The organism is Acidisoma sp. L85, from assembly GCF_009765865.1.
GTDB lineage: Bacteria > Pseudomonadota > Alphaproteobacteria > Acetobacterales > Acetobacteraceae > Acidisoma.
The window spans coordinates 107284-156853 of record NZ_LMUQ01000052.1 but is presented as its reverse complement, the minus strand read 5'-3'; the positions used below and the strand labels follow the sequence as shown (position 1 = coordinate 156853).

At 57.4% G+C, this 49570-nt stretch carries 37 protein-coding genes; 14 read left to right on the top strand and 23 right to left on the bottom strand.

All coding sequences use genetic code 11. From position 1 onward, the window contains the following. The coding region (locus GSQ83_RS16510; RefSeq protein WP_371418031.1) for a calcium-binding protein at positions 1-626 on the bottom strand (626 nt) is incomplete at its 3' end. Positions 627-1049: 423 nt separating this feature from the next. Here GSQ83_RS16510 and GSQ83_RS16505 point away from each other — a divergent pair. Further along, on the top strand, positions 1050-4277 hold the full coding sequence (locus GSQ83_RS16505; RefSeq protein ID WP_158803968.1) for a glycosyltransferase: 3228 nt from the start codon (positions 1050-1052) through the stop codon (positions 4275-4277). Positions 4278-4354: 77 nt separating this feature from the next. On the opposite strand, the gene GSQ83_RS16500 is transcribed toward GSQ83_RS16505, so the two are convergent. The 7 genes from GSQ83_RS16500 to GSQ83_RS16470 form a co-directional block, all read right to left on the bottom strand. Beyond that, on the bottom strand, positions 4355-4570 hold the full coding sequence (locus tag GSQ83_RS16500) for an AlpA family transcriptional regulator (protein WP_158803967.1): 216 nt from the start codon (positions 4568-4570) through the stop codon (positions 4355-4357). Then, on the bottom strand, positions 4567-5121 hold the full coding sequence (locus tag GSQ83_RS16495; protein WP_158803966.1) for a hypothetical protein: 555 nt from the start codon (positions 5119-5121) through the stop codon (positions 4567-4569). The genes GSQ83_RS16500 and GSQ83_RS16495 overlap by 4 nt, the downstream gene beginning before the upstream one ends. A 276-nt stretch (positions 5122-5397) precedes the next feature. Then, a complete protein-coding gene (locus GSQ83_RS16490) occupies positions 5398-8214 on the bottom strand; it encodes a PriCT-2 domain-containing protein (RefSeq protein ID WP_158803965.1) in 2817 nt (938 codons plus the stop codon). A 514-nt stretch (positions 8215-8728) separates the two neighbouring features. Continuing rightward, positions 8729-8920 carry a hypothetical protein gene (locus GSQ83_RS16485; RefSeq protein WP_158803964.1) on the bottom strand — a complete coding sequence of 64 codons (192 nt, stop codon included), beginning with the start codon at positions 8918-8920 and terminating at the stop codon, positions 8729-8731. 699 nt (positions 8921-9619) lie between these two features. After that, positions 9620-10312, bottom strand: a complete 693-nt coding sequence (locus tag GSQ83_RS16480) for a hypothetical protein (protein ID WP_158803963.1) — start codon at positions 10310-10312, stop codon at positions 9620-9622. A 1131-nt stretch (positions 10313-11443) separates the two neighbouring features. After that, positions 11444-11785 (bottom strand): hypothetical protein, encoded by a 342-nt coding sequence (locus tag GSQ83_RS16475; protein ID WP_158803962.1) that lies wholly within the window; start codon positions 11783-11785, stop codon positions 11444-11446. Between the two features lie 3 nt (positions 11786-11788). Beyond that, positions 11789-12097: a hypothetical protein gene (locus tag GSQ83_RS16470; protein ID WP_216850243.1), complete on the bottom strand. Its 309-nt coding sequence runs from the start codon at positions 12095-12097 to the stop codon at positions 11789-11791. Positions 12098-12563: 466 nt separating this feature from the next. Here GSQ83_RS16470 and GSQ83_RS16465 point away from each other — a divergent pair, with 466 nt between their 5' ends. Next, positions 12564-13283, top strand: coding sequence for a recombinase family protein (locus GSQ83_RS16465; protein WP_158803960.1), 720 nt, complete (start codon positions 12564-12566; stop codon positions 13281-13283). 644 nt (positions 13284-13927) lie between these two features. Continuing rightward, positions 13928-16456 carry a transglycosylase SLT domain-containing protein gene (locus GSQ83_RS16460; RefSeq protein WP_158803959.1) on the top strand — a complete coding sequence of 843 codons (2529 nt, stop codon included), beginning with the start codon at positions 13928-13930 and terminating at the stop codon, positions 16454-16456. Between the two features lie 463 nt (positions 16457-16919). Here the strand turns inward: GSQ83_RS16460 and GSQ83_RS16455 are convergent, their stop codons facing one another. The 7 genes from GSQ83_RS16455 to GSQ83_RS16425 all read right to left on the bottom strand — a co-directional run bounded on the left by GSQ83_RS16455 (position 16920) and on the right by GSQ83_RS16425 (position 23044). Beyond that, positions 16920-17363 carry a hypothetical protein gene (locus GSQ83_RS16455; protein ID WP_158803958.1) on the bottom strand — a complete coding sequence of 148 codons (444 nt, stop codon included), beginning with the start codon at positions 17361-17363 and terminating at the stop codon, positions 16920-16922. A 181-nt stretch (positions 17364-17544) separates the two neighbouring features. Beyond that, entirely contained in the window at positions 17545-18057 is a 513-nt protein-coding gene (locus GSQ83_RS16450; RefSeq protein WP_158803957.1) for a hypothetical protein, read from the bottom strand. Positions 18058-18279: 222 nt separating this feature from the next. Continuing rightward, on the bottom strand, positions 18280-19371 hold the full coding sequence (locus tag GSQ83_RS16445) for a competence protein ComEC (RefSeq protein WP_158803956.1): 1092 nt from the start codon (positions 19369-19371) through the stop codon (positions 18280-18282). 352 nt (positions 19372-19723) lie between these two features. Next, positions 19724-19981, bottom strand: a complete 258-nt coding sequence (locus tag GSQ83_RS16440; RefSeq protein WP_158803955.1) for a hypothetical protein — start codon at positions 19979-19981, stop codon at positions 19724-19726. 2 nt (positions 19982-19983) lie between these two features. After that, on the bottom strand, positions 19984-20289 hold the full coding sequence (locus GSQ83_RS16435) for a hypothetical protein (RefSeq protein ID WP_158803954.1): 306 nt from the start codon (positions 20287-20289) through the stop codon (positions 19984-19986). A gap of 611 nt (positions 20290-20900) precedes the next feature. Next, positions 20901-21242 carry a MarR family transcriptional regulator gene (locus GSQ83_RS16430; protein WP_158803953.1) on the bottom strand — a complete coding sequence of 114 codons (342 nt, stop codon included), beginning with the start codon at positions 21240-21242 and terminating at the stop codon, positions 20901-20903. A 1553-nt stretch (positions 21243-22795) separates the two neighbouring features. Next, positions 22796-23044 (bottom strand): hypothetical protein, encoded by a 249-nt coding sequence (locus tag GSQ83_RS16425; RefSeq protein WP_158803952.1) that lies wholly within the window; start codon positions 23042-23044, stop codon positions 22796-22798. A 742-nt stretch (positions 23045-23786) separates the two neighbouring features. On the opposite strand from GSQ83_RS16425, the gene GSQ83_RS16420 reads away from it, so the two are divergent. The 4 genes from GSQ83_RS16420 (at position 23787) to GSQ83_RS16405 (ending at position 33101) form a co-directional block, all read left to right on the top strand. Beyond that, positions 23787-25358, top strand: a complete 1572-nt coding sequence (locus GSQ83_RS16420; RefSeq protein WP_256367237.1) for a recombinase family protein — start codon at positions 23787-23789, stop codon at positions 25356-25358. Beyond that, positions 25348-26229, top strand: a complete 882-nt coding sequence (locus GSQ83_RS16415) for a ParB/RepB/Spo0J family partition protein (protein ID WP_158803951.1) — start codon at positions 25348-25350, stop codon at positions 26227-26229. Before GSQ83_RS16420 ends, GSQ83_RS16415 begins: the two co-directional genes overlap by 11 nt. Positions 26230-26379: 150 nt before the next feature. Then, complete coding sequence (locus tag GSQ83_RS16410) at positions 26380-27126, top strand: plasmid partitioning protein RepB C-terminal domain-containing protein (RefSeq protein WP_216850241.1); 747 nt, start codon at positions 26380-26382, stop codon at positions 27124-27126. Between the two features lie 1271 nt (positions 27127-28397). Beyond that, the gene (locus tag GSQ83_RS16405; protein ID WP_158803949.1) at positions 28398-33101 is read left to right on the top strand and encodes a DUF3320 domain-containing protein; all 4704 of its coding nucleotides are present in this window, start codon (positions 28398-28400) and stop codon (positions 33099-33101) included. Positions 33102-33434: 333 nt separating this feature from the next. On the opposite strand, the gene GSQ83_RS16400 is transcribed toward GSQ83_RS16405, so the two are convergent. Then, positions 33435-34649 carry a type I restriction endonuclease gene (locus GSQ83_RS16400; RefSeq protein ID WP_158803948.1) on the bottom strand — a complete coding sequence of 405 codons (1215 nt, stop codon included), beginning with the start codon at positions 34647-34649 and terminating at the stop codon, positions 33435-33437. 517 nt (positions 34650-35166) lie between these two features. Continuing rightward, the gene (locus tag GSQ83_RS16395) at positions 35167-36027 is read right to left on the bottom strand and encodes a hypothetical protein (RefSeq protein ID WP_158803947.1); all 861 of its coding nucleotides are present in this window, start codon (positions 36025-36027) and stop codon (positions 35167-35169) included. A 154-nt stretch (positions 36028-36181) separates the two neighbouring features. Between GSQ83_RS16395 and GSQ83_RS16390 the strand changes: the two genes are divergently transcribed. Further along, the gene (locus GSQ83_RS16390) at positions 36182-36994 is read left to right on the top strand and encodes a serine hydrolase (RefSeq protein ID WP_216850240.1); all 813 of its coding nucleotides are present in this window, start codon (positions 36182-36184) and stop codon (positions 36992-36994) included. 619 nt (positions 36995-37613) lie between these two features. Next, complete coding sequence (locus GSQ83_RS16385) at positions 37614-39881, top strand: AAA family ATPase (RefSeq protein ID WP_254065733.1); 2268 nt, start codon at positions 37614-37616, stop codon at positions 39879-39881. 518 nt (positions 39882-40399) lie between these two features. Here the strand turns inward: GSQ83_RS16385 and GSQ83_RS16380 are convergent. From GSQ83_RS16380 to GSQ83_RS16360, 5 genes are all read right to left on the bottom strand, one after another. Beyond that, positions 40400-41746: a hypothetical protein gene (locus tag GSQ83_RS16380; protein WP_158803946.1), complete on the bottom strand. Its 1347-nt coding sequence runs from the start codon at positions 41744-41746 to the stop codon at positions 40400-40402. Positions 41747-41866: 120 nt separating this feature from the next. Next, positions 41867-42343, bottom strand: coding sequence for a hypothetical protein (locus GSQ83_RS16375; RefSeq protein ID WP_216850239.1), 477 nt, complete (start codon positions 42341-42343; stop codon positions 41867-41869). 155 nt (positions 42344-42498) lie between these two features. Beyond that, positions 42499-43074, bottom strand: a complete 576-nt coding sequence (locus GSQ83_RS16370) for a hypothetical protein (protein WP_158803945.1) — start codon at positions 43072-43074, stop codon at positions 42499-42501. Positions 43075-43081: 7 nt separating this feature from the next. Beyond that, positions 43082-43825: an AbiV family abortive infection protein gene (locus tag GSQ83_RS16365; RefSeq protein ID WP_158803944.1), complete on the bottom strand. Its 744-nt coding sequence runs from the start codon at positions 43823-43825 to the stop codon at positions 43082-43084. Positions 43826-44561: 736 nt separating this feature from the next. After that, positions 44562-45749 carry a site-specific integrase gene (locus tag GSQ83_RS16360; RefSeq protein ID WP_254065732.1) on the bottom strand — a complete coding sequence of 396 codons (1188 nt, stop codon included), beginning with the start codon at positions 45747-45749 and terminating at the stop codon, positions 44562-44564. Between the two features lie 230 nt (positions 45750-45979). On the opposite strand from GSQ83_RS16360, the gene GSQ83_RS16355 reads away from it, so the two are divergent. The 5 genes from GSQ83_RS16355 to GSQ83_RS16335 all read left to right on the top strand — a co-directional run bounded on the left by GSQ83_RS16355 (position 45980) and on the right by GSQ83_RS16335 (position 48687). Continuing rightward, a complete protein-coding gene (locus GSQ83_RS16355) occupies positions 45980-46432 on the top strand; it encodes a glycosyltransferase (RefSeq protein ID WP_158803943.1) in 453 nt (150 codons plus the stop codon). Positions 46433-46476: 44 nt separating this feature from the next. Continuing rightward, positions 46477-46839 carry a DOPA 4,5-dioxygenase family protein gene (locus GSQ83_RS16350; protein ID WP_158803942.1) on the top strand — a complete coding sequence of 121 codons (363 nt, stop codon included), beginning with the start codon at positions 46477-46479 and terminating at the stop codon, positions 46837-46839. A gap of 36 nt (positions 46840-46875) precedes the next feature. Next, positions 46876-47472: a TMEM175 family protein gene (locus GSQ83_RS16345; RefSeq protein WP_158803941.1), complete on the top strand. Its 597-nt coding sequence runs from the start codon at positions 46876-46878 to the stop codon at positions 47470-47472. A gap of 82 nt (positions 47473-47554) precedes the next feature. Continuing rightward, positions 47555-48274 (top strand): glucosamine-6-phosphate deaminase, encoded by a 720-nt coding sequence (locus tag GSQ83_RS16340; RefSeq protein ID WP_158803940.1) that lies wholly within the window; start codon positions 47555-47557, stop codon positions 48272-48274. A gap of 170 nt (positions 48275-48444) precedes the next feature. After that, positions 48445-48687 carry a hypothetical protein gene (locus tag GSQ83_RS16335; RefSeq protein WP_158803939.1) on the top strand — a complete coding sequence of 81 codons (243 nt, stop codon included), beginning with the start codon at positions 48445-48447 and terminating at the stop codon, positions 48685-48687. 79 nt (positions 48688-48766) lie between these two features. On the opposite strand, the gene GSQ83_RS16330 is transcribed toward GSQ83_RS16335, so the two are convergent. Beyond that, a complete protein-coding gene (locus tag GSQ83_RS16330; RefSeq protein WP_158803938.1) occupies positions 48767-49216 on the bottom strand; it encodes a CsbD family protein in 450 nt (149 codons plus the stop codon). Positions 49217-49570: the final 354 nt, after the last annotated feature.

The following is a 49570-nucleotide window of genomic DNA, read 5'->3' as shown; positions in this document are numbered from 1 at the left end:
AACTCCACCACGTTGCCATTGCCGATGAGCGTCGATGCGCCAGTACCGGAACCGCCGAGAAGCGTGCTGTTGCCACTACCCGCGCGGAGATAGCTGAACGCCGCGCCCGTGCCGCCAAACATGGTTGAATCGCCCGAACCCCCCGCCACCGATACGGCGCCGGAACCACCAACAAACAACAGCGACCCACCGCCCGAATTATCATCAATGATCGCGCCCGAGCCGCCATAGACGGTGTTGTCATCCGCCCCCACGACCGTGGTGCTGCCGGATCCCGCGGTAATCGTATCCGCCACCGCATGGATCAGATCAGAGCCGCCGCCCGTGTTGAAGGCGGTCCCCGCACCAAGGAAAACATTGAGATTGTTGTCGCCGCCATTGATCGTGTCGCCGCCATTGGCATCGAAAACAGAGCTATAGCCAGACGGCACTATAACGCTGGTACCAGGAAGCACATCGACAATCAGGCTACTGTTCCCAGCCCCGCCCGGCACAGTGCCGACGCCGTTGAACAACGTGGACTGCGGCCCGAAACCTGCAGACACAAGCTCCTGAAGCAGAGTTACATTGCTACCCGTGAAGTTCGACAGCAATTGGCCGCCTGCAACAGTCACCGTCGCCATCATCAAGTCCTTTGATAAGAAGCAAACTCTCAAAAACGTGATGTTTGCTCAGGCCGCTACTACCGGGCCATATCAATGATAGCAAGGGGGTGAAGCTAAAGGGTACTGGGCTAGGTTCTTAGGTAATTAGAGCTGTTTTTGGTTGGAACGTTTCCGAAAAGAAGTGGATCCAGAAGTCGGTACGTTATTTGGCCATCGCTAATTCGTAAAGCATAGCCCGTACAAGCCGAAACGTGCACGCGCGACCGACCGTCTTGGCTGCGTTATCCGAGCGACTGACGAACACCGGCATGAGGCTTTGAAACCAACGCTAGCCAGCCGATCCAGTATGTTGCGAAATCGCAAGAAACGTGTTCTAAACTGGCCATCGCACATCCGTTGCGCGCGTCAACAGTATCAAGCGGAGGAGGAGGCTGGGAGATAAAGGTGGGTACCGGCGGGGCCAGAACAGAGCAGCCGGAACAGCGGCGGACAGGCTCGGAAACGCAGCGCGGAGCGACACTCTCTGACGAGGCATTCCCCGGCACGGCCGCGCTCTTTGCGGACCTCGAAACCAAGGACGTCGAGGCGTTGTTATTCGATGCGGCTTATTACCTCGACCGTTATCCAGATGTCCGCACCAATGGTATTGATCCGCTCGAGCACTACCGGGGCTGGGGTGCTTTCGAGGCTCGCGATCCTAGCCCTTATTTCAACCCTTCCTGGTATTTGCAGCATAATCCGGATGTCGCGAAAGCGGGTCTCAGCCCGTTGCAGCATTACGCGCGCTTCGGCGCCCAAGAGATGCGCCAACCGCATCCACGCTTCGATCCCCTCTTTTACGTTGCGCAAATACCTGAGTCGGCGCCCAACCCCCTACTTTTCCACCTTGCGATCGGGCGTGCTTTGGGACTGCCGACCGAGCGGCACTTCGACGTTGAAAACTGCTTGCCTGCCAAGACTGCCCCGCCGCGCTCTCCGCGTGATCTCGCCGTCGATATCGTCATCCCCGTCTTTCGCGGTTTTGAGGACACTCGCCGCTGCCTGCATAGCCTTCTGCGCGACCCTCAAAGTGTCGCCGGAGTCGATGCCGACCATCCCGCACTCCGCATCGTGGTGGTCGATGATGCCTCGCCAGAACCACGCCTGTCGCGTTATCTGCGGCGCCTCGCCACACGCGGCCTGATCACGCTGATCAAGAACGAGCGCAATCTCGGTTTCGTTGCCAGCGTCAATCGCGGCATACAGCATGCCGGCGCGCGAGATGTTGTGCTGCTCAACAGCGATACCGAGGTGCCGTCCGGCTGGTTGCAGCGTCTCGCCGCACACGCCTATGCGCATCCTAATGTCGCGACGGTTTCGCCATTTTCGAACAACGCGACAATTTGTTCCTATCCGGCGATCGATGGCGGCCCCATTCCATTCGGCGCGAGCCTCGCCAGCATCGATGCAGCCTGTCGCAAGGCGAATGCGGGCCGGTCAATCCGCGTTCCCACGACAGTCGGTTTTTGCCTCTATCTGCGCGGCGACGCTTATGCGGAGCTGGGCCTTTTCGATGCCGACACCTTCGGGCGTGGCTATGGCGAGGAGAGTGACTATTGCATGCGGGCGTCCGCGGCGGGGTGGCAGCATCGCCTCGCCTGCGATATTTTTGTCTATCACGCCGGCAGCGTGAGTTTCGGTGCCGGGGCGCCGGAACTCTCGGGCAACGCCGATCTGCTCGACCGGCGCTGGCCGAGCTATCGCCCCCTCGTTGCGGTGCATATCCGCTTGGACGAGGGTGCCCCGTTTCGCCTTGCAACGACGCTGCAATTCTTCGCCACCAACGGTCTCCCTACCATCCTGATGGTCAAACACGCCCATGACGGCGGGGTCGGACAACACATCCGCGACCTGGCGGAAGCCTGCGTCGGACAGGCGAATATCCTGCTACTCAGCTCCATCCTGGAAAGCCCAGGTCTTCGTCTCGGCGCACCCGCCGCTGTCGGCCACCCTGAGATTACCCTGCCCGCGAAAAACCTCGAAGCAACCATCTTTCGCCTGCTGCGGCACGTCGGGATAGCGCGGGTGCACGTCCACCATTGGCGCGGTTTGGGCCTCAACCTCCGGCGAATGATCGCCGTGCTTGCTGTGCCGTTCGACGTGACGGTGCATGACTGGTTCGCGATCTGCCCGCGCGTCAATCTGCTACCGAGGCGGGACGCTATCTACTGTGGGGAGCCGGGGCCGGAAGTCTGCAACGCCTGCCTCCACCAGGGCGAGCCGACCGAAGCGCATGACATCTCGGCGTGGCGTTCCGAAACCGCCTGGTTGTTCCGTCTCGCGGACCGCGTCTTCTGCGGCACGGAGGACACGCGGCGCCGCCTCGATCGCTACGGCCTCGCGGACCGCGCGGTAATCGCACCCTTGGAGTTGGCGCCGGTTCCGGCGGCGCGCCAGACAGCGTCGGTATCCTCTCGGCCGGAGGCACCGGTGAGAGTCGCAATTCTCGGCATGCTCGCCGACCACAAGGGCGCTCCGCTCGTCATGGAAGTGGCGGAGCGGTCACCGCCCGGCAGCCTGGCGATCACCCTCATAGGCGAGGCCGAGCGGCCTCTGGCCAGGCACTTCGCCCACCTCATCGCGGAGACCGGCCGTTACAGGCCAAAGGCGCTCCCCGCTCTGATCGCGCGGCTTGATCCGCAGGTGATCTGGTTTCCCGCGCCCTGGCCCGAGACCTGGAGCCTCACTTTGACGGCGGCCATCGCCTCAGGCCGGCCAATCGTGGCGACAGATCTCGGCGCCTTCCGAGAGCGGCTCGCAACCTATCCAGAGGCCCTGCTTCTGCATCCTGGCGCAAACGCGGAGGAATGGAGCGCAGGCCTCTTCACAGCTGCGAAGTCGCGGACCGCGCCCACGATCCCGCCCGTGCCTCAGGTGGCTCAGTTTTATCCGGCCTCTTATTTGTTACCTTTCAAGACCCAGCCAAGCCAGCCGCGACGGCGTGGGTCGAGGCCCGGGGTGCAGGATTTACGGCGACCCGGACGCACCGCCGTCATCCTGGTGCCGGAGCGGCTGGACGAAGGCGATCTCCTCAGCCCCTGCACCTATATCCGCACGCTATTGCCGCTCGCCCATCCGCAAGCCGGGGAGGGCATCGACATCACGCTGGCGACCGCCGACGAGGCGCTGGGCCTGACCGCCGACCTCATCGTGACGCAGCGCTATGCCGTGCCGGATCCCCGGGCCGCCAAGTCTTTGATCGCGCACGTGCGGGAAAGTGGCGGAAAACTTCTCTTCGATCTCGACGACGACCTGCTGAACTTGCCGCTGGAACACAGCGAAATCAATCGCCTGGCACCGAAGGCCTTGGTGGTTGAGACGCTGGTGAGGGGCGCCGACGGAGTGCAAGTTTCGACGTCAGAACTCGCGTCCCGGCTGGCTCAGGTGGCGCGGCCCGGCGCCCTTGTCATCGTGCCGAACGGGCTCGACGAGCGGCTATGGTCCACAGCGCCGTCGCCCGAGCATGCGGAGGGCGGCCCGAGTTTCGCGGCGGCGGGCGTCACCGGCCGCGTCACGCGCATTCTCTACATGGGAACGGCGACGCATGGCGCGGATCTCGGCCTCATCCTGCCCGCCCTCGGGCGGCTGAAGGCGACCTTCGCGGAGCAAATCTCCGCATGGAATGGCGTATAATATCTTGATATCGCTAGTTTTAGAGTCTCAAGTTCCGGGCTTGTATCCCCCGCCGTATACACCAGAGACCAGCTGCGCTAGTGGACGGTCGGTGACTGGAAGGTAGCGTCCTGCAAGCTATCGAGAAAGAAATTCAGGCTCTCGGCTGTGATGAGGGTCCTGCTGCCCAACTTCTTGGCTTTGAGCGTCCCTTTGCCGAGGAGACGGTAGAGGGTGGAGCGGCTAACACGTGACGCGATGGCGGCATCGGCAAGAGTTAGAAGCGTCGGCTTAATGTTGTCGGCGGCGGTCATTGCGTCATCCACTCCACCAGCTCGGCGCGGGCGGTGGTAGCGGCGATATGCGCGGGGGGTGCCGCACGCCTCCAGAATGTGAATTCCGGCTCGGCATCGTTGAAGCGAATGGCGAGGCGTTCGGCCATCTCGCTCGCGGTGCCCATGCGCTCGGTCATGTCGACCATTCGAAAGCCGAAAACCTTCTTCCGTAGAATCGGAAGGTAATCCTGGGAGACGACTGAGAAACCGTCCTCGGCCATACGCTCGTGCACGTAACCGATAACGGCGCAAAGCTCATCTACCATCGCCTCTTCATCGAGGCCGTCATCTTCATAATGCAAGAATTCCGCGATCTGGTGGAACACACCGTCTTTATCGCGCATTGCGAGTGCGGCGCTCTTGTAGCCGGGCATGCGGTTAATCGTAGTTTTGAAGACACCTTCAATGATGTGTTCGAGATGTTGTAAGGTAGGCATTGAATTATTCCAGTGAGAAAAAAGAGTGTTGTGAAAGGTATCGGGTTGAAACGCCCTGGCATCTTGTGAGACGCCTTGGTGTAAATTGAACAAGCATAAAGCTTCTATACTCTGTCAAGTCTAGTGATCGCCGCGTGGTGAAGAATCTTTCAGGGTGGCGTATCTCTCCACAGGATGACGGTTGGCCGTTCAAATAATGTGACGTGCTTGTGTCGGGCTGGGCGTTCGTGAAAGGGGGGCTCCACTGCCGCCAGGGTGATATCCCCGGCGCTAACGAGTTCGTTGATTCCTGCGATAAGCAGGTTGCGGTAAATGTTCATTGAAAGCTTCTAGATATAATTGATAGAATAAGATTGGAAATTGATGAGATTAAGCGACGTTTTGATAGTCGCTTATGTTGACCACGTTGTCGGCTGCGGGCTTAGCCTTCTTGAGTTGCCAGACCGCTGATCTCTGATTGGTGCCAATCTTATGGAAGCGATGACCCTCTACAATTCTGCCGGCATTGTCTCTCAGCCAGTTGCCCAGAAGGCGCACGTCTATACGACCACGCTCCCCCGCAATCTTGAGTAGGCACTCCCGCCACTCTGGATGCTTATGGCCTTCAAGTATCCCGTTATCGGACTTCACCATCTCATCAGCGGTGTCGATGGCATCCTTCGAGGTAAAGCCTTCATCGGTTCCCAGGGTAAGGCGCCAATTATCCATCACTTCGCGAATACCTTCTAATTCGGGATCATCGTCACGGGCCATCTCCATGCTGATAGCCGGGTCCGCGCATCCCAACCAAACCAGCGCGCTTCTGACGTTATCCGACCAATCCTCGAAAGACCCGATCCGTGGCTTCAGCACCTTCGGCCGCCCTTCGAGAATGTAGGCGCGGACGATTGTAAGGGCGGCACTGACGTACAGGCCACGGTTCTCGGCCACTTCCGATACGGGGTAAAACTTGAAGTCCCGCAGTTCGGGGCGTTCCATGTTGGCATCCAGGTCACCAATGATGGCTCTTCGAACCATATCGCCGTGCACACGTAGATTGTTACCGGTCGCAAGCATCATCGTGGTGCTTTCAACCTTGACAACTTCCGTCTTCCCCATAATCCGAAGCGACACGATGGGGCGTTCGATTGCCTGGCATAGCAAGTCGCCTCCAAGTTCACCGTTTACATTGTCCAAACTGCAAATCGGGTAACCTGCAAGGAGTATGCTTGTTAAGCGCTTCTCACTCTCAGCCTTCTCGCTGCTGGCCCCTATGACGGGACACTCGCAACCTGTGGCAATCGCGCTAACTACATCCGCGAGGTAGCTCTTGCCCGTGCCAGGTGTGCTGGCTCGGAACACGTGAAGAGGGGCGCAACCCATCGTGCCGCGAACCAGCGCGGTTACGATCGCCGACAACGCTACAGCCTTGCCTACCTCTGACGTGAACGGGAATCCGCTGATGAGGTTTTCTAGCAGTGCTAGCGCAGCCTCTGCATGAGCACGAGTGGGATTGTACACCGTGTCGGTAAGCCTAATGCTGCTGTCTTTCTCATGGTAGAGATGAGTAGCGGCGTCATACCCAGGTGACGACAACAAGGTGCCATCTAGTCGAATGGTTGGGCACGTGATGATGCCTTTGAGCTTCGGCAACGCCCACATGCCTACGCGACTCAATATGGTGTCACCGACCTTCTTCGGGGCGTCAACACGAGCGATGGTTTTCGACCGTCCATCGTACCGACCCCAGAAAGCTACTTGGTCCAAAGTGTCAGCCATCGCGGTAGATGTCAGAGCATGCAGGGAAGCGGTCTTAGTCGTGCGGTTGTGCGCAGCGGGTACCTCTTCCGAACAAGGACGAACGATATCCTGTCCACGTTGGAAGATCTGTGCCGTTGAACGGATAATAGCACGCTCACCCGCAGTTGCAGCTGCTGGATACTCTCCGGTCCGCAGCTGGACCACTGGTTTGTGCGGTGCTTTATCGATGGCACGCTGTAGGGCTTCGCTATAGGGAGCGGACTCAGTGTTAGGCTCGGAACCTTCGGAGTACTTGGTCTTCTTGCCCTTGGATTTCTTGCCGTTCGGCGTTTCGGTTCCGGTGTCTTTCTCGCTAGACCCTTCCGCTTCAGGATTGTCATTGTCCGCTGATGTGGTGGACTCCGTAAAGCCGAAGTCATCCGTCGCCTCCGTGCGGGGTTCGTTATCCTTGTTAGCATTCCAGCTTGGTGCACGCCATGTCGGATCTACTTCCCGTGCCATGTTTACCAACGAACCGAAGTTCGTCTTTAGCTTGTCGTAAGGTGACGTGTTCTTGAAGGTGTTCCAGCACCCTGCGCAAGTGCCCTCTGCGTACTTGGGATGGCCTTTCGACCATGCGTCCCAAGCCGCCAGACCTTCGGCACTCCCACCTGTAGCGTTGAATATGGCACCGCCAATTCTGTTCCAATCGGGATACTGCATCGTCGGGTGATTTACGATGGTCGCCAGTGCGTGCAGGATATCGGTTGTTGACGATAAATCCCCCGACTCGTCGGATAAATCAGCCCCATCGCCGTCATACTCGTGCACGGCGGCGGCACCGCCTATGACACCCTTATCGTTGGCTAACTCGGTTAGATATCGCAGAGTTTGGAAACCAAGATCAGCGACAGGTAGATCGCGGCCTGGCAGGACGGTAGGACTAAACGTGTTAAAAAATGTGCACGGACCCACGTAGATTTCGATCGTGTGGCCAGACGGGAAGTAGCAGGTTCGCTTGCCACCGGTAACCACTCCACATAAATCCGTGCCAACGACGCGGAGACCGGTTTTGCTAACCGTCTTATAGGTGAAAGTCTTCGGCAGTTTGTCGAGTTCTGCTTGGATGGGCGGGTGTATCTCGCCCGTCTCGGCATCGATGCAATCGTCAAGATCGAGACTAATGATACCCTCAACAACTACATAGCCCACACCCACACACAGGACATTGCCGTACGGATCGGTTTCACCGATGCGTTTCACAGCCTGTTCGAGGGTGAGCCATGACTCAACGTTCTTGGACGTCGATCCGAACATCGGAACCTTGCCAGGCTTGCCAGTGTTCCTGTCCTTCTTCCAACCCCAGCAAAGCCAGTTAACGGCCGGCATGTGTGGCAGAAGATGAGCAGCGGCCTTGATAATGGCTCGCTTGTGCGCTTGTAGGGCGCGGTAGTCGTTGTAATCCACGTCGATTGCGGGACCGGTGGAATTCTCGCCCCGTACGCTTGACAGATCGGGGGTTCGTGTGTTATGAGAGGCGTTCATAAGTCATTCAAATTCAGGGATGATAGTGATTGGTGCGGAGGCAACTCGTGGTGGAGTCCTCGGCAGGTTTAAAAGTGGTGAGAGCTAGACTTCTAAGGGATTCGACAAAACGTCGAATCCCTTTTTCTTTGCCGCAGGCTTGGGTGCGAGGTGCTTTGGAATGGGCGCCCTCGATATGATGGGCAATCCCGCGAACAGACATGCACGGATCGTGCTGGCCTCACTCGGAAGGCGATAAACCTGTTGTACGAGCGTCAACTTGCGACGCATCGCGGCTGTCAGTCCCAGTCGCGCGAAGATATGCGCGCCGGGGGCTAGATCCTCGTCCGTATCCGGGTCGTCGCCGATGTCGATTTCCGACGTTTGGACGGGGGAGTCGATTGCGGGGGCAGTTGTGGCCGTATCCTCGGCCGTATGCGTGTCAGCACTCACGAGATTAAGCCTGTCGGGCACCAGCGGCGGTGACGAAGGACGGCCCGCGAGCGGGGGTATGCTCGAAGCCGCAGACGAGAGTCTGCCGCAACTGCTCGGCGACCGACGTATGGTTCAGAACGGCGCGGCGCTTCAATTCGTCAATGAACACCTCTGGTAGGCTGACGGTGTAGCGCGTAAATCCAGGCGGTAGCATGATGTTAAAATCCTGTGAGCGGGGGTTGAGTAGTCATCTGGTATTCTATCTACCAGCAAAGTGATGAACTACCTAGCCCAGAATCGGATGTTACTTAAGATTTGCGCGTGGGTCTGCCATGTGGATTCTAAATGCCTACTTTTATTCTTTGGAGACACGAGGAATTACTTCAAAACATGGATGGCGCCTCTTGCGCCTGCGAAGGAACATAAAACTTTTTTAGAAGTCAAGCGGTTTGTTCGTAGGGAGCGGGAAGCCGAATGGCGGTCAGCCTATGAAGTCAGCCAAGCATCGGCGCGGGGATGGCCCGCGTCGACCCAGGCCAGCGGCAGTTTTGACGCGGTTTGGTGAGTCTGGTGAGTGTTGTGAGTTGGTTTCCAACTGTACATAGAAAACTAGCAGAACACATATAAAGGCAGTTGTAGTATTTATAACGATATGAGAATGATAGTTCTCTACGCGTAATCGAAAACCAACTCACCAGACTCACCAGACTCACCAGAATATGGCCTTTGAGGATACGGGAACACAACATCTAGTGGTATCCTGGCCCAACCACTGCCCTTACTCGATAAACTTAGCCACGCGGACTTCATCCCCACCTATTGCCAAACTAAGCGCGACAGAAAGCCGAACAAAATTAAGGCCGGATATCGATGAGGATACCCGGCCCACTGGCGATCAGTATGAAGCCCGCCGCTAAGCCGCGCGGTGTCGGTCCCATGCCGCCACGTCCACCGCTTTAGCCGGTGCCGTCTCGATCTCAACGCCGCTCCCGCCCAGTGCCGTCAGTGCATTCCAAAACAGAAAGTCGAGGCTGGGCCGAACTTGGGGGTCCGCATCGCGGTAATCGCCCACGAAGCTATGCCGGTCCAAGGCCGCGCTTTCTTCGTTGAATGCCTGATGCCAAACGAGCGGCGTCCCATCACCCAGGACAGGCCGCGTAAAGACCTCCCCCGGTGCGTTGCTACGTTCCCACCAGCAATCGCCAAAGCCGGGGTGTGCGCCGCTCATCAACACGCGGTGGCCTGTGCCGAGCCACTGTAGCTCGCCCACCGGCCCGAAGGCTGGATGATGGAGATGCGCCACCCCACGGCCCCCAACGGGCTTGGTCGTGCGGAATAGCCAGAGATAGTCGCCTTCCGCGTCTCGCCTGCACCAAAGGCCCCCGCTGCCGGTGGCTTCGATGAGACTGTGCTCGACCACCGTGGCAAGCTCGCGGGCCTTCCTTGATGGCCACGTGTCAGGTCGGTTTGGAGTGAGTAGTGTGCGCAACAGAATGGCGCAGAAACTCACGCCTTGATGAGCGTGACCCAGCCGCAGACTAACGGCGGGATCTTCCCCGCGCTCTCCGTGAAGCAATTCGGCGGGCCATCCACTTTGGGCGGCCATGGTAAAATCATTCAGCGCAGAGCTTGACTTTTGGCCTGCATTGGTATAGGAAATATCATTCATTAAGGTTACTCGACTATATCGGCGCGGCTCTTGCAGGAGCTAGCGCCGATTTTCATTTCTACGTTGTGGGTTGTGGCACGTCACGTGCCGTAAGAGATGCCAGGCCAAGCCGAACAAGCTCTTTCGTTGCGCTGGTCCGCGACGCGAAGCCACCCGCAACCTTGAAAGCATCGATATCGGCTAATAGCTGTTCGTTAACGCTCAATGCGCGACGATGGCTCGTGTCCCGCGTGCGGGGGGCTCTAGGGGCTTTAGCCACGGGCTACCGCCTTGGCTCGCGCCATGTCGAGGCCGGCCTGTAGAAGTGTGCGGAAGGCGTCGGTTGTGCATTTAAATCGGTGAGCGTGCGCATAGACATCAACTGCGTACGCGAGATCTCCAAGGTCGACCGGAAATGTCGGTCGTAGGGAGCTGTCAGTCATAAATAGTCCTTTAAGTATCAAGAGGGTTTCACTTCCTTTATAGCATTTCGGATACGCATCACCTACGGATGGGTATACTAAAAAAGACGAATCGGAACGTGGCAGCGCCTACTTAGACGTCCCCGACGGAGCGTCATAATTTAACAGACCAATGGCCGAGCGATTGCGGGTGTGGTTAGCTACTAGCACCATGCAGCTGTGAAACGGTCCCGAATATACCTGCAAAATGCTAGGCCCCTCCCGTGCCACTCCAGAATTGGAGAAATCACTTCCTGACCTCATCCTATTCAGATATTTACTATCACGTATAGTATTATTGACTCGCGCCAACCACATGCCGAACGACGACTACGGAACTCGCCGACTAAACCGGCGCAAGTTGAGCCGGTTTGTTCCCTATCTCGAAGCCGATGTGGCGAAGAGTCATAGGTCACGGCGGCATCTCTAGGACCAATCCGTGCCGCGATGTACATTGATCCTTGTCGGCGCTGTCCTAGCGGCGCCGACGATGATGGGTGTGGCTTTCAGCCGGAAACTTACTTTTACGCATTAAAGGCGGCCTCCTCACGGAAGCCGCCTTTTCTGTTTTCATCGTCGTCGTCGTCGTCGTCGTAGATAAAATTGCGTGATGCGCCGCCGCGCTAGGTTACCTCACATTCCTATAATATGCGCCAAACGCCAGGGTAAACGCGGCGCTTGGATATTGGCCGAAAATCCGTTCACCGGGCTGCTCAGCAAGCCATGCGTCGATGAGTTGCACGCCACGCGACCCCAACGTCGCAAAGAGGTCGAATCGACTCCGGTGCTGCGTCGCCTGCGCGAAGCTATACAGTCCGCCATCGCCAATCGTGAGTTGCAGCAGCGCATCGCGTGGCGTCGGGTCCATCAAACCACCGATGCTGCCGGGATCCCACGCGAACTCATAAATTGGGAATGTGAAATCACCATTGCCACCGGGCACCGCGAGATTACCTTTAATCGTGCTCATGATTTAGACCCTCACCGAACCGTAGGGACCTACAAGCCGAACGGAGAACAGTTCTCCCATATCGACGAGGTGTGCGACCTTGAGAGAGTATCCACGAACCGTAGCACCCCCTTCCGCGCTTTTGAGACGCACATGCGCGTTGAAGGTATCGCCGACTTTGAATGTGGGCTTGTAGTCACCGGTCCAGCACACGGCCGAGATGCTTGGCACGCCGCCTGTTTTGGTTCCGTCGCGGGTGTGAGAAATTCCGTCATCCCAATGCAGCTGCGAAAGAACTGGATAGGACATGTCCGCAAGAATCAACCAGTTCACGTCGGTTGCTAGTTGATCTTGGAATGCGGGTCTTGCGGGTGGGCTGTTAAAGCTTGGAGATGGGTAAGGCACAGTCGAGACTTTCAAAAGCAAAAGGCGGTATCGTTATTGATGTGCGCCGGTAAGTATTTTATAGCATGTCCTGTGCGCCCCTTCGTATAGTTGGAGAACAGTTTTAGCGCTGTTTTAGAAATAAATTCGAGCGGTCCTCCATACGCTATGTGCGCGACTTCATGCTATTCGGCCCGGCGCCGGTTCCACTATTATGCCGTCTTACCTTCTCTCCCCGATGAACTTTGCGGGCTCGCTGTCTACGTCGTTCCCATATGGGAAACCGCGTGGGCTGCGGGGATGCAAGGCTCATCAAGTCATATATCACTACAGGACCTACGGACGTTGATTCTCTGTTGACATAGCTCATGCATGGGAGCAAATTGCCTTCACCAAGACGGAGACAGCGAATCCCATGTTGCAGACCCGCAGTTTCGTTTCTTACCTCCGGGTCTCGACGGACCGTCAAGGCAAGTCTGGCCTGGGGCTAGAGGGCCAGCGTGAGGCAATCGCCCGCTTCTGTGCGGCAGAGGGTTTGACTGTCGCGGCAGAGTATGTCGAGGTGCAGTCAGCCAAGGGGACAGACGCCATTGAACGTCGCCCGAAGCTTGCTGCTAGCCTTGCCCACGCCAAACGCCTCGGCTGTGCGGTAGTGGTCGCCAAGTTGGATAGGCTCTCCCGTGATGTGGCCTTCATCTCTTCTCTAATGTCGCGGGGCGTGCCCTTTCTCGTTTGCGACCTCGGCCCCCACGCGGATCCTTTCATGCTGCACATCTACGCCGCGTTGGCCGAGCAAGAGAGGCGTATGATAAGCACCCGCACGAAGATTGCTCTCGCTGCTGCTAAGGCCCGTGGTGTCAAGCTTGGTGGTGATAGAGGCTATCGCCCCGTAGGCTTCGCAGGTCGCGAGGCTGGTCCTAAGGCTTCCGCCGAGGCCCGCACTGCTGTTGCCAATCAACATGCATACAATGTGGTGCTCTCCATCCGTGAGATACGTGCAGAAATGGGTGCAGACATCAGCCTACAGACCATCGCTGATGAACTGACACGGCGAGGCATTGCTACGCCTCGTGGCAGTATGTGGACCGCTACCGCAGTGCGTCGCGTGCTCTTGCGTGTGGAGGCTGAGGGCTGATGAGGTGTTCAGGTTAGGTCAGACGTTTCTAAAACCATCTAGACCCTAACGCGCATTCCGGCGATCGTACTGCTACCCTATCCGGTGAAGGTACGGTCAAAGCGCTGGTCAGGTATGTACAGGGGGCATGGAGTGGGGCAGGATCCGGTGCCCTCTGCGAGGCGGGTCAGGCCCCCAATCCTGGTCAATGCTATTTTAACGGCCTTCTAAAAGTGGCTCTTTCTTGCCACAAAATTCATTTACCAGTCCCATACATCGGCCCCAAAATTTTCTAGCAATTTCTACGATAAAGTTTTCTCAAAGTCTTCTAACTATAGGCTGGGCTCACGAGCGGATGATAGGGATAGGACTACAAGATCCATTCATCCATTTAGAAGTTCACCGATGCCTAAAGTCACCGATACCGCTAAGCCTTTCCGTAAGACCATTTACAGTCGCAAGCGAGCACATCGCCTTGAATTGATTGCTGCCGCGAAAACCGCTGATCCCAACACGGCCACGTATGTTTCTGACGTGACTTGCCTTCGCGGACATACCGGCCTCCGCTACATTGCGAATGATGGTTGCCTCCACTGTGTCCAATTTAAATGGGACACTAAGGCTACCAGGCTTAAAGCCGAACGGCTTGCTGGGGACGCACGATAGTGCCCGCCATCACGATTACGGGTAATCCCGGAAAAGGCAACAACAGCGGCGAAGGTGACGGTAGCAGCGAACAGGGCGGCGGTAATTTCATCGATGCCTACAATTCGCGTCGCATCGAAACTAGCTACAACAAACTGCGCTCCCAACAGCGCCAAGAGGCCACCTGGCAGAACCAGAATTTTGATTCCGTGCGGCGTCACTACCAGGCCGAGGCAAAACTCGAAAATGCTAACTTCGACCTTCTTCGGAAGCATGCGCAGGTAGAAGCTCGATGGGAAGACCAGAACCACAACATGCGTCGCCGCCAGCAGCGACAAGAGGCAGACTACCACAACAAGAGCATCGATGCCCGCACTAAGCGACAGCAGCAAGCCGACCAGAATTTCCTGAAGACATACGCTGCTGCGAGCCGTGAGAACGCGCGGTATGACTCCCGCAGTGCCGCCGCATCGTATCACGCGATGCGCTACAACGCGGACCGCGATAACACCTCTTATGACATCGCCAACCGTCCCGGTCCGCCCGGTCCACGTTATCGGCGCGGACGGCATTTCGGCTACGGCATGTCCCAGGCGGGTCGTGCGCTCGAAGGTCGTTCCGGTGGGCTAGGTGGCATCGGCCGTGCCGCCAGCACGTTCGGTGAAGCCGGTTCGCTCGCGGGTGGCCTGGAGGCAGGTGCCCTTGGGCCAATTGGGATCGGCGGGCTCGCGGCTTTTGACGTGCTCAAGGCAGCCTACAATTTGCCGGGCAAGGTCTCCGGCATGATCGATGACATGCTGTCACAGGCCGCGCCATATATGGCGTATCAGCGTGGGACCTCGGCTATCGGAAATGCCGGTGGCTATGGTGCGGATGCATTGCGCAACTCGCTTTTCAACCGAACCGGGCCGCTCCCGTGGGAGTCGCGTTACGGGCTAGGTCCACAATCGGCACTCGACATTTATTCGGCTTATGGCAACCGGGGGGATAGCGCGGGCATGCTTCGCGGCGTCGTCTCCGCTTCCGCCCAGGCGGACCAGACGGCGTATCTCGGCGGCTTGGGTGCGTCTCGTTACGCCGCTGGTCTCGGCCAATACGAGACATTGCTCGGGCCGTCTTACATCCAGGCTAGTGCCGACGCCGATACGAACAGCCCAGACAGTGACTCCAACGCGTCCACGGACAAGTACTTTTCCCGACTACAAAGGGTGATGGCGAAGGCTACGAGCCTCGGCCTCGACCACTCGAAGGTCGCCGACACCATGCAAGGGATGCTGCAAATCGCGGCGAGCAGCGGCAGTGCAAATATCAATCCGGGTGGGCTCGCGAACCTATGGGGCCGTCTCGCGGGTAGCGGTGCTGCCAATATGCGTGACGGTTCGGGTGTCCTCTCAGCTATGAGCAGCCTCTCCGGCGAGTCCAGCTCGCTCGGCTATAGTGGCAATACCATCGGCAATATGGCCTTGCAGCGTTGGGTTAACCAAAAAGGCGGGATGCAATCCACGGCGGCGGGCGTTGCGAAGCAGCTGGGCATAGGTGGAACACCCACGCCGCAACAATCCTACCTTATTTCCAATGCCGTAGATGCCGCGAAGCAAGGAAACGTGCTAGCTTATGCATCGTCGATTAAGAGTATGCTGACACCGAGCCAGATGCTGGATGCGGATATTCAGTATACTGGTGGAATGGGGCTCACGGGCGCCGCGCAGACAGCTGCCATCGCCAGTATGAGCGGCATGCCGGTGAGTGACGTCGCCGCTTATCTTTCGCAGCCCAGTGGTGGCAATCTGCCAGACGTCCCCGGAAGCGTGAAATACGGGCGCATCAGCGATTACAACTTCCAGGCCATTATGGATGCGGCGAAGGCGACGGGCGTTGATCCACGTTCTTTGCTAGCTACGGCAGCGGTAGAGTCCAACTTCGGCAACGACCCGAACGCGAGCAAAGGTGGGCACGGCGGGATTCTCGAAGTGACCCGCGACACCTTCAACGATGGCCAGAAGAACGGCTATATCGACCGCGATGTAACCTGGGACCAAGTGCAGAGTGACCCACGTGTCGGAGCCTTAGTCGGTGCAGAGGTCTGGAAGCAGAAATCAAAAGGCGGCAAAAGCGCCTTGCAAACGGCGCTCGCATACAACGGCGGTGGAAACGGTAAATATGGCCAGCTTTGGGGTGCCGCATACGATAACCTGGGGAATTTAAACCTCGCGCAAAATGGCTTGCTGTCTAAAGCCCAGACCCTCGACATGGGTGTAGCAGAGCAGGTATTCAAGACCACGGATGCGACCTTCGGCGGTAGCCTGGGTGACAGCGTTATATCTCTTGCGGGCAACGTTGCTACCGCGTCGGACTCTGTCGCAGCATTCGCAAGCGCCGTGCAAAAAGCTATGGCAGAAATTAGTGGCGGTCACGACAAGGGTTGGACTCAGCACCCCAGCGGTAACAGCTTCGGCGGTGGCGGCTTCCACGGGTTCAAGACTGGTCACGAAAGTTCAGAATTCACCCGCCCAGGCGGGGCACGCGGACCCGGTCCGAAGCAAGCTTAATACAGGAAATTATCGACATGATTATAGAGTTCAGCAATGGATCTATCCGTTGCGCTTCCGCCCCACGACCACGCAATCGGGAACAGTTGATTGCCCACTACCGCAAGGCCTTCCAGCCTTCGCTACGGCAACCCGGCAACCGTGTACGGAAAGCCCTGGGCGGATCAATTTCAGGCTTTCGTCTGTATCTGATGGAGGAGGTAGGCATGGACTACGACACAGCGGACATCTATTCCAACGCGCTCGCACACATGCTCGCCACGTAGTGACTTAATCCTCTTCGCCGTAAAGGCGAAGCCCCTGGGTGACGGTTACTATGGTGGGGCCTCACCCCGGGGTCGATAGTTTCGCCATATGGTGAAAAGCCTGGGGGCGATGTAGAGGCCCAACCCCATCGTCCCCCGGTAAAAGAAAACCCGCCGATTAGGGCGGGCCGTTCGGCATTCAGTTGTAGGCGATTAGGTCAGCGGCGCAACGTGAAGGTTGGCTCGACCCGCGTCCGCCACGTGGCTTCGTTCAAGTCGTATGCGGCATCCGGTGACATGCGCGGTGCGGGCTGGCCGAGTTGCACGGGGTTCGCGGACTTCCACGGCTCGGCATGCTCCGGTGCCCATGGGCGGGCAGCTTGCTGACGGAGCCACTTCTCACGCGATGTCTCCCTCGGCCACAATGTGTAGATGCATACCCCAACGAAGAGCGCTACTGGTGCGGCGAACATCGCCCAGACGACGCCCATTTCCGCGTCTTGCCCGAAGAGTCCCCCGGCAATAATCGCGAAGATGCCGAAGATTACCACCAGCGCACCGGCTGCCACCCTGCACAGCAAGGCGACGATCCGCCATGCGAACCACGTCTGGACGAAGTTCATTGGCTCGCGGTCATTGGGGTGGTTGTCGTAGCCGTTCATGAAATGCCTCCCGCTTAATACCGTGCCAATATACACGGGCGGGACGGTGGAGTCGAATCCATTCCGATGCCGATCCAAGTGTTTCCGTCTCACTAGTTTCCCTTATAATACGCGATATATCGTAATTGCGATATCGATTTCTCACACTGCCGGGCAATACGTGCCGAAATGGCTATAGAGGCTATTTCGCTTTCTCGCATTGAGCTAGAAAGCGTTGTGCATAGGCTAGCGATGCATCTTCAACAAAACTGGAGTTAATTACCCACAGCCAGCCGCTCAACGTGCCACACAGAAAGAGTTCGACTATAATTCCGGCGATCAGCTGAGATTGATCAGATCGCGCGCAGATGAAGTAAGTGTTACCTGCCAATGCCATCAGGGTCAGCAATATCGCGACGAGCTTTAGCCCGAGTAGATTCCTACGAAAGCCATATGTGATGTTCTCACTATGTAGCATGGAACTCTTGGTATTTGGCCGAGTGTGTTCAAGTAGCCAATCCACAGCAGAGTGATAGCTGTCCGATGCAGCAATGGGGTCCGCCCTCTCCTGCTCCAGATCAGGCACCTCTAGCCCGTGCTTCCTCAAATATCTATGGTAACGAGCCTTCGTCGTCGCGGGAATATGCGGGTCCGCGTGGCTAAGTAGGGCGGCGGTCTTCGCCTTTCCCACTTTGTTGCCAAGCTTCTTTTCCACTCTACGACCCTGGTATCGAACGAATTGAACAAGGCCGTAGATTAATCCGCACCCTACGACCAGCGAGACAAGGCTACCCAGTAATGTCCAGACCGTGGGGAGCCAGAGGAGTATGACCACGAACGTAGGCAACAAACAGAGGAGGGCTGGAGATATGCGAGCTATCCGGTCGTAGCGGTCAAACCCGCTCGCGGTTAGAAACTGTTCCCATGCCACCTAAGGCTATTCTTCCATGTCTTCGGGGTAAGCTACCGGGATCGCTGCGCTCCAGCCGGCTCGGGCAGGTGCGTTGTGGCCCGTGCGCGTGGTGCCCCTGCCGTCATCGGTTGAGATGAGCTTTGCACCCCGATGTATGAACGCCCGCTTTACCACCTTGCGCGGATGCTGTTCGTCCTCTTCTGCCGCGCTTACAATCGCTGTGAAGCTTTCCAATCCTGAGGCCGGAGGGCTCAGCAGGCGCTCTCCAAACCAGCGGTCAAGGATTTCCGTCGATACGTTATGGCGCCCGCCGTGATGCGGGACCTGAAAACGGTTCACGCCTCCGGGGAGTGTTAAGCCAACAGCAGGTGCATAGTTGGCGGCTTCGGTCAGCCCATCCCTACCGGTGTCGGCAGTTAATACGATGGTCTGATTGCAAAGACGTGCGAACTGTACAACGCTCATCTCATTCTCGTTGCTCGTACCATCTTGGGGAAACACTTCAAGCCCCCAGGAGGCTCGAATGAACGCTGTTGTGGCCCTCGCGGCATCGAAGACGAACTGACTGGCGCGCACTAGCATATTGTCGTGAGCCGTCTCCTCCGGCGTTTTGGCAGATGAAGCCACCAAGTTCAGGTATCGTGCCCGAGTGGGAGATAAGACTGTGAATTCGCCTATTCTGACTCCCTGTAGGGGTTCACAAATTTTGATACCCCTGCGGTTCGCGATCTTCTCCAACTCCGCAAGATAAGGATATGCCTCACGTAGTCGTCTCTTCAGATTTTCCGGATTGCTATAGGAAAATCTAGGGAGCAACTCATCAACATAGTTCCAAGGCAGCAGCATCCAGAGAGTCCCAATTGCAAAACTCTCAATAACTGCCTGCAAGCCCTCTGCATGATCTTGATCGGGATGCGTCACTACGACGTGGTCTATAAAGGCTGGTCTGTCGTAGAACTGATTGATGTGCGCAACAAGCTTTTCGCCCGTTGCCTGATAGCCTCCATCCACCACGTGAATGCAAAGACTGCCACCCACTTCATATCTAATTCCAATTGCGTCGCCACTTTTGGCTGTGTGAACTTCTAGAAAATCGATCTCGAAGAAATCGGCCACGCAAGATGTCCTTCCGCGTTCAAATTCAGGTTTGCGAGGTAAAAAACGTGCTCACAAATGAAGAGCCGTCCGGCTAGTGCGGACCACCGTCAACACCTGATCTTGTGCCTAAAGTCGCAAATTGACAGCTACATATAGTACGCCGCGAGTCGCAGCAGATGCGCAATTATTGCACTTCCTAATTCGCCTCAGATAGGCATCCGGTTAGTTAACGTACTGCGGTTTGATGCCCCGCCTTGTGGATTACGGGGATTTGTAGCCTCAACTCCAACCGTATTGCGTGATTACCCTGTTCAACGAAAAAGCCGCTCAGCGAGCGGCTTTTCTACGTCGAACGCTGTTAGCGTCTAGGTCACCCGCCAACCGCCCCGCGCCGCCGCCGCCGAATAACCCGACACCGGAAACCCATCGCGTCCAGCTCATCCAGCAGCGCCACCGCTTCCGGCTCGGAGGCATCCAGGGGACGGGACAAGCGCAGACACACATCGGCTTGCCCACCGCAGGAGAATGCCTTGCCCAGCCGCTTCGTGATGACCGGGGTGTTGGGCAGTTTCAGTACCCGCCATATCCGCGCGGGCTCGGAATTTTCGGGATAAGGCGTCACGTCCATGATTAGGACGGCAGCCTCCCCGCCGTCGCGCCATCTCCGCAGCATGACCCGGTGGGCTCGGCGGGCTCAAGTTCGAATTGCAAGTCATCGATAATGCGCCACCCATCCCGGGGGATGAGGGCGGGGCAATCGTCATATTCCTCGGCATCCAGGGCATGTAGGGCAGCATCCAATGCTTTGCCGAAAGTATCCTTGTCGGGAGGCAGACCGGACTCAAGGGCTTCGATTACCACGTCCAGAGCCTTGCCAAGAAGACTGGCGGGCGGAGGGGGCGCGGGATTCGTGATGGCGGTTGTTATGTCTGACATAATATAACTCCTACTGTTGGTGGGTTGCTATGGCAATGATATTGCAGCAATCCCCAATACTTATAAAGACGGTCTTAAGTATGCCTAAATTGTCGAAAGACCGTAGTGGACTCTCGCGGGACTTGAGGTAATATAATTGCCTGCCAAGAAGTATACATCTCACATGTATACTTCGGACTGCTAGGTTCAAATCCTTAGACTGCGGGTTTTTATTCTGCTGGCCGATCTCCGAGCAAGGGATATCTTGCCACGTGGTGCGCAAGGGTAACCCAGTTCGGCCGGGCGCGGCATTTCCCACATACTAACCGCCGCACGACTGACCCCACCTTGGTCGCGTTGCCCATCGCCTCAATCAGATCTTCGACGGGTAGCTCACGTGGCCGGGGGCATGACGGGCTTGGGCACTGGACAATGATGCGCCAGCCCGACCATTTTCCGAGAGGTTCGCGCAAGGCCTCTTGGCCCCGCCTGCGGCGTCGCTCGCCTTCCGCTGCTCGTACGTCCGCGTCATCGTCCATACCCGGCACATATATGAGTTCGCTTATGGGGGAACATACCGGGAACTTACGTTCCGGGGGAGTCACATCTCGGGAATCATGGTCCGATTTGCCTCAAACTGAGGCGCGGCCGAGGCTGCGGGCTAGCGCGTGCCCGCTTTTCGTCACGTCTACCAGCACCGACCTTCTATCGCCGGGATCGATGACCCGGCGCACCAGGGCGTGTTCCGTAAGTCTGTCTAACGCCCGCGTTATTGCTGGTTTGCTGACATCAAGAGCCGCCGCGAGACCCCGAACGGTTTGCCGCGTTTCGGCGGTATGGGCGGTTAAAAGCACCGCGAGCTGCCGCATAGAAAGGTCGGGGTCTTTCGTTCGCACCATCCCGAGGACGCTGCTAAGCAGCCCCAAAAGAAGCTTGTCGCTAGTTGCCTCTTCGTCGCGAGGGCGCTGGGCCATGGATTGTATCGTTCCGTAACGTGTTCGCCTCTAAGTGATCTAATTGTGACCGATTAGCGAGCCGCCTCACAGTTTCGTGAGCATCAATCACCGCAATTAGATCAGTGGTTCGGATTTGATGACGAATGGCGCCCCCCCCCCGCGTTAGCCTTGGGGACAGCCGCCGACAGCGCGGCGGAGCGGCTCGGACGGCTTGGCGTTACCGGGGATCACCTTCCCGAGGAGGTTTCGCACCTTCGATTCGACCGACGTGTCGGCTGCCATCGAAAAGTTCGGCGGTCTCCCGTGGCGCCAACACCTTCGCTACCGCCGACCGTGCCGATACATCGTCGGCGCCACCAGCAGTCTAAACTTCGCTCGCCAATGCGAGACGCCCACCCGCAGCGGTGCGGTAGAAATTGTAATTAGCCATGCCGATTGTTGTCCCGTGTACGCACTTCCATCTGCGCGCGCTCGGACTTAGCGCCGTCATGTAACCGCCGCACAACGGGTGCTCTCACAAGACCGCAACATAGCTGTGTGTTCCGATCCACCGCCTGTATTTAATTACAACTGCTCGGAGACTTACGCGGCAGTTCTAGCAGGCCTTTCGGTAGGGCGAAGCCATCCAACAGCATATCCGCCCATAACTATGCCAGTTCCCGTCTAAGAGAAGAGTAGGCGGCGCTACTAGAGCATGCCGTACGATTTGAGGACCGCGCATACGCCTGAGATGGCCAACCCCGTGGCTGACATGGCGACCAGGAATATTTTGAACTGTAATTATTCTTCATCGTGAGCCTTCCGATGGAGGAATGGGAAGCCTGTCGAGTTTCAGAAGAAGGCTGTCGATGATCAGGGAAGCGCCTAAAGTCCTATCGGTTCCCTCATGAATGCGGTGGAGATTGGCGCGGACTACGATCGCCTGCCCTTCCTCTTGGGTTAGGGCACCCGAGCCTTCCAGGTATCGCAAAAGCCCGGTGAGCACGGCTTGTGGGGATAGAGCATTGTGGGCGCGCGGCATGGCTTGGCTCCATATGGAACGGCTCTGCCTTACCTACGTGCGACTAATACTTTTGGATGAGCTATTCGCCACCGGGTAGTTCGGCGCCCGTGATTTTGCCCACGTGGCGGATGCCCTCCCACAGTTCGGCCGTCTCTTGCGGGGCTAAAGACAGCGCAACGACCTCGCGTGCGGACGCGTCATCGGCGCACGCAACTTCACCGGTGCTTACCACATGACCAGCCGTACCCAGACGGTAGAAGGTGTAGACAACCAACCCGTTCACCCCTGATTAGGCGAGCAGGAGTAGAAGGGGAATCTGTCCCTCCTGCGGCCCTTCCTGGGCAATGGTGTGAATGTCAGACAACCCCAGCTGCGCGGCCTCGCCACGTTGCGGTCTGGCCGGCCGGCACCTCAGCGATAAGCGGGGTTCCCAAGGCGCCTACAGAGCGCTCGCCCGCTCGGCGTCACTTCGAGCCTTGCGGCGCGCGTTTACTTTCGCCTCGACCCCGGCGCAGATGATTTTGGCGATGGCGGATGAGATTGACGGGACGCTCCAGGACCAGGCGGCCTAGTCGTCACCCATGACGTGCCGTGCAGCGCGTCCGCCGACATAGACCAGCGCGGCGGACGCTAAGAGTATTGCGGCGCGGGCCATTTCGTCGCCGCTGTCGACGCTCGCAGTGTTCAACAATGATGCGACGAACTCGAGCGAGGCCATCACCAAGAGAGCAGCCGTCGCGACAATCCAAAGCCACCACGCCGCTCGGGCAAACGCTTCCGAGCGCTCCAGTGTCTCGATGCCCACAACCGTTTTCATCAGTTTCCTTCCCGCTGCGGGTTATTGACGCAGTTGCTCTACCTGCGGTGATCCTAACGCCCTATCAGCTCGCGCGTAAAGACGCCGCGTCCGCTTATCGATCTGCAGGACACTGGCCAGGACGGCACAACGGTCCGCGAGATGATGCCTGAATGAGCGCGCGGCTACGGAAGGTAGCGAGCACCTTCCCCCCTGCAAATCGAGCTAGTTTGATTCCTGACGACTGACGCGGCAGAGCACTGCTAAGACTGCATCCAAAGAGAAATCCAACGGCATCGAAGCGGGAAAGATCGTCAGGCCGGCGGGATTTGCGCTCTGCAACTGGTTAGCTCGTCCAGCTGCCTAAGCATGTCTCGAAGGAGTTCCCGCCCGGCAGTTACCTGAAGCGCTCCGAGTACTTCCTTTCTGCCTGATAGCGCCAACACAGCCGCGAGGACATGATCCGATTCCTTCAGCAGAAGAACGAGATGATCGCCGCGAGGACCGTTCTTAGCGGCAAACCAGTTCTTAACGGCTCTCTCGTGGGAGCCCGTTAAGCGCGCAACCGTCTTGATTGCCGAAGTGTGCTGCCCGTAGCCGTCCCTGAGCGCCTTTGCCATCGCACCAGCGAATGTAGACCGAGATGAGCTGCCCGGAATCTTTAGGTCCAACTTAGATAACGACATTCCTGTAGTCCCTCCGTGATGATGGCGGGGTAATTGTCGCTCGCGGAACGCGTTAGTCGGAAGGGTGACGAGCAACCGTGTCTGGCCCGCTGAACTCTAAACGTGTGAAGAACCTAGACCAGGCAATCAAAGCTGCGCTCTATGTGCGAATGTCGACTGACTTGCAGAAATATTCCGCCGAGAACCAAGAGATTGCGCTAATTGCATACGCGGCGAGTCATGGCATGGAGGTTGTTCGCACCTACGCTGACGAAGGCCGCAGTGGTCTAAATCTCGGAGGACGAGACGCGCTTCAGCAGCTCATTGCTGATGTGGAGAGTCGCCGTGCAACTTTCACAGTCGTCCTCGTATATGATGTTAGTCGATGGGGACGCTTTCAAGACGCCGACGAGAGCGCCTACTACGAGCACCTCTGCAAGCGTTACGGGGTCAATATACATTACTGTGCCGAACAATTCGAGAATGACGGTAGCATGTCGTCGACCTTGATCAAAGGTCTCAAGCGCTTCATGTCAGGCGCCTATAGTCAAGATCTGTCTAAAAAAGTCTTCCTCGGTTCGTCCCGGCTCATTTCGCTGGGATTTCGGCAGGGGGGTGTTGCGGGCTATGGCCTTCGTCGACTACTCGTGGACGAACACCTTGTACCTAAAGGCGAGTTACTGCGTGGTCAGAGGAAGCATCTTCAGACGGACCGCGTAGTGTTAGTTCCCGGTCCTCTGATCGAGGTCGAAACGGTGTCAAGGATTTACCACCTCTTCACAAGCGGAGGACTAACCGAGAGCGGAATTGCGGGGATTTTGAATAGTGAAGAGGTCGGAAGGGGCGACTCGGCCCAGTGGAGCCGCGCCACTGTGCACGAGATCCTAACAAACGAGAAGTACTTAGGGAACAATCTTTACAATAGAACTTCCGCGAAGTTGAAGCAGAAAAAGACACGAAATCCTCCGCAGGATTGGGTAAGAGCCACGGGTGCCTTCACGCCACTTGTCGATGCAGATATGTTCTCGCGAGCTCAAAGCATTGTAGGTCGACGCACTCGACGTTGGACGGATGACGAAATGTTGACGCTCCTGAGAGCGCTACTGGACAAAGCTGGCCGTCTTTCGCGCGTGCTTATAGACGAGCAAAAGGAGATGCCTTCGAGCACAATTTACCGAAGACGATTCGATGGTTTGGCAAATGCGTATGCGCTCATCGGATACCATACCGACCGCGACTACCAGTACATCGAAGTCAAGCAGCGCCTTCGCATTCTGCATCCAACGATTATATCCGAGTTGATAGACGGGATTCACAGCTCTGGAAGCAGCATTGAAAGAGATAGCGGAACTGATTTGTTGCGGATCAATGATGAGTTTACCGTTTCAGTCGCCGTAATGAGATGCCGCACCTTAGCAAATGGCGGCCATCGTTGGAATATGAAACTCGACTCTCGGTTCCCTTCGGACTTAACAATAGCGGTAAGAATGGCGCCGGGTAACCTCGAATCGAGAGACTTCTATTTCCTTCCTCGATGGATCCTCGGGGGTGGGCAACTCAGGCTGTCAGAAAAGAACGGCTTGTTTCTGGATGCTTTGCGATTTGACCATATGAGCAAGCTGTTCGACATCGCAGAACATATCCCTATCAGGAGGCAGGATGACCGGTGATTCTTTGCCCGTGCACGACTTGCCGATCGCTAGTATCGCCGTCTTGAATCCAAGAGTTCGCCACAGAAAGACCTTTGGCGAACTGGTCGAAAGTATCGCTAAACTTGGGCTCAAAAAGCCGATAACCGTGCGTTCTCGTCCAGATCGTTCTGGATTTGACCTTGTCTGCGGCCAAGGAAGACTCGAGGCCTATATTCAATTGGGGCAGACAACCATCCCGTGTCTTATCGTGGACGCCACTCTCAACGACTGCTTGGTAATGAGCCTTGTCGAAAACCTTGCTCGAAGGAAGCACAGTCCTCTAGAACTTGTTCGCGAGATCGGCTCACTAGTAGAGCGAGGATATGCGCCCATCGAAATTGCCCGAAAAACCGGTTTTAGTCTTGAATACGTGTCGGCGATTTGCCTTCTTTTTGCGAATGGGGAGGAACGCCTTCTATCCGCAATGGAGCGAGGTGTTATCCCGCCCGGCATTGCGATCGAGATAATGCGGGCAAAAGACGAAGATGTTCAGCGTGCTCTGGCTGAGGCCTACGAAACGAGAGCCTTACCCGGCAATCAGATCGTTGCCATACGTCGAATCATCGAGGCGCGCAATTCCCTCGGTAGATCGCTGTGCAACAGCCCGAGTGGCAAGTCTCGTGCGAGCCGCGTAACAGCGACCGCACTTATCAGGGCGTATCAAGATCAGACGCAGAGGCAAAGAGCGCTAGCGAGGCAATCTGAGTTAGCTAAAAAGAGATTGCTCATAATCTTCACCACAATGAAGACATTGGTCAAAGACGAACACTTCATGACCCTGCTTCGAGCCGAGGACCTAGAGACCATGCCCAAGCAGCTAGTAGACCGTCTACACGAGGCGGAGGTTTAGTCGTTGACACAGCAGGTATCCTCAACATTTGAGAAGAGAACCCGCCTTCTGCAAGTCGAAGCGATTCTGCCTACGCGACAGATCACGACGCGAGTTAGGTGCTCACCCAGGTTTAGGCGGGTCGAAGCATCGCTCAAGGAAGTGGGGCTGGTGGAACCGCTAGTAGTCTCGCCACTCGTGGGATTCCCCGAGCGGTGGCTCCTCTTAGACGGTCACATACGACTGGCAGTTTTGCATAAACTTGGACGAAAAGAAGCAAGGTGTCTCATTGCGACCGAAGACGAAGGCTTTACCTACAATAAGAGGGTCAACCATCTCGCAACTGTTCAGGAGCACTTGATGATAGTCCGCGCGTTAGAGCGCGGCGTCGAGGCATCTCGCATTGCTGCGGCATTAAATATCGATCTCAGAAGCCTAAATATGCGCCGACAACTGCTGAATGGAATATGTCCCGAGGTGGTTGAATTGCTTAAGGACAAGATGGTCGGTGCGGAGGTCTTCTCCTCACTCAGAAAAATGAAGCCGCTTCGCCAGATCACCGTGGCTGAGCTCATGATCGCGGGTGGGAATTTGACGTCCACATACGCTCGGGCACTGCTATCTGGCACACGCGCTACTGATTTGAAAGATGTCCAATCTACGAGAAGAAAGACGTTGTCCCCAGAGCAACTTACCCGAATGAACCGTGAATCTGAGGCGCTACAGGCTGACTATCGAAACATCGAGCATTCATACGGCGAGGCGGTACTGGACCTCTTCGTTGCGACTGGCTACATAGCAAAGCTCCTAAGAAATATTGAGGTAGAACGATATTTGATGAGGAAATATCCGGAACTTGCAGAGGGACTCTCGCAAATCGTTTCCGCGGCTGCGCCAGAGCACGGCCTCGCCGCCTGACTCGGAAACCGCTCTTGCGTCCGAGCTGAACATCCCGCGGATCGAGTTTGGCTGTTGGAATCGTCGGACACTTTGCTGTTTCTGAGGACAGATCCGACTGCATAGAAAGTGCAAGTCACAGCCGCCAATCCGAGTCCCTTCTTATTTCAGAGATAGCTACTGAGCATAGACTCCGATGAGCTTGTCGGACTCGAACCAATCGTTAGCACTGTCGGATGGTTGCCGTTGGTTTCAGCTACAAAGCGTTGGCCAGCGGCCCGCATGGCGCAAACCGGGACTCTTCCACCTCATCGCTCGCATTTTTGTGTCGCTGGTGTTCGGCAGTCTCCTCTTTCTCCAGGGCATCGGCTTCATGTCATTCCTGGACCCAGCTTCCAGTCATCGATGCCTTAGACTTAGATGGGACATAGCCTTGTCGGCTTGCCCTTGGCCCGGGCACCTATCCCTCGCAGCGCTGGATATGCCCTCATCTTTGCCCAGCAGAGAGATGACTCCTTTGGAGCACCGCGAAGTTTAGAGAGGAAACGTCGGCAGCGCCAGGCGTGTTTCAGTGTCAACCCGCGAAACCGATCGAAAGGGAAATTGGGCGCGCACAACAGGTTGATCAACCGCAGGGCGCCGCGTCAACTCGAGACGAAGCGAGTTCTCAACACCTCCAGCAAGTGCGCATCAACGATTTGAGGATGCGGGCCGGTGTCGCCGCACTGCGAAGCCCATTATACGCCGCAAGGCGATAGCGCCAGAAAGGAGCGGGTATCCTTTTGCTTCAAGCGCGGAGGTGGTCCGAAGATGTCGCCTCTAGATTGCTAGCCGCGCAGCCTGAAGGGATCCAAAGGGGCTTCTCATCTCTAATCGCGACCTGCCCACCGCAATGATGTGGCTATCCCATCCGGCGTTGTCCAACCGAACAACGACACTAAGGATGATAAATAACGGCGGTGACCAGGCTGGAGCTTCGCTTTCCTTCTACGGCTCACTGTTTAGGCTTCGCCCTTTCCTTTGCTTGATCTTGAAAGTGACCGCATGAGGCGGGTAAGATGGCGGCTCACCGCTACTCGTCGCAACTGAATGGGGTTTGGCTGGCGTCGAAAAGCATTTGGTGGCAGCATACTGCGGCGGCTGTTTAGTTTATTGAGGGGGACCGGCTCGTGCGGCCCCACAGACATGTCTCGATCTAGCCTCTTTTGAGGATTGAACCTCATCTGCTGCCTGATCGACATATTAGGGCGTTGCTATATTTTGAGGCGGCCAAGGTCGTCGGGGGCGAATAAGTGGCGACAACGGTAGTTGAGCAAAAGACGGCAGATCAGTGGGGAGGGTCCAGCGTAGTTAGGCTCTTCGATGAAACACGGAGGCGCCTTGTCGAGACTGGGACGCGGAACAGGCTCGTCCATGTCAATCGCTCCAATAGCCGAGGCAATATCCTCAACATTGTGAACGAGCAGTCAAATGACGTCCATGCCTTACTCGCCGATGGCAAGACGATGCGGTTTCTCGCAATCGGCAGCGAAAAAGAAGAAGAACAGAGCGGGACCTCCTATGCTGATTCAACGGATGAAGGCTTCGACAAGGAGCGCTACACGGACGCGCATCTCGAAACGAGACTAGGCCGAGAGGCGCTACTGAAGAAGCTGCTAAAGATCGCCCGCGAGGCGCAGACTGCTGAAGAGGAATCGGGCGTTAACATCCTCTACCTTGCAATGGGCTTTCTTACTTGGTTCGAGGACAAGACCTCCAGCGTTCCCCGTGAGGCGCCGCTTATTTTGCTTCCTGCGGAGTTGGTTCGCAATGCACGCACTTCGACCTACGACATCCGTGCGCGTCACGAAGACGTGCTCACCAACCTTCCTCTGCAACAGAGGCTGAAGGATGACTTCGGAATCGATCTCCCCGAACTCAAGGTCGATGAAGACTGGAAGCCTGGCGACTATTTCGCGGAGGTCGACGCCGTCATTGCCGAACGTCAACGCTGGAAGATTGAGCCGAACGCGATCCAGCTAGGCTTCTTTAGTTTCAGCAAGTTGCTTATGTTTCGCGACTTGGCGATCGACTCCTGGCCAGAAGGCGCGCTGGGGTCGCATGCTCTAACGCGAGGCCTCCTTTATGAGGGCTTCGATAGCCTAGAGGAACCTTTCGGCAAAGGCGTCCGCTTGGACGAAGTGCTGCCGCCTGAAAAGCTTTTCCATGTCGTGGACGCTGACGCTTCTCAAGCCAAGGTGATCGAAGAGGTCCGGGCGGGCCGCAATCTGGTCGTCCAGGGGCCGCCGGGGACGGGCAAGTCGCAGACGATCACGAACATCATCGCCGCGGCCACCAAAGACGGGAAGCGCGTGCTCTTTCTGGCTGAGAAAATGGCGGCGCTGTCCGTAGTGCATGACCGACTTGTAAAGGTTGGCCTGCGCGACGTCTGCCTGGAACTTCATTCGAGGACCGCGAATAAGAAGACGGTCCTTGGCGAGCTAGCGCGTACTATCAGTGAAGGTAGCGCGGTTCCCAAAGTGCCGACCGCGCCGGTCGCTCTCACGGGTGTACGGGACCGGTTGAACGTAATTGCAGAAGCCCTGCATCGACCACTCGGCACCACGGGCGAGACAGCATATAGCGTGCTCGGCCGCCAAGCCCGGTACATCGGGGCGGGTCACGCACCTCCCAGCATGGCTACCGACGCTCTCGCTGCGATGACTAAGGAGGACGAGGCTCGAGTGATCATGGTCGTTGAGCGATATGGTCATCTTCTCGCGGTTGAGGGGCGCTGGGAAGCCCATCCATTTGCCGGCACGCGAAATCTGAATCTCCAGCCCGTGGATCTTGCCCGACTGGGTCCTCTATTGGGTAGGGCGAAGCGAGGCGCCGAATCGCTTTCGGTCGCTTTGCATAAGCCGCTTGAGGCACTTGCGCTGAAACTTCCACGTGCGTTGATTACTCTACGACCTCTGAATGATCTTCTGGAGCGTCTCGAAGGAATACCCATTGGCGCGGAAACGATAGCTCGCGCGATGCTGTCAGCGTCTGATTTGCCTCGGCTTCAAGAAACCCTGCAAGCTGGAGCCAAATGGAAGGAGGCACACGGTCAGGCCAAAACCATCTTCGTCGACGCCGCGTTTGATGCGACTGTCTCCAATTTGCGCGGTCCGCTCGTCGCGGGAGCACAATCCTTCCTTGCCAGATGTGGCGGGGCGTACCGCGGCGCATCTCGCGAGCTTGCAGGGCTACTGCGTAATCCAATTCCCAAGACGGCCGGCGAGCGGCTTGAACTTGTTGATCAACTAGCTCGCACATCGCTGATGAAGACCCTGTGGAGTAACCAAGCCGATTACTGCCGCCAAACACTAGGCAGTGAGTGGCGCAATGAGGGCACGAATTTCACAAGTTTGCTGTCAATTGCGGAGTGGTGCGTTCGCTTGTCACGATCTGCGATACAAAGCTCGTGCGATTTAATGCTGTCACTTGCTGGCGCCGCTGAATCGCTCGTGACGCTGCGCGAAGATCTGCGAGAAGCAGAATCAGCGGCGCGCCCCACTTTAAAAGAGACCGCCGACCTTCTCAACCTCGATCCAACCGTGCTGGGCCGTGAGGGGCTGGACGGTTCAGATCTTGTCGGCCTGGCTGCCCGTTTTGGGGAGATGGCACAGGGCATCGACCGTTACCAGCCGTGGACGGAGCTCGCACGCTTGCACGGCACCCTTCACGCCGCTGGTGTTGCGGATCTCGCCGAGCGCATGCGCGCAGGGGTGCTGGACGGCGCCGCGGCTTCCGCTGAATTGCGCTTCGCGCGAGCCGAACACCTCTGGAGACTGGCTATTGAGGAAAACCCGGTGCTCGCCGACATAAGCATGGTGAAGCGGCACGGCCTGGTTAAGACCTTCTCCGAGCTCGAGCGGCAACGTCTGATCGACAATGTAGTAAGCATCCTTGCCGGACATCTCAGCCAAGTTCCGCAGGGTGCAATGGGCGAAATGAAGGTCATCAGGGGAGAGATTGGAAAGAAGCGGGGGCAAATCGCGCTTCGCCAGCTGTTCGAGAGAGCGGGTACGGCCGTCCAGCGGATCAAGCCGGTACTGCTGATGAGCCCAATCTCCGTAGCGCAATATTTGCCGCCTGGAGTAATCTCCTTTGACCTTTTGATCATCGACGAAGCCTCACAGGTCCGTCCCGAGGATGCGCTGGGGGCGATCGCACGCGCCGATCAGATCGTGGTCGTCGGAGACAAGAAGCAGCTTCCACCTTCGTCCTTTTTTGACCGGGTACTAGCGGACGAGGAAGACGATAAAGAGGGAGACGATGAACATCCAGGTGCCGACCTGCTCGAGGGCGCGGCGAAGTTGGGTTCAATGGAGAGCATTCTCACGCTTTGCGAGGCGCGTGGTCTAAGCTCAAGGATGCTCACGTGGCACTATCGTTCGCGCGATCCGTCGCTGATTGAGGTTTCGAATCGAGAGTTCTACGAGAGTGGTCTTGTTCTACCTCCGTCCCCTCTTCAAGAGGATCCCGCGTATGGTCTATGCTTTACGCAGGTGGATGGCGTCTATGACAAGGGCGGAAAGCGGGACAATCGAAGGGAGGGCGCGGCGATTGTCGCCCGCGTAGCGGAACATGCCCGCGCCCATCCATCTCTCTCGCTTGGGATCGTGACTTTCTCCTTCGCCCAGCGTAACCTCATCACCGAGCTTCTCGAGGTTGCTCGCCGCAGCGACGCTACCCTTAACACTTTCCTTCGGGAAGGTCAGGCTGAAGACGTCTTCATAAAAAACATCGAAAACGTGCAGGGCGATGAGCGGGACGTGGTCCTGGTCAGCGTAGGCTATGGACCGGTCGTCCCGGGCGGTCGGCTCACCAGCATGTCATTCGGTCCTGTGAACGGAGAGGGGGGTGAACGTCGTCTCAATGTGCTCTTTACACGGGCGCGCGTACGGTGCGAGGTCTTTGCCTCGTTTGAGCCTGGCGACATCGATGTAAGCCGGACAAAAGGTGAAGGACCTCGCATCCTCAAGCGCTTTCTCGAGTTCGCAAAGAATGGGCGGCTCGAAGAGAGTTCGCCGTTAGGCCTTGAGGCAGACTCCGCTTTTGAGGAGGACGTCGCGGAGGTCATTAGAGGCTACGGCTTCCTTGCTGACCCGCAGGTAGGATCGGCTGGTTTCCGAATCGACCTTGGCGTTCGCCACCCTGAGAAGCCGGGCACATATATTCTCGCGGTCGAGTGCGATGGCGCAACATATCATAGTGCTCTATGGGCACGCGAGCGAGATCGCTTACGGCAAGACGTGCTTGAGCATCTCGGGTGGTGCTTCCATCGAGTTTGGAGCACCGATTGGTTTTACAATCGACGAGCGGAGATCGAGCGGCTGCACAAAGCCTTAGTTGACGCTCGGGAGGCTGCGCAGCACGGAGTCCGCATAACTGGCGCTAACCAGTCGCGGCAGACATCCAATCTATCAGCCGAACCAGAAGTCACTAAGTTCGAACTTCCGGAGTTCGCTGCGAGGCAGATGCCCTCATATCAACGCGCGGTTTTCCCCGTCAATAGTTGGCAAGAACCTCACGAGGTTGCGGTTTCGACATTGGCTGATCTGGCGAAGCGCATCATCTCAGCCGAAGGGCCGATTCACGTGGACGAAGTTGCGCGGAGGATTGCCGCCTGCTTCGGCAAAGACAAGGCCGGATCGCGCATCCTTGCCGCGACACGATCCGCGCTCTCGCGAGCGCAGTCGTTGGACCGAGACCTCCTGTCGCACGAATCGTTTTGGTTCACCCTCGAACAGTCGGGGGCGCCCCCGGTCAGGGATCGCTCCGCCGAGAGCGGGGCCACCCTAAAGGCAGCGTGTATCTCCATGCTTGAGATCAAGGCCGCGCTGACGATTGCGCGGGATGACAACGCTGGAGGCGAAGTCGCCGATCTCATCCGCACGGCGGCGCGGCTGCTTGGGTTCAGACGCGTGGGGCCTGATCTTCAAGTCAGGATCACCGCGGCGCTTTGATTTCAGGTGAAGCAGCTCGCCGCGACGGTATGCGGCCATAAACTCGACGCAAGGGCCAATTGTTCATTGTGCAATTTGCACAATGAACGACACCGGGAGCCGCAGCCTCTCAGAACATCTGGGTCTGCCCTTATTGGCTTAGCGCCCCGAGCGCAGGCTTGATCGCACGCTCGATATGGCCCTTCCTTGAACTGGAGGTTGCCGGGACGCGAAGATGTGGACAGGGGGGCGCAGCGCCGTCGCTCACATATCCCTTCAACTAGCCCGGTTGCTGCTTCGGTTCGCTACTGGTCTCGCGCCAGGAAAGGCTTCTATGTAGATCCAACGATCTAACTATGCATCCGCGGCAGCCGACTGCCCACCTTTGATTGCCCTGAGGAGAGGCTGTGTCTCAAATGAAACACCGGCGTCGCCGACGCGTTTGGTAAACGCCCTGAGAAGAAAATCATCTAGGGCCGGAGAGATTCCGAAGGGAACATCTTCGACTGCCAGACCAGGAAACTGCAGAACGGCCTCACCGTCCTTACGCTCCCGGTAGTCGAACAGTGATCCGCTATTCGGTCTGTCATAATATACTCGGAACGATGTCTTCGATTTACGATAAGCAATCTTGTCGATTTCCCCAAAAAGTACATCGTTACGAACAAGGTAGTAGAGTCTGTTCTTAACGTAGGTGAGTGCCCGAACCTCACCTTCTGTTGGCGCGAGCGTTCCACCGTCAGCCACCGGCACTGCGAGTTGTTCGCTTGTGCCCGATGCTTGCTCGTGATGGTCAGGGGGAGCACGAACAACGTCCTTCGGTGCGAAGCCTAGCCTTGCAAGCGCCTCTCGCGCTACAAAGGCTTCCATCGCCAATTGCACAATATCTCGGTTAGCGTCGACAATCTTCTGGGTAATCTTACTGAGCTTGCTACCCATTTCAGTGCGATCGAGCACGAACCGTATGAAGTCGTCCGACGGCTTAGTTTTGAATTGCTTAATCAACTGCACTATTGATTCAAACAGCAGTTTTCGCTTTGCTTCCGCGCCCACGTCTTCTGGGTTAAACAGCCCGCTGCGGATCGCTGAAATTCCCTCCAGCGTTATATCATCAACTGTTCCAGACTTAGCGATTTCCGAGAGATCCAGCCGCAGAAAAGCGACTTCGTCCATCATGTTTGGCTTATCTGAGTCCGCGTAAAGCTCGTATTTTAGTCCGTCAGTCAGAATGCCAAGCTTAACGGTCGGAGAGGCATTAAAGTAACTGCGCAGCTGACCTCGATCATCCCTCATTGCAGCGCCAACGCGCTTCGATTCAATAGCTATGACCGGCTTTCCTAGATGTAGGATCGCATAGTCGACCTTATTTTGATATTTCTCGGAGAAATCGGCATGATGCTCCGGCGATACCTCATCGGGATTCGAGACGTCATATCCGAGAGTCGTCAGGAACGGTTGGACAAGGGAGGCATTGGTGCTTGCCTCGGACTCTACTTTGGGAGCCCGACTGGCAACCAGTTTTGCATGTGCGAGCATGCGCAGCTTAAAATCTTCTAGGTCAGGAGACATAATAGTTCCCACAGGCCGCTGGCCATCAATATACGCTGGCTTAATTGTTGATTGCTACACCAAAACTAAGACTGTTGCAATCCTGCATTAGTGGTACGCCCATGGTCAGGATGAACGCCATCGGCTTCGAACACTCGCGGAGGCGAACTGCCCGCAGTCGGGCCTCGGAGTGCTAAAGTCACGAAGCGGAAAGCAAGTGGCGAGCCACCTGCCGCACGCTCGAATGTCCAATTCATTCTTCTCCCTCACCCTCTCTGGGATGGACGCGGACGCCCGGAAACTGGCGGCAAGTGCGGCTTCGAACTCGATCCACGGTCCTAAAAACTGGTGATCACTCGCTCTCCGGGGTTACGGCGTAGGCAGTGGGAGGGGCTCGTTCGCAATGGGTGTGGCCAACAACCCGTCCGCGGATAGTCCCCCCCTAGCTGTGATAACTGTACGCATTGCCTCGCCCTTCTTAACGGGAGCAGGTTTGCAATATCCAGAGTTACGGTCAAATGTGTTCGGCCTGCGTTCCTCATACGTCCGAGCGGACCATGCGAACCTGCGAAACGAAGTCTTCGACGGCAAACCAGTTGGTGAGCCCCTCCTCCCGTATGCTCAGCTCGTAAAGCTGCTCGCGCCAGCGGCCCGTGGCTAGATCATGTGCTAAACGTATCCCGCTGATACCGCCCAAGCGCCCCATAGTTCTGAACTCAAGGGTACCGTCGGTATGATGCTTAAGGATCTCGCCACCCGTCATGGATGCCTCCTTGTTGGCTCCGAAGATTAACCTTTCGTTTCGCAAAGCCTCGTAGCTTTCTAGTGCCAGGCGAAGCACGCCCAGGAAATATGACGCGCTCCCGATATCTTCAAACGCGGCCAGGATTTGCTGCCAGTGCAGCAGCTTCACTGATGCGAGCGCATCCGGCTCGATCGGTATCCCTGCCGGGAGCAAAGCTACTTGAAACAGCCGCATCCCTGGAAACGCTTTCATAATCGGCTGCAGGACTCTCTCACGCTGCCGCCTCAGTTGGGCGATCAGGTTGCCGGCACTGATCGTGTCGTACATCTTCGCCTCAATGCTGACCATTAGAGGCGAAGGTCCGTCGACCAGGATCAGTATGTCGGGTGTGTCGCCTGAAAGCTCCTCGGAAAAGCGTTCCCTATGCAGTTCGGAATAGATCGAATCCCTGAAATTATATTCGGTCAAGAATTGAATGTTCGTCGAATGCGGCGCCACGCTGGTCGGGGGCGCATCGATGCCTAGCAACGGCCAGAGACGATGAAAATGCGCAAAGTCGTCCGCGCAAATAATGCAAGGAAGTACGGTCGCAGTGTAATATACTTCCTTGCGATTGAGCGGGAGGCGTCGCTGGAATAGATCAGCTAGTGACATTTGGATGCCTTCTATTAAGCTGGGTGACGGCCGATACCATTCGGCCCCAGCCGCCACTCGCGCAAGTGGCCACACCTCGTCTGCGCTGCGCTCGAAGCACTTCCCTTGGACGTTGAACATTGATCTACCGGGCGTTAGACGCGATCATCTTCACATGAGGACGCCCAGTTTTCATTCCGCGTGGATCGCCGCCGATGGTTTGGTTGGTTCCGAGGGATCGGTCTCATCCCTCTTCCCGTGGTGGAGTTTCACCAAGACTGTGCTGGCCCTGTGCACCCTTCGCTTGGTCGATGACGGACGCCTCCAGCTAGATGCGCTTCGACCGGGCAAGCCCTACACGCTTCGGCAGCTTCTGCAACATCACGCAGGTGTGCCGAACTACGGCTCATTGAAGGCCTACCACGACGCCGTGGCCCACAGTGACCCGCCATGGTCACGCGAGCACTTGCTGGCAGCTGTCGGGCGCGATCGGCTTGATTTCGTGCCCGGAACCGGGTGGGCATACAGTAACGTCGGCTATCTCTTTGTTCGAGAGATAATTGAGGAAGCGACGGGCCTTCCGCTCGCGACGGCTCTGCGGGAGTTGGTCATAGCGCCGTTGGAACTTTCCTCGGTTCGTCTCGCGGTCACGCCAAGCGATATGTCGGATGTGTTCTGGCCTGCTCTGAGGCTTTATCATCCTGGATGGGTCTACCACGGGTGCTTGATCGGCGCCACGGTGGACGCGGCCAAGCTGCTCCACGCCCTCTTTTCCGGGTCGATCCTGAACTCGGAGTCCCTGGACGAGATGCTGGAACGGCATGAGCTGGGAGGCGCCATCCCCGGCAGGCCTTGGACCGTCTGCGCATATGGCCTTGGCGTCATGTCCGGACGAATGGGTGAGGCTGGCACCGCCATTGGACACTCGGACGCGGCCCGCATAGCGTCAACGCTGTCTATCATTTTCCCAACCTTGCTTCTCCGGTAACCGTGGCGAGCTTCACGGATAGCGTGGACGAAGGGGTGGCGGAATGGGAAGTGTTATCCGTTGCGCTTCGCGTGGGCGTCTAATAGTTACCAGGCTAGGCGACCGGCCTGCCGGGCTTCGATTTTCAGGACAAAAGCGCACTCCTCACCCTGCCATTCGAACCCGGCCAGGTTAGGCTGCAAACCAAGTTCCTCGTTTGCAGACTGACAGGCGGCTTTCGACCCACCTACGAGATTGGACGAAACGCCGCCTATGTTTGACATGGGCCGACAGCGGACAGACCGCCCTTGGGCCAAATATAGAGAGAGAGAGGACATGGCTGGCCCTGGATTTTACTGGCACCTTCCGACCAACTGCGACCGTTCTCGGGCCAATTTCGTGTCCCGGGGTTCCGGCGCCCTCGCTTTTACGTCGGCGAGATCAATAGCCGGTTCACGCCGACCGGAATGCGTTATCAGTGCCAATCGCCAGATCGACCATCGCACGCCTCTGGAAACAGCATACTGCTGTGAAAGACTGCTGTGACCGTTCGCCCAGCCTTGCCCAACGATAGGAGCTGAAGGTATTTTGTGTGTCTGCCACTCAACCAAGGCAAGGAGGTGGCAAAGAGGGGGTTGCGTTGATTGAAGGAATAAAAATCGCCGGATGCGCTAGCTACAGCGCGGAAGGCCAGAGTCTTGGCCAGCTTCGCAAGATCAACTTCATCTACGGCGCGAACGGCTCAGGAAAGACCAGCATCTCACGCGTGATCGCCTCCCCCGAAGATCATCCAGCCTGCGCGATCCACTGGGCCAATCAACAGCCTCTCGAGTGCCTCATTTATAATGCCGACTTCGTGGAGCGCAATTTCCGGTCCAGCTTGCCCGGCATCTTCACGCTGGGCGAGCACGACGCGACCGTGCAGGATCAGATCGAGCAGGCGCGAAGCGAGGTTCTAGATATCGAGCGCGATATCACCTCACGCAAATCCTCGCTCGGTGGAGGCGATGGTGCGAGCGGCAAGCTCGGGGAGCGGTCGACGTTGCGGGAGAATATCGAGAACGAATGTTGGAAGCTGAGAAACCGCCATGATGCCGATTTTCAGTCCGCCTTCACAGGCGTACGCGGCACTAAGGCGAGCTTCTGCAACAGAATCCTGAGCGAATGGGCTTCCAATCAGGCTCGGGTTCTTCCGCTCTATGACTTGAAGAAACGTGTCGCCATCATCTTCGAAAAGGGGCTTGCGCGCGAAAACACGGTTCGTGTGCCCGAGAGTGCCGAGCTGCTCCGCCTGCAGGCGTTGCCAATCCTGACGAAAAAGGTCGTCGGTCGGGGCGATTTCGATATCGCCGGTCTGATCGACCGCCTCGGCAACAGTGATTGGATCAAGCAAGGCGTCAGCTATTTCGAACAAAGCACGCCGCAGTGCCCATTCTGCCAGCAGGATGTCGACGCCGATCTCGCGAAGCGCATCGGCGATTATTTCGACGAAGCCTACGATCGCGACATCACGGATATCGCGCGTCTCGTTGCAGGATATGAGGCGGCGAGCGCAGCCTACCTCCAAGCGCTCATGAGCATCTTGCAGGACGGGTCACGCTACATTGATGTGGATCAACTAGTCGGACTTGTGGAGCGTGTGACCGCGCGCCTGGCGCTCAATGGGCAACATATCGCTCGAAAGCAGAAAGAGCCGAGCGCTGTCATCACGGTGGAAGACAACACCGACCTATTCGCCGAGGTGGGGGAATTTCTCAAGGCTGCGAACACAGCTGTTACCGAACACAACCGGGCCGTCAATGATATCGGCAATCAAAAGACGATGCTCACTGCCGAGATCTGGAGGTTTCTGCTGGAAGAGGCCAAGAGCACCCTCGATGCCTATCATGCCAGCAAGAAGTCGGTGGACGCCGCAATCAGCGGCATCGAAATGAGCTTGACAACCAAGCGTCGTGACCTTGCAATCGCGCGGCAAACGCTGCGCGATCTCGAGAAGGGCATCACGAGCGTTCAGCCCACCGTAACCGAGATCAATGCGCTGCTGGCGTCATTCGGCTTTCGCGGCTTCAAGCTCGCCACCGCGGGCGACCAGGAGAGCCTGTATGAGATCGTCCGTCTTGACGGCAGCAATGCCGTCAGGACCCTGAGCGAGGGTGAGACGACATTCGTCAGCTTCCTTTATTTCTACCATCTGATCCGCGGCAGCGTTTCGGAATCCGGAATAACGAGCAACCGCGTCATCGTGTTCGACGATCCAGTTTCGAGCCTAGACAGCGATATCCTGTTCATCGTCTCCAGCCTGATCAAACGAGTGTTCGAGCTGAGCCACGCACGAAACAGCTTGATCCGCCAGGTATTCCTGCTCACCCACAACATTTTTTTCCATAAAGAGGTGTCGTTCGACCCCGACCGGAAGGGAGAGCGCCGCGCGCACGAGACATTCTGGATCGTAAAGAAGATCGATGATGTCTCGACGTTGGAATCCTTCGATCACAATCCGATCAAGACATCCTACGAGCTGCTCTGGTCCGAGGTGCGCAACCAGAATCGTTCCAACCTCACCATTCGGAACACGCTGCGCCGCATTCTGGAGAACTATTTCAAAATCCTCGGCAACATGAACAAGGACAAGATCATCGAGAAGTTTGAGGGCCGTGATAAAGTGATTTGCGCATCGCTCTTTTCATGGGTGAATGACGGTTCGCACAGCACACATGATGATCTCTACGTCTCCAGTGATGCCGCCACAGTGGACGCCAATCTCGGCGTCTTCAGGCGCATTTTCGAAGCGACCGGGCATGGGCCACATTATCACATGATGATGGGCACTGAGCCGGTGCCCATAGCGGTTTTTGCGGCCACCGAAATTGCATCTCCGGTAGCGAGGGGTGGTCAAGACGCAGCATGATCGCTATAGCCGGTTAAGCATGTCTGACTGAAACTATTGCTGAATCAGCGTCCGCTGTGCGCCATCGCGCCTCGAAGCCGACCAACGAAGTTGTTGTGGGCCCTGTCATTCCCAAGCACGTCCGAAACCGGTCGCCAATAACTAATTTTGGATTGAGCAGACTGGCGTTGAATGGCAGCAACGGGCGCGTACCCACCTCCCCAATGCTAAAACATGCCGACTGTTGTCGTCAACGACCGCTTGCCACCCATCTCGGTCTCGCAGCCCTTGGGTTAGCGATCCGGGCAATGCGTAATCGACTAACTGCGCGACTTTCCCGACCTTGCTGCTCCAGTCACCGCGCGAAGCTTCACGGATGGCGAGGACGAAGGTCTGGCGGAATGGGAGGTGCTATCTATTGAGCTTCAAGTGGATGCGTAACTATATTCCACGCGGGCGGCGATGTGGTGCCACTCCTCCATTTGATTCTTTCGAGAAACTCTAATTGTAAAAGACAAAGAACGAAAAACGAACGAATCCTAAGTCTCTTGTCTCCACGCGGGCAGGTCATTGCCGATGGGCGCTGAACCCGGAAAGACAGCCAAAGAGGGAACTAGATCTGGCCTCGGGCCAAAACGGTCGATCGTCTCATCAACGGTCCACGAGTGGGACTCGGATATTCTCGGGACTAGGTAATGGAGGTAAACTGCTAGGAGTGCTGTGGAAGGTTTGAATGCTTGAATGGCCTCAATGTTTCTCGTCCTTCGAAGATCTGAAGACTCACACTGCGATTCCATATCCATTGCCAGATGTGCGATTCCAAGGCCGTGCGCCTCAAGTTGCCGATCGGCTTCAACTAATTTCGTCTTGACATACCGGGCCTTCTTCTCAATAGCGGTAGGTGCGGCACACTGCCAAGTGACGACTGAGCCATAGCTAATCGAACGAATGAATCGTGGGTCTAGTTCGTCAGGATCGGCCTGAGCCGCCAGGTGATACCCAGTCTCGCGCACGGAATGCCCACACAGAAGCCGCGCAAGCTTTGTACCGAAGTACAGGCTGCCATTGTCATGTATGTCTCGGTGCACCGCCGGCAGGTTGGCTCGCTTTACAACGCCGAACCCGAAATCATCCTTCCAAGGGTATCCGTTCGGTGTGATGATCGCGCTCGAGATAACACGCATCAGGCGCTCCTCTAGATAACGGCTTGGGATCGCCTCGAGCTCTTCTGTATAAGTCACATCAAGATGAACCGACAGCCTGCAATTGTACATCAACGCTGCCGCGCTCCGAAATATCTCCCTGTGGGTAGCCTGCTCCTGCATGTCGTATTTTCCACGCCCGAGCCGCTTGCATTCCACTGACGCCACTCCAGTCAACTCGGCAAGCGATAATTGCAGGTCCGGTGTTCTTTCCTGCCCTTTGGCTTCTTGAATGAACGCAACGTCAAAACCATTGGCCGCATAGTTCGACGCCATCAGCAACTCGAACATCGCACCATCGGGCGCTACTGCTTTCGTTCGTAACATACGGGCCGCGCGCTCGACTGCGCCAGGGATTTGCCTTAGCAGATGAGCGTTCCTGCCAATCTGTTTGACCCACGGGACAATCCGTGAACCGAGCGCAATGTCATAGGAGCGACGGTCATCGATTAGCGATTTTGCTTGTGCGAGGAACGCTCCAACAACATCTTGGCTTATCGTCTCCAGACCTGGATCTTGCCCGAAGGAATCGGCTGCCGCAGTCACTGCCCGATACGCTTGCTGCGCATTTGAAAGCCGCTCGGTGAATACACTGGGTTTGCCACTTGCAATGGCAAACCACTCCAACGCTTTCCAAACGTCTTCATCGTCCTCGAGCCCGGCGCCAATCACGGTGTTCACCATTTCACACCAACCCTTGAAGGGTCGTCACCATTTCGGCGTTAGAGAAACGTCTCGCATAGAGGTCGGCTTCAACTCTGCGTGTGGCACGGAGTCGCTCGAAGGCATGGGCCATTTGCCGGTTCATGTGGTCCAACCGTTCAGCACTAGTCGATCGATCGTGCTTTCAAATCGATATGTCTCAAGCGCTTTCATGTTCCGAAGAGAAAGGTTCAAACGCCACTCTGGCTTGCTCTTTAGTCCCTCACCATAGTCGTTGCCGCAAAACAAGGTATCGGGCGTTCGCCAAGCCGTGGACGGTATGAAGTAGAGTTGAGGTAGGTCTCCGTCGGAAAGCAAAAGACCGAGAGCGAGATAGAGGTTATCGGCCAATTCAAACTTAGATTTGAACATGAACACATTTTGCAATGCGCGAGCCGATTTCACCTGAACTTGCAAAAAAGGGCCGGCACCATGGCGACAGACAAAATCTATTCCTCTATCGTCGACCTCGGTCGTATAGACTTGGAACCCGTGCATCGTTAGCTCCATCTTCACGAAGTACTCGCAGTAGGCTCCGACCTGCTGCTTGTTCAGACGGCCCCACTGGTATCGTAGCATCGTGACTCCTCGTTCGACGGGGTGTTTGCCAAACTGCGCGCTGCGGCTCTCTACGATCTTACTGGTAGACAAGGCATGGATGGGCGGGCTCGTAGGAGCGCGTGACGTTGATCCTGGACCTTCTCTTTGTACCCGTGTGCTGCTGCCAAAGTAGTTTACTCACTACCTTGCGTAGGCGGGGCAGAGCGACGGGATAGATTCGCGTCTAGTGGTAGCAGCCCATCTTTGCAGGCTCCGATCAAGGAATTCAATCCACGCAACTCGGCGCTTCGCCCGTGCTCACGGAGGAATCCAATGGCGTCTCGATACAACTTCTCAAGCCCTTCGTCTTCATCATATTCCAGCAGGAAGTGATCTGGATGGCGTATCAACATCCAGTGATGGAAAGCAGCCATTGTGTACGTGAACGATCCTTCTAGGAAGCGATATGCCACTAGACAGAAACCGATGCGCCAATCGTTCTCCTCCGGCGCGAAGGCTGCAATAGTGCCCTGTGGATCGCGATCGGCATGCTTCAGGAAAGAGGCAGTATCGTAGAGTGTCTTTTTGCCAAGTGCGGTGGCATGGGGCTTTAGATCAGTCTCGTATGTGAGATTGCCTTTGGCGAGATCAGTCAGTACGCCATATGCAGCCATGGTGAGCGTGTGCACAGCAAGCTCATCCTCTTCGGCGGCGACCAGTCTAATCGCGGCTTCTAGTTGGCGGCGTGCGGCCTCTATCTTCGTGATCATCAGATACTCACGGCGTTACCCGTGGCGGCGAGGGCTTGTTTTGGTTGAACGTGTCGTACCATCCCTCCCCAAATATACCGTCATAGAAGCGACGCAACCTGTTCTCGGTTTCATCACGAGACATCAACCCTTCGGCTTCCATTGCCACCATCCACCGCACTAGTCTCTTACTTTTATCCAAATCATCGAGTGCCGGGCTGATGTACTCGTGAAAAAGTTCCATCTCGCGCACGGATACGTCAGGTTTATCTGAAAGCAACTTCGACAAGATAGCTACAAGATCTCGCGCTGCATCTTCCGTGACCTGAGTCACCGGTTCGACCCAATAAGGCTTGCCAAATGAATCAGGATAGCAATCGGTGTAGAGCCCGCTCTGTTTAATCTTGTCGATCTGCTTTATCAGCTTAGTGCGTTCCGCTATGGCTGCCTTCAAGTCATTCGGCGCTGTCAGCACCTTGCCATCGGGGTTAAACCCTATAGGGCCTTCCATCTTTGCCTGATGGAGATGGTAGTCCTTCCATTGCTTCTTGAGTGCGGCAGGTTCCGTCGTGGTGCACAAGACTCGGATGACGGACATCTTGCCAGCTTCTTCCAGTCCCAGCACTGCCAGGGACGCTGCTGAAGCCCAGCGCTCGGCTGACAGAAGTAGTTCCGCGTCTCCAAGCAAGCGCCGGGAATTGCGGAGTGCAGCGTTCATCCCTGCTGCTGCTTGTGACGCCGATACGGCTCCCTGGTAAGTGGCAGTGTTCATCGCCTAAATCCCCTTGCTGTTTGCTGACCCGTAATCCGGTGGGGCCGATTGTCTCGACACCCACCGGTCAGCATTCGCTACGGAGCGGCGGGGATTTCCGGATACCGCTTTCCAGTCTTTATTTCTGAAATGCGGCCAGGGTTAACGTCATAGTCCGCCGCGATTCGGTGCAGGAACTCACCTCGATTGATGCGCTTCTTGATCGTCGGAACTTTGGACGGCGGCAAGTCTGGGCTAGGCTTTCGTATAGGTGCCAAGGTGTCCTCCTATGGCATCAGGCACAACAGCCGCCTTGACTTAGGGAATCGCACACCCCTAGTTTGCCGTTGTGAACACGGCGGGGCCTTACCCTTACCTGCGACAGCTGTCTCCATTGCAGGACCGCCCCGATGAAACGGCCCCAAGCTACGAACTTGGGGTCGTATTCGTTTTAGAGCGGTATCGTCCGTGAAACTCACGGACTCGCAAGCGACGCGGCGATACCATATCTTGTCGCCCGGAAGGCCGATTGGGCAACTAGTTATAGTGCATGGCGATATGCGGAGGCATTACGGAGCCTTCCCGTTGCTAACTTACAGAAAACATTGATGTTTCTGGTGGGCCGACTCGACTGACAGACCTTTGGAAAGCCGAGCCACCGTCGAAATTGAAGGTGCACGATTCATCACAAGCTGTGGATAACGTGGATGACTCTTCGTAATGGGGGAGGCGGTGGCGTTGACCGCGCGGAGAATCGTCAGCCGCCGCAGTGCTTCGCCCAGTCCTCCATGATGCCGCGCCGCTTATCGAACATGTCGCCGCGCCGATAGGCAGCCTCAACCTTGTTCCCGACAGTATGCGCTAGCGCCATCTCGGCCACTTCGGCGGGATAATCGGTGGCCTCGGCGGCCCAGTCACGGAATGAACTACGGAAGCCATGGGCGGTGATGTCGCCACGGTCCATGCGTCGTAACAGTTCTTGTATGGCCATGTTGCTGAGCGGCCGACCTTGTTTACGGCCACCGAATATGAAGGCGCCCGCCTCGGTTCCCGCTTGGGCCATTTCCTGTAGCAGTGCCACAGCTAGGGGAGAGAGGGGCACGCGATGCTCGCGCTTTGCCTTCATCCTAGATGCCGGAATCGTCCATACCCGTTCTTCCAGGTCGACCTCAGACCACGTAGCGCCAAGCACCTCTCCAAGTCTGGCGGCGGTCAGGATTAAGAAACGCAAGGCGAGCGCCGGGGTGCCTGCCTCTTCTCTCACGCTGGCCATAAAGGGGGCCATGTCCTTCCAGGGTAACGCCGGGTGGTGTTGAACGGCTTTGATCTTGGAAGGCTTGGGTAGAATGCTGGCGAGATTGCCCTTCCACTGGGCGGGGTTTTCCCCCTTCCGCCAGCCACGGGCCTTCGCATAGTCGAGGATGGTTTCGATCCTGCCCCGGATGCGTGATGCGGTTTCGGAGATTTCCGGCCATATCGGTTGGAGAACCTTCAGGACTTCGGTCACCGTGATGCCCGCCACCGGCAAGTTACCAATTTCCGGGAAGACGTGGGCCTCTAGACTCGTGGACCACTGGCTACGATGCAACGCATTGCGCCACGCGGCTTCGTTGTCTTTGATATACAGGCGGGCGACCTGCTCGAACGTGTGCGTGCCCCGCTCGGCTTCCGCCGCGAGCCGCTGGGTCTTCTTAGCCTCGATGGGATTGATACCCTGCCGGTTGAGCTTGCGGGCCTCTGCGGCGGCATCCCGAGCCTCGCGTAGGGATACGTCGATGACCGAGCCGAGGCCCATGCGATATTCGCGCCCATCCCTTTTAAATCGATAAACCCAGGCCCGCTGGGTCGGACTGCGCACATGGAAGTAGAGCCCGCCTCCGTCGCTATGCATGCCGGGAGTGGTGAGGTTCTTAACCTTGAGGGCGCTGAGCTTATTAAGTGACAAAGTGTATACGCTCCAATTCGTATGCACTTTAGTATACCCTTTCGGCCACGTCACTAGGAAACAGCGTGACACACTTTGGCACGTAACCGGATGATTTTACAAAGGCTTAGGTGGATTATTTGGGACAGCCTGGAACAGCCTGGAACCTGTAAAATGCGGAGCAAATCTCCATCGAACTCGTCGGCATCGTCGGTGCGGTCGATCTGCCGCCCTTCGTCAAGCGGGCGGAGGTGCCGCACCGGGCCGGGCTTTCCTACCCGGCTTTCGTCGCCTGGCTGACGGCGCAGCAGTCGCAGCGGCCTTGGGCAATCGGAATAGCACCGCTCGCCGACAATGACTTTAACCGCTGCAAATCGTCGATAAAGCTGCTGGACTACGGAGCCCTGGGCCTTGCAACCGTCGCCTCCGACATGCCGGCCTACCAGGCGGCAGATGGCACCGCTTTGCCGGGCACCTTGCTGGCAGCCGACGAGGCGGCCTGGTTCCACGCGCTTTCAAAGCTCATCCGGCAACCCGCCCGTAGGCTCGAACTGGCGAAAGCCGGACGGGCGTCGCTGCTCGGACAGCACAGCCTCGCGGCCCAGTCGGCCACCCGCCGCGCCATTCTGGCGGAGGCCGCGGCGGCTCGGTCCGACCGGCCCGCAGCGCCGACGACCATCGCGATGGCGGCTGTCCGGCGCTGAAACGTGCCGCTAAGCTACGGGCGAAGCACCCAAAGGAGCTCGCCATGGCCGATCCCTCGCAGATCACGGAGTATCACGCGCACATCTACTACCAGCCGGGCGTCACCGAGGACGCCGCGGCGCGGCTGCGGGAGTCGGTCGGTACGCTGTTCCCTGAGGCGCGTCTCGGTCGTTGGCATGCCAAGCCGGTCGGGCCGCATACCGAGGCGATGTATCAGATCGCTTTCCCCGTCTCGCTCTTTCCGAGCCTGGCGCCGTGGCTCATGCTCAATCGCGAGGGGCTCGACGTGCTGCTGCATCCGGAGACCGGCGACGATCTCACGGACCACACGACCCATGCCGCCTGGCTCGGTCATGTTCTGCCCTTGAACGTGGAAGTCTTCGCCGCCGGCGATGACGACGACTGAGACGATACCTGGGCCATACGTCGGGGCGGATGAGAGATGGGTTCTGAACGGCTGACGGCGCTGACCGACGGAGTCGTCGCAGTCATCATCACGATCATGGTGCTTGAGATGAAAGCGCCCCAAGGCACCGACTTACGTGCGCTCGCGGAATTATGGCCTGTGTTCGTGAGCTACGTATTGTCATTCATTTACGTGGCGATTTACTGGAACAACCATCACCACTTCTTCAAACTTGCGCCCGAGGTCGATGGCGCGATGCTTTGGGCGAACCTCAACTTCCTGTTTTGGCTGTCACTGGTGCCCTTCACCACGGCCTGGCTTGGGGAACATGAATTGGCCGCTGTCCCGACGGCGGTCTACGGTGCTTCGCTACTGGCTTGCGCAACAGCCTGGTATATCATGCAAGCGGCAATCATCCGTTCGCAAGCTGAGGAATCGCCGCTGCGTCAGGCGCTTGGGCGAGACGTCAAAGGGAAAGTCTCGCCGATCCTATACCTGAGCGGCATCGTGATGTCGTTCGTGCTGCCCGCGCTTGCCTACCTGATTTACGCGGCGGTCGCTTTGATGTGGTTGGTTCCAGATCGTCGCGTTGCCGCGGCGCTGTCATCGGCACGACGCAATGAGATTCCCTGATCGAGCATGCGCTTGTTACTCCCGACGCCTCGCCTTGACCGGCGCGGCGGCCTAAGTTGCCGCCGCCAGATGAGGATGACAGATGCTGTTTGAATGGACTGATAGCCCCGAGGAATTCGCCGAGCGCGGTGCGGCCCATGCTGCCGCCGTCATCGACGATATGCCTGAAGCGGCCATAGCCTTGCCTACCGGTTCAACACCGATCGGCCTGTATGACCGTTGGGTGGAGCGCGCCGCGACAGGAGAGGTGCAGCTCAACCGCGCGCATTTCTTCAATCTGGACGAATATGCCGGGTTGCCGCAGGCCGACTCGCATAGCTTCGCGGCTTTCCTTCATCGGCATTTCCTCGACCGTGCGGCGATCGACCCCGCACGGGTGCGGCTCTTGCGTGGTGATGCGCCCGACCTCGAGGGCGAAGCGGCGGCGCATGATGCGGCGGTTGCGGCCCAGGGCGGGCTCGACCTCGCCATCCTGGGTCTTGGGGGCAACGGCCACATCGCCTTCAACGAGCCGGGCGCCGACTGGAACCAAGGCACCCACCGCGTGCCCCTGACCGAGGCCACGCGGATCGCCAATCAGGCGTATTTCGAGGATGGCTTCACGGTGCCCCGCGATGGCTTGACCATGGGTATCGGCATGCTGCGGAAGGCTCGCCGCGTGCTGCTGCTGGTGACAGGTGTGGCGAAAGCCGAGGCCCTGGCGATGCTACGCGCCGGCCGTCCGGACCCGGCTTGGCCAGTGACGGCGCTGATCGGCCATCCGCATCTCATCGTGGTGGCCGATTCCGCACTCCGGGGATGATCCAGTCCGAAATGTCCGAAATTGCACGAATCACCCCCGAAACGAAGGCGGGGTGATCAGCGCAAAGGCCAGGGCTTACGTTTGGACATCAAGATTGCGTCACAAAAGACGAAGAGCCGTGGTCAAGATCCTATGCCATTCTCAGTTTCGGAGAAAACCAGAGTATTGTGATGTCGAAATTCGATGCATCCGGGCATATCGCGCTCGGAAATGCACTTTATGCGGGTGCTGTGGCTGAAGCGGCACTTCTGGCGATGATTACCAAGGGCGCGCTCACAAGGCAGGAGGCGCTTGCGGCGATCGATGTCATTCAGAGCGCGCTTGAGGCTGGCCGGGGTGACTATCCCCTCGGGCCAACGCCGGTGGACTATGCCACCGGACGCCTACGCTCGCTCCGCAAACGGATCGGCTAACGACCCGGCTTGGTCGCCATTCGCCCCGCACGCCGCGTCGCGCAGTTCGGCCAATGGCAACCCCAGCCGAGCTGAAAGGCTAGAGCCAGCGGTCGCGGAACGAGCGGCGGGGCGCGAAGGGGCTTGAGGATGAATGCACCAGATAGCCGATGAAGTAGCCCACCGCGGCTGCGCCTAGCAGCGAAAGCAGCGGCTGGCGTTCCACGGCGTAGCCGACATAGTCGCCAGCCTGCGCGCCCGCTTCATAAATGCGGCCGCCGGCCGATGCGGCGCCTTCCTTCACGGTTTGCGCTGTTCCGTGGAGCTTGCTGCCCGCGCGGCTGGCGAGATCCGAGGCGTAGTCAGCGGCGGAACTCGCGGCGCCAGAAACTTTCTCCGCGGCGTCGCCCATGGCGCCCTGTGCCTTGCCGATGACCTGATCGGCCTTCCCTTCGGCCTGGGTCGCTGCGTCGCCGGTTAGGCCACCAGCTGCGTCCTTCACCTTGCCCTTAAGGTCGTTGATGGTGCCTTCCGTCGTCTGATCGCTCATGGGATGCCTCCTGTTGGATGCCGGGACCGGCGCGGTCCTGGCGGTCTCTTGGAGTTCTCATCTTGTCTCGCGTGGCGGCTTCGCAATACCGCGCCGTGCAAGCGACCGACACACCATCACGCCGATCGACCACAAGGGGACGTGACCAGCGTGTGACACGCTCGCGGCTCCGTTCGGCCTTGTCGGGCGAGAGCCTCGGCACAAGTCCCTAGCCGTCTCGCCGGCGTCTTGCCCGGCATTCGGCCGGGGAGCATCTATTGGCATCCAACCTCACGCGAAACATCGGCTTCGTCACCGGCCTCGCGCTATTCGGGCTGTGGCTCGACAAGGCCGGTGGCGGCGATCGGCAGGGGG

What these genes read in the sequence shown, in the direction of transcription:
- GSQ83_RS16395 (WP_158803947.1), bottom strand. Translation starts at nt 36,027, where the DNA reads ATGTCACTAGCTGATCTATTCCAGCGACGCCTCCCGCTCAATCGCAAG.
- GSQ83_RS16425 (WP_158803952.1), bottom strand. Translation starts at nt 23,044, where the DNA reads ATGAAAACGGTTGTGGGCATCGAGACACTGGAGCGCTCGGAAGCGTTT.
- GSQ83_RS16400 (WP_158803948.1), bottom strand. Translation starts at nt 34,649, where the DNA reads ATGTCTCCTGACCTAGAAGATTTTAAGCTGCGCATGCTCGCACATGCA.
- GSQ83_RS16365 (WP_158803944.1), bottom strand. Translation starts at nt 43,825, where the DNA reads ATGAACACTGCCACTTACCAGGGAGCCGTATCGGCGTCACAAGCAGCA.
- GSQ83_RS16370 (WP_158803945.1), bottom strand. Translation starts at nt 43,074, where the DNA reads ATGATCACGAAGATAGAGGCCGCACGCCGCCAACTAGAAGCCGCGATT.
- GSQ83_RS16330 (WP_158803938.1), bottom strand. Translation starts at nt 49,216, where the DNA reads ATGAGCGATCAGACGACGGAAGGCACCATCAACGACCTTAAGGGCAAG.
- GSQ83_RS16345 (WP_158803941.1), top strand. Translation starts at nt 46,876, where the DNA reads ATGGGTTCTGAACGGCTGACGGCGCTGACCGACGGAGTCGTCGCAGTC.
- GSQ83_RS16500 (WP_158803967.1), bottom strand. Translation starts at nt 4,570, where the DNA reads ATGACCGCCGCCGACAACATTAAGCCGACGCTTCTAACTCTTGCCGAT.
- GSQ83_RS16350 (WP_158803942.1), top strand. Translation starts at nt 46,477, where the DNA reads ATGGCCGATCCCTCGCAGATCACGGAGTATCACGCGCACATCTACTAC.
- GSQ83_RS16475 (WP_158803962.1), bottom strand. Translation starts at nt 11,785, where the DNA reads ATGAGCACGATTAAAGGTAATCTCGCGGTGCCCGGTGGCAATGGTGAT.
- GSQ83_RS16430 (WP_158803953.1), bottom strand. Translation starts at nt 21,242, where the DNA reads ATGGCCCAGCGCCCTCGCGACGAAGAGGCAACTAGCGACAAGCTTCTT.
- GSQ83_RS16485 (WP_158803964.1), bottom strand. Translation starts at nt 8,920, where the DNA reads ATGCTACCGCCTGGATTTACGCGCTACACCGTCAGCCTACCAGAGGTG.
- GSQ83_RS16380 (WP_158803946.1), bottom strand. Translation starts at nt 41,746, where the DNA reads ATGGTGAACACCGTGATTGGCGCCGGGCTCGAGGACGATGAAGACGTT.
- GSQ83_RS16480 (WP_158803963.1), bottom strand. Translation starts at nt 10,312, where the DNA reads ATGGCCGCCCAAAGTGGATGGCCCGCCGAATTGCTTCACGGAGAGCGC.
- GSQ83_RS16390 (WP_216850240.1), top strand. Translation starts at nt 36,182, where the DNA reads ATGAGGACGCCCAGTTTTCATTCCGCGTGGATCGCCGCCGATGGTTTG.
- GSQ83_RS16415 (WP_158803951.1), top strand. Translation starts at nt 25,348, where the DNA reads ATGACCGGTGATTCTTTGCCCGTGCACGACTTGCCGATCGCTAGTATC.
- GSQ83_RS16465 (WP_158803960.1), top strand. Translation starts at nt 12,564, where the DNA reads ATGTTGCAGACCCGCAGTTTCGTTTCTTACCTCCGGGTCTCGACGGAC.
- GSQ83_RS16440 (WP_158803955.1), bottom strand. Translation starts at nt 19,981, where the DNA reads ATGGACGTGACGCCTTATCCCGAAAATTCCGAGCCCGCGCGGATATGG.
- GSQ83_RS16335 (WP_158803939.1), top strand. Translation starts at nt 48,445, where the DNA reads ATGTCGAAATTCGATGCATCCGGGCATATCGCGCTCGGAAATGCACTT.
- GSQ83_RS16435 (WP_158803954.1), bottom strand. Translation starts at nt 20,289, where the DNA reads ATGTCAGACATAACAACCGCCATCACGAATCCCGCGCCCCCTCCGCCC.
- GSQ83_RS16375 (WP_216850239.1), bottom strand. Translation starts at nt 42,343, where the DNA reads ATGCTACGATACCAGTGGGGCCGTCTGAACAAGCAGCAGGTCGGAGCC.
- GSQ83_RS16340 (WP_158803940.1), top strand. Translation starts at nt 47,555, where the DNA reads ATGCTGTTTGAATGGACTGATAGCCCCGAGGAATTCGCCGAGCGCGGT.
- GSQ83_RS16455 (WP_158803958.1), bottom strand. Translation starts at nt 17,363, where the DNA reads ATGAACGGCTACGACAACCACCCCAATGACCGCGAGCCAATGAACTTC.